Here is a 46805-nt window from a genome sequence, read left to right as displayed (position 1 = left end):
GTTGTCCAGTCAATCTCAAAGGAAACCTCTTGACGAGGTTCATAAATTTACTGGCTATTCGGCACGCTGTTGAGTTCTCAAAGAACACGCGCTCATCGTCACTCGTCGTTCTCACGACGCGATCGGAGGCTTGTGCGTTCAGAAAGCTTGTTGTCTGAAACTAGACGCCCTGGTCACAACGGCCATCTACCGGCCTCGACTGGGTCTTCCCGTTTCTCAGGTCACCCACTCTACCACACTGGGCGGGAGCTTGGTTCGTGACCCGTTGTCGCACTCCGTTCCGGCTGTTTCCCGGCCCGTTCCGCGCTGACATGGAGAAAGTTACACGCACCTGACGTAGAGGTCAAATCGGGGGCGCAGCGCGACTGCACAGGCTGAAACCGCAGGTCAGCAGCCCGTGCAGCACTCGCCACCACGCTATCCGACCCGGTCTGCGCGCAACAGTGTGACCGCGATCACAGTTGGACCCGCACGCCGGCCGTATTCCGCTTGCCCCGGCGCACCACCAGCCAAGACCCGTGCAGCAGGTCGTCCTTGGTCGGCACCCACGACTCGTCGACGACCTTCGTGTTGTTCACGTACGCGCCGCCCTCCTTGACCGTGCGCCGCGCCGCGCCGTTGCTGTCCGCCAGCCCGGAGCTCACCAGCAGCTCGACGACGGTCGGGGCGTCCGCCAGGCGCACCTCGCCGGTGGGGGCCTCGGCCATCGCGGCCTCCAGCGTCGACAGGTCGAGCTCGCGCAGCTCGCCGCGCCCGAACAGGGCCTGGCTGGCGGTGATCACCTGCTGCGTCTCGCGCTCGCCGTGCACGAGGTTGGTGAACTCCTCGGCCAGCTTCTTCTGCGCGGCGCGCAGGTGCGGGGTCTCCGTCGTCTGGCGCTCCAGCTCGGCGATCTCCTCCTGGGTGAGGAAGGTGAACAGCCGGAGGTACCGCAGCACGTCGGCGTCGCCCACGTTCACGAAGTACTGGTACCAGGCGTAGGGCGAGGTCATCTCCGGGTCCAGCCACACGTTGCCGCCGCCGGTGGACTTGCCGAACTTGCGCCCCTCGGCGTCGGTGACCAGCGGTGCCGTCAGGGCGTGCACGGACTTGCCGTCGACCTTGCGGACCAGGTCGACGCCGCCGACGATGTTGCCCCACTGGTCGGAGCCGCCCACCTGCAAGCGCGTGCCGTACTCGCGGTTGAGCTGGAGGTAGTCGTGCGACTGGAGCAGCAGGTAGCTGAACTCCGTGTACGACATGCCGTCGCCTTCGAGCCGCCGCTTGACCGTCTCGCGGGCGAGCATGACGTTGATCGAGAAGTGCTTGCCGACGTCGCGCAGGAACTCCAGCACCGACACGTCGCCGGTCCAGTCGAGGTTGTTGACCACGATCGCGCCGGTGTCGCTGTCGTCGAACTCGACGAAGCGCTCCAACTGGCCCCGGATGCGCCCGGCCCACTCGGCGACGGTGTCCAGCGTGTTGAGGGACCGCTCGGCGCTGTCGCGGGGGTCGCCGATCATGCCGGTCGCGCCGCCCGCCAGGACGATCGGCCGGTGCCCGGCGCGCTGGAAGCGGCGCAGCATGAGCAGCGGCACGAGGTTGCCGGCGTGCAGGCTGGGCGCGGTCGGGTCGAACCCGGCGTAGAGGGTGAGCGGGCCGGCGTCGAGATCCTTCCGCAGGGCGTCGAGGTCGGTGGATTGCGCGATCAGGCCGCGCCAGGACAGCTCGTCGAGGATGTGCTCACTCACCGGGTCATTCTCCCCCACCAGGTCAAAGCGGTTTGAGCGGGCGGGGTCGGCGGGTAGTCGGGGCGTGCTCGACGTGTGGGGGGATACCTAGCTGAGAGGACTCGGCCGATGACGTACCCCGATCGCGATCCGCGTGCGGTCCACCGTCCCACGGAGGTCTTACGCCCGGTGGGTGAGCCGGTCCGCGAGCCGTTGCGGGAGCCGGTCCGCGAGCCGCTGCGCGAAGAGGTCGTGGAGCGCGGCGACAGCCGCGTGCGCGCGGTGAGGGTCGTGTGCGCGGTGATCGACGTGATCTGCTGGGTGTTCGCCGTGGTGCTGGCGGTGCACATCTTCCTGGTGGTGGCGGGGGCCAACGCGGGGAACGGGTTCGCGCAGTTGATCGAGTCGTGGTCGGCGGGTGTGTCGCTGGGTCTGCGGGGTCTGTTCACGCCGGCGAACGACGGGCTGCGGACGTTCCTGAACGACGGGCTCGCCGCGGTGCTGTGGTTGGTGATCGGCGCGTTGCTGACCAACCTGATCACCCGGATCGCGCTGCCGGCCGGTGAACGGAGGGTCTGGTACCGCAGGACCGTGCGCTAGCGCTACCCAGGGTCACCACAAGATTCACTCGGGTGAGGAAAATTCGCCCCGGTGGCCAATTGTCGTGAGGGCGCGTGGCGGCCAGGTTGGGCGGGTGGCCAGCGACTTGCAGAAGCGGAAGGGTGCCATCGTGTTCAGCGCGATGGACGCCGACGACGACGGTTTCCTGGAGCGGGCGGACTTCGAGGCGCTCACCGCCCGCTGGGTCGCGATCCGCGGCGACAGCGGCGAGGCCCGCTTGCGGGAGCTGATGATGGGCTGGTGGGAGGCGCTGCTCGCGGCGTCCGACCAGGACCGGGACGAGAAGGTCACGTTCGACGAGCTGCTGTCGGTGATCGACAACCTGGGCACCATGCTGGACCTGGTGGTGGCCACGGCCGAGTCGATGTTCGAGGCGGTGGACGAGGACGGCGACGGCGAGATCTCGGCCGGGGAGTTCAGCCGGATGATCCGCGCCTGGACGGGTGCGGAGAGCTCGACCGGCGACGTCTTCGCCCGGCTCGACGTCAACGGGGACGGGCACATCTCGAAGGGCGAGTTCGCCCGGCACTGGGTGGAGTTCTGGGCCGGTGACGACGAGGACGCGCCGGGCTCCCACGTGTTCGGCGAGGTGTAGGACCACCGACCACCCCACCCGGTCGACGCCGGGTGCCGCCCCGGTGCGCGGCGGTCGTGTTCTCCCCGTGCGCTCGGGGAGAACACGACGTCAGCGGACGCGGGTGCGCCGGGTGCCCCGGCGGTAGGTGCTGACGGCGGGCGAGTCGATCCAGAACCGCCACGGCACGTCCACGGCCACCGCGACGCCCACGCGCGGCCCGGTGCGGATCTCGGTGGCCGGGTCGCCCGCGAACAGCCGCACGGACGCGCTCTCGGCGGTGAGGTCGGTGCCGTTGTGCTCGCGGTCCAGGCCGAGCACGCCGGTGAGCCGGGCGGGGCCCTTGGCGAGCTCGGCGGTGCTGCGGGCGGCCGGGCGGCGCATCTGGGCGAGGTCTTCGCCCTTCACCACCTCGCCCGCGCGCAGCAGCACGGCACCGGGCACGCCGTCGGTCAGCGACACGACGTTGGCGCAGAAGTGCATGCCGTACACGAAGTAGACGTACAGGCGTCCGGCCGGCCCGAACATCACGTCGTTGCGCGGGGTGCGACCGCGGTAGCAGTGCGAGGCCGGGTCGTCGCCGCCCCGGTACGCCTCGACTTCCACGATCCGCACGCCGACCACGCCGTCCGGGGTGGTGCTCTCGATGACCGCGCCGAGCAGGAGCCGCGCCGCGACGACGGGGTCGACGGCGAGCTCCTGCTCGGTGAGCTGCCTAACCACGACGGGCCAGGGCCGCCTTGTCGCGCAGCCGTTCGAGCTGTTCGGCGACCCGGTCGGGTGCGGTGCCGCCGTGCGCGTCGCGGGAGGCGATCGAGCCCTCGACGGTGAGCACGTCGCGCACCTCGGGGGTGAGGTGCGGCGAGATGCCCGCGAACTCGGCGTCGGTGAGCTCGTCGAGGCCGACGCCGCGCGCCTCGGCGGTCTGGACGCACTCCCCCGCGGCTTCGTGCGCGACGCGGAACGGCACGCCCTGGCGGACCAGCCACTCGGCGATGTCGGTGGCCAGGGTGAACCCGGCGGGCGCGACCTCGGCCATCCGCGCGGTGTCGAAGCGCGTGGTGGCGATCATGCCGGTGAGCGCGGGCAGCAGGAGTTCGAGCTGCTCGACGGAGTCGAACAGGGGTTCTTTGTCCTCCTGGAGGTCCCGGTTGTAGGCCAGCGGCTGGGCCTTGAGGGTGGCCAGCAGGCCGGTGAGGTTGCCGATGAGCCGGCCGGACTTGCCGCGGGTCAGCTCGGCGACGTCCGGGTTCTTCTTCTGCGGCATGATCGAGCTGCCGGTGGCCCACGCGTCGTCCAGGACCGCGAAGTGGAACTCGGCGGTGGTCCAGATGATCACCTCTTCGGCGATCCGGGACAGGTCCACGCCGATCATGGCCAGCACGAACGCGATCTCGGCGGCGAAGTCGCGGGACGCGGTGCCGTCGATGGAGTTCTCCACCGGGGCGTCGAAGCCGAGTTCGGCGGCGACGGCGGCGGGGTCGAGGCCGAGCGACGAGCCGGCCAGCGCGCCGGAGCCGTAGGGGGAGATCGCGGCCCGCTTGTCCCAGTCCTTGAGGCGGTCGACGTCGCGCAGCAGCGCCTGGCCGTGGGCCAGGAGGTGGTGGGCGAGCAGCACGGGTTGCGCGGACTGGAGGTGGGTGCGGCCGGGCATGACGGCGGTCGGGTGCGCCGCGGCCTGCCCGGCGAGGGCTTCCACGACGTCCAGGACGCCTTCGGACACGCGGTGGGCGGCGTCGCGCAGCCACATCCGGAACAGGGTGGCGACCTGGTCGTTGCGGGACCGGCCGGCGCGGAGCTTGCCGCCGAGGTCGGGTCCGGCGCGCTCGATGAGGCCGCGTTCCAGTGCGGTGTGCACGTCCTCGTCGGCCAGGGTCGGGGTGAACGACCCGGATTCGACGTCGGCGTGCAGGGTGTCCAGCGCCGCGAGCATCCGCTCCAGCTCGTCGGCCGTCAGCAGGCCCGCGCGGTTGAGCACGCGGGCGTGCGCGCGGGAGCCCCTGATGTCGTAAGGCGCGAGTCGCCAGTCGAAGTGCGTGGACGCCGACAGCAGTGCCATGGCGTCCGCGGGCCCGCTGGCGAACCGCCCGCCCCAAAGTGAACTCACTTGCTCTGATCCCTCTTCGCTGCGATCTTGCTCGACAGGCCCCACAACCGCACGAAGCCCTTGGTGACAGTCTGGTGCAACGGGCTGCCGGTCCGCGCACCGGCCGGTCCGGGGTGGTGCGCGGCGACGGCCGGGTCAGTCACCGCCGTCCTCCTGGCCGGCGGCCAGCGCGCTCACCCGGGCGGCGAGTTCCGCGCCGGTGAGCGGTTCGCGCGCGACCACCAGGATGGTGTCGTCGCCGGCGATGGTGCCCACGATGTCGTTCAGCGCGGCCCGGTCGAGGGCGCTGGCCAGGAACTGGGCCGCACCGGGCGGGGTGCGCAGCACGGCGAGGTTGCCCGACGAGTCGACCGAGACGAGCAGTTCGGCGAGCACGCGCACCAGCCGGGACGTGCCGCCCTGGACGCCCCGCACCGGGCTGCCGTCCTCGGGGATCACGTAGACCGGCGCGCCGCCGTCCGCACCGCGCAGCTTGACCGCGCCGAGTTCGTCCAGGTCCCGCGACAGGGTGGCCTGGGTGACCTCGATGCCTTCGACGGCCAGCGTCTTCGCCAACTCCGACTGGCTGCGGATGGCGCGTTGGCTGACCAGTTCGACGATGCGGGCCTGCCGCGCGGTGCGGGTCACCGCGCCTGCTCCAACAACCACACGAGCAGGGCCTTCTGGGCGTGCAGGCGGTTTTCCGCCTCGTCCCACACGGCGCTGTGCGGCCCGTCGAGCACCTCGTCGGTGATCTCCCAGCCCCGGTGGGCGGGCAGGCAGTGCAGGACGGTGGTCCGGACGCCGGTGGAGGCGACGAGGTCGGCGTTGACCTGGTACGGCCGGAACGGGCCGACCCGGTCGCGGCCGTCGTTCTCCTGGCCCATGGACGTCCACGTGTCGGTGACCAGCACGTGCGAGCCGTCGACGGCGGCCCTCGGGTCGCTGATCACCTCGACGCTGCCGCCGGTCTCGGCGGCGCGCGCGCGGGCGTCGTCGAGCACCCACGGCTGGGGCGCGAAGTTCACCGGGGCGGCGATCCGGACGTGCATCCCGGCGGTGGTGCCGCCGAGCAGGATCGAGTTCGACATGTTGTTCGCGCCGTCGCCGAGGTAGGTGACGGTGAGGCCGGCGAGGGTGCCGTGCACGCGGCGGATGGTCTGGAGGTCGGCGAGCACCTGGCACGGGTGGAACTCGTCGGTCAGCGCGTTGATCACCGGGATGCGCGACACCGAGGCCATCGCCTCCATGCGCTTCTGCGCGAAGGTCCGCCACACCACCGCGTCGACGTACCCGGACAGGATGCGGGAGGTGTCCTCGATGGTCTCCTCGCGGCCGAGCTGCATGGAGCGGCCGTCTATGATCACCGGGTTGCCGCCGAGCTGGGCGATGCCGACCTCGAACGACAGCCGGGTGCGGGTGGAGTTCTTCTCGAAGATCACCGCGACGGACTTCGGCCCGGCCAGCGGTTTCGCGCCGAGCGGGTCGGCCTTGAACCGGTCGGCCAGGTCGAGCACCTCGGCCTGCTCGGCCGGGCCCAGGTCGTCGTCGCGCAGGAAGTGCCGCACCATCAGGACTCCTCGCTCAGGAACGACGGCAGGTCGGCCACCAGCCGGTGCGCGTCAACTTCGTCCAGGACCAGCGGCGGGGCGAGCCGCAGCACGTCGGGCTGGACCGGGTTGACCAGGTAGCCGGCCCGCTGCGCGGCTGCCGCCGCCTTCGCCGAGACCGCCTCGCGCAGCGTGATGCCGAGCAGCAGGCCGGCTCCGCGCACCCCGGAGATCAGCGGGTGGCCGAGCGCCTCGACGCCGGCCGCGATCTCCTTGCCCACGGCGGCGGTGTGCTCCAGAAGGCCGTCCGCGGCGATGGTGTCCAGCACCGCGAGGCCCGCCGCGCAGCACACCGCGTTGCCGCCGAACGTGGTCCCGTGGTGGCCGGGGCCGAACAGGTCCTTGGCCGGGCCGAACGCGAGGCACGCGCCCAGCGGCAGGCCGCCGCCCAGGCCCTTGGCCAGGGTGACGACGTCGGGCACGATCCCGACCTGCTGGTAGCCGAACCAGGAGCCGAGCCGGCCGACGCCGGTCTGCACCTCGTCCAGGACCAGCAGCGCGCCGTGCCGCGCGGTGATCTCGCGGGCCGCCTGGAGGTAGCCCGCCGGCGGGACCACGACGCCCTGCTCACCCTGGATGGGTTCCACCACGAACGCCGCGGTCTCGTCGTCGATCGCGGCCTCCAGCGCGGCGACGTCGCCGAACGGGATGTGCGAGACGCCCGGCACCAGCGGTTCGAACGGGGTGCGCTTGGCGGGCTGGCCGGTGAGCGTCAGCGCGCCCATGGTGCGGCCGTGGAAGCCGCCCTCGGTGGCGACGACCTTGGTGCGGCCGGTGCGCCGGCTGAGCTTGAACGCGGTCTCGTTGGCCTCCGCGCCGGAGTTGCAGAACAGCACCCGGCCGTCGCCGTCCGCGCCGGCCAGGTCGAGCAGCCGCTCGGCGAGGTCCAGCGACGGCTGGTTGATGTAGAGGTTGGAGGTGTGGGCGAGCGTGCCGATCTGCGCGGTGACCGCCGCGACGACCGCCGGGTGGGCGTGGCCCAGGGCGTTGACCGCGAGCCCGGTCAGCAGGTCGAGGTACCGGTTGCCGTCGGCGTCCCAGACGTAGGCCCCCTCGCCGCGGACCAGCGTCAGACCGGGGGTGCCGTAGTTGTCCATCATCGCGGCCTGCCACCGCTGCCGGTCGTTCATGACTCCCCCATCCGTTCGGTCACCATCGTTCCGACGCCGGCGGAGGTGAAGACCTCCAGCAGCACCGAGTGCGCGAGCCTGCCGTCGATCACGTGCGCTTCGGGCACGCCGCCGCGCACGGCGCGCAGGCACGCTTCCATCTTCGGGACCATGCCGCTGTCCAGGCGCGGCAGCATCCGCTCCAGGTCGTCCGCCGCGATCCGGTGCAGCAGCGACGACTTGTCCGGCCAGTCCGCGTACAGGCCCTCCACGTCGGTGAGGACCACCAGCTTCTCCGCGTTCAGCGCCACGGCGACGGCGGAGGCGGCGGTGTCGGCGTTGACGTTGTGCACCACGCCGGCCGCGTCGGGCGCGACCGTGGACACGACGGGGATGCGGCCCGCGCGCACGATGTCCAGCACCGCGTCCGGGTTCACCCGGACGATATCGCCGACCAGGCCGAGGTCGACCGGCTCGCCGTCCACGACCGTGCCCCGGCGCTCGGCGGTGAGCAGGTGCGCGTCCTCGCCGGACAGGCCGACGGCGAACGGGCCGTGCTCGTTGATCAGGCCGACCAGCTCCCGCTGCACCTGGCCGACCAGGACCATCCGGACGACGTCCATCGCCTCGGGCGTGGTGACCCGCAGGCCGCCGCGGAACTCGCTGCGGATGCCCAGCCTGGCCAGCATCGCGGCGATCTGCGGGCCGCCGCCGTGCACCACGACCGGGTGCAGGCCGGCGAGCTTGAGGAAGACCACGTCCTGCGCGAACGCCCGCTTGAGCGCGTCGTCCACCATCGCGTTGCCGCCGTACTTCACGACGACCGTCGCGCCCCGGAAGCGCTGCAACCAGGGCAGCGCCTCGATCAGGACCTCGGCCTTGTCCCGCGCGTCCAGCCCGCTCATGAGCTGTAGGCGCTGTTCTCTTCGACGTAGGCGTGGGACAGGTCGGTGGTGAGCACGGTCGCCTCGCCGTCGCCGAGGCCGAGCGCGATCACGATGGCGACGTCGCGGCCGGACAGGTCGGCTTCGGCGCGGTCGGCGGCCTTGTGGCCGGCGTCGAACAGGGTGACGCCGTTGATGGCGATGCCGAGCCGGTGCTGGTCCACGGCGGCCGGGGAGCGGCCGACGGCCATGGCGATCCGGCCCCAGTTCGGGTCCGAGCCGAACAGGGCGGTTTTGACCAGGTTGTCCTCGGCGACGGTCCGGGCGACGGTGACCGCGTCCTGCTCGGACGCCGCGCCGGTGACCGTGATGGAGATTTCCTTGGTCACGCCCTCGGCGTCGGACTGGAGCTGCTTGACCAGGTCGCCCGCGACGGCGGTCAGGACCTCGGCGAAGTCCTCGGCGGTGGGTGCGACGCCGGACGCGCCGGAGGCCAGCAGCAGCACGGTGTCGTTGGTGGACGTGCCGCCGTCGACGTCGAGGCGGTCGTAGGTGCGCGCGGTGGTGGCGCGCAGCACGAGGTCGAGCGTGTCGCCGTCGACCACCGCGTCGGTGGTGATGACGCTGAGCATGGTGGCCATGTTCGGGGCGAGCATGCCCGCGCCCTTGACGAAGCCGCCGACGGACCAGCCGTCCGGGTGGGCGGCCCAGGACTGCTTGGGGTGGCTGTCGGTGGTCATCACGGCCGTGGCGGCGGCCAGGCCGCCGAGGTCGGTGGCGGCCAGCGCGGCGGCGGCCACCTCGACGCCGGCCTTCAGCCGGTCCATCGGCAGGCGTTCGCCGATCAGGCCGGTGGAGCACACCGCGACCTCGATCGCGCCGACGCCGAGCACCTCGGCGACCTTCTCCGCGGTGGCGTGGGTGTCCTGGAAGCCCTCGGGGCCGGTGCACGCGTTCGCGCCGCCCGAGTTGAGCACCACGGCGGTGAGCTTGCGCTCCTTGAGCACCTGCTGGGACCACAGCACGGGCGCGGCCTTCACCTGGTTCGTGGTGAACACGCCGGCGGCGGCCTGGCCCGGCCCCTCGTTGACGACCAGCGCCAGGTCGGGCGCGCCGGAGTCCTTGATGCCGGCGGCGACGCCCGCGGCCTTGAAGCCCTTCGGTCCGGTCACGCCGCGGTCGCGGGTGGGGCGCTGCGCCGTCCCGGTCGCGGGTGCGGTGCCGTTCACGGTGGTCACGGGGCTACTCCAACAGTGGACAGGCCGGTGGTCTCCGGCAGACCGAGTGCGAGGTTCATGCACTGCACCGCGGCACCCGCGGTGCCCTTCGCCAGGTTGTCCACCGCGGCGACGACCACCAGTCGGTCGAGGTCGGCGTCCACGGTGACCTGGAGCTGCACGGCGTTCGAGCCGAGCACCGCGCCCGTGGTCGGCCAGTGGCCTTCCGGCAGCAGGTGCACGAACGGCTCGTCGGCGTACGCCTTCTCGTAGGCGGCGCGGACGTCCGCGAGCGGGGTGGCCGTGATCAGCGTGGCCGAGCAGGTGGCCAGGATGCCGCGCGGCAGCGGCGCGAGGACCGGCGTGAACGAGACCTTGACGTGCTCGCCGGCCACCGCCGACAGGTTCTGGGTGATCTCGGGGGTGTGCCGGTGGGTGCCGCCGACGCCGTAGGCGCTCAGCGAGCCCATCACCTCGGAGCCGAGCAGGTTCGACTTGGGGGACTTGCCCGCGCCGGACGTGCCGGACACCGCGACCACGGTCACCTCGGGTTCGACCAGGCCCATCGCGGGCGCGAGGGCGAGGGACGACACGGTCGGGTAGCAGCCGGGGACGGCGACCCGCTTCGCGGTGGTGAGCACCTCGCGCAGGCCGGGGAGCTCGGGCAGGCCGTAGGGCCAGCTCCCGGCGTGCGCGCCGCCGTACCAGCGCTCCCAGGCGGTGGCGTCGGTGAGCCGGTGGTCCGCGCCGCAGTCGATCACCAGGGTGTCGCCGCCGAGCCGGGCGGCGATCTCGGCCGAGTGGCCGTGCGGCAGGGCGAGGAACACGACGTCGTGCCCCGCGAGGTGCTCGGCCGTGGTCTCGACCAGGGTGCGGTCGGCCAGCGGCAGCAGGTGCGGCTGGTGGGCCAGCAGCGGCGTGCCCGCGTTGCCGCCGGCCGTCAGCGCGCCGATCTCCACGTCCGGGTGACCGAGCAGGAGGCGCAGCAGCTCGCCCCCGGCGTACCCGCTGGCTCCGGCGACCGCGATCCGTACCGTCATGCGGATAAGTATGCACGAGGGTGCATCTTCACTCAAACCTGTTCGACGGCGGCAGCGGGCCGGCGCGCGGCCGTCGTAGTCGAGTTTCCCTCGTCATCGCGCCCAAAACTCCCTCGTGTGGCACTGGCCACTGGACGTACCGCCCACGCCATCCGGCGGTCGGGGATCACCGGGCCTCAGGTGTTCTGCGTGCTCTTGGTGTTTCCCCGCGACCTGTCGCGCGAGCTGCGCCGGCGAGGCGGGCAGCGGACGTACGTGGTGGTGGGCTTCCGGCCGCCGACACCGAGGTCGTGCCCGTCGGCCACTACGGAGGACCGCAACGGCAGGCGACCGCCGCCGAGGCGATCCGGCGGGTCCTCGCGCGCATGCCGGCCAACTACCGGGGGCAGACCTGGCCGAGGACTCGACGAGGACGTGCGCGCGATGGCGGGACGAGCGAGTCCAAGAGGCCGGCTGCTCGGCTAGCCGGGCACGGCGACGGTGATGACCTCCGGGCTGGTCGGCGTGAACGCACCGCCGGCCCAGTCGCCGCGTCGGTCCGCCACCCGCAGGCCCGCGTCGGCCAGGAACGCGTCGAGCCGGTCGACGTCGAGGAAGCGCAGCGTGCTGCGGCTCTCGTCGGACCAGCCCGGCGCGCGGTAGCGCTGGACGAACGTGACCAGGTCGCCCGTCACGTCCAGGACCTCGGTCGCCACCCGCACGGTCCGACCGCCGGCCGGGAGGTCGCGTGAGCGCTCGGGCGTCCACTGCTCCCAGGCGCGGACGGCCGGGTTCCGGGTCTCGAACGCGAACCGGCCGCCGTCGGTGAGCGCGGCGCGGATCGCGCGCAGGGCGGTGCGCACCTCGTCGTCGGTGACGAAGACCTGGAACGCGTGCCCGGTCATCACGACCAGGTCGAACTCGTGGTGCCACGACGCGGTGGCCAGGTCGCCGCACACCCACTCGACGTCGGTGCGCCCACGGGCCTGGGCGAGCATCCCCTCGGCCGGGTCGAGGCCGCACAGGCGTCCGGTGTGGCCGGCGGCGCGGGCGGTGCGCAGCAGCTCACCGGTGCCGCAGCCGACGTCGAGCACCGTGCGGGCGGACATCACCAGCGGCAGGTAGTACGAGAAGTCCCGGCGGCCCGCGCAGAACTCGTCGTAGAGGGCGGCGAGCCCGGGATCGGCGAACAGTCGGTCGACCACCACCGGACTATGGCGCACAGCGGTAGCGCGCGTCGAGCGGATTACTACCGTGGACGGCATGAGAGCGGTGATCTTCGACTGGCGGGGCACGTTGGTGCTCGCGCCCACGTTCCGGGGCTGGGTGGCCGAGGCGCTGCGGCGGCTGGGGCGCGATCCGGCGGCGGTGGACGACCTCGTGCGGCGGTTGGTCGAGAACCGGATCGACGTGCCGGGTGTGGACGCGGACGCGGCGCTGCACCGCGAGACGTACTACCGGGGGTTCACGGCGGCGGGGCTGGACGACGAGTTGGCGGACTCGCTGTACGCGGTGGAGTCGGACCCGGCCTTCACGCCGTTCGCCGTGGACGCGGCGGCGACGTTGACCGCGTTGCGCGACGGTGGCGTCCGGATCGGCGTGCTCAGCGACATCCACTTCGACGTGCGGCCGGCGTTCGCGGGGCTGCCGGTGGACGCGTTCGTGCTGTCGTTCGAGCACGGCGTGGTGAAGCCCGACCCGGCCGTCTTCCGCATCGCGCTGGAGGAGCTCGGCACCGACCCAGCGGAGACCTTGATGGTCGGGGACCGCTCCACCCACGACGGTGCGGCGGTCGAGTGCGGGATGCCGACCCTGCTGGTGCCGCCGCTGCGCGACGTGCGCGACGCGCGTCTGCGCCTGGTCACCCTCCTGGCCGGAGGGGCCACCGGCCGCTAGGAGCGCGACGGGGTCCGGGCCGGCGGACCCGGTGTCCGCCGGCCCGCCGGGATCAGCCGCCGAAGCGGTCCAGCGCGCGGATCTTGTTGGTCACGTCCAGCGCGGCCACCTTGTACGCCTCGGACAGCGTCGGGTAGTTGAACACCGTGTCGACCAGGTAGTCGACCGTGCCGCCGCACGCCATCACGGCCTGTCCGATGTGGACCAGGTCGGTGGCCCCGGTGCCGAACAGGTGCACGCCCAGCAGCTTGCGGTCCACAGTGGACACCAGGAGCTTGAGCATCCCGTAGGCGTCGCCGATGATCTGGCCGCGCGCCAGTTCGCGGTAGCGCGCCAGCCCGACCTCGTAGGGCACCGCCGAGGACGTGAGCTCGGCTTCGGTCGCGCCGCAGTAGGAGATCTCCGGGATGGTGTAGATGCCGATCGGCTGGAGCGCGGCGAGCTCCCGCGCCGTCTCGCCGAACGCGTGGTACGCCGCGAGCCGGCCCTGGTCCATCGACGTGGCGGCCAGCGCGGGGAAGCCGATCACGTCGCCCACCGCGTAGATGTGCTCCACCGGCGTCCGGTAGTGCTCGTCCACCGACAGCCGGCCGCGGTGGTCGGCGGCCAGGCCCGCCGCCGCCAGGTCCAGCTCCTCGGTCGAGCCCTGCCGGCCCGCCGAGTACATCACGGCGGCGGCCGGGATCCGCTTGCCGCTGGCCAGCGTCGTCACCGTGCCGCTGTCCGACACCGCGACGTCGACCACCTTCTCCCCGAACCGGAACGTCACCGCGAGGTCCCGCAGGTGGAACTTCAGCGACTCCACGATCTCCGGGTCGCAGAACTCCAGCATCCGCTCGCGCTGCTCGACCACGGTCACCCGGCTGCCCAGCGCGGCGAACATGGAGGCGTACTCGATGCCGATCACGCCCGCGCCCACCACGACCAGCGAGGACGGGATCTCCTCCAGGGCGAGCACCTCGTCCGAGTCGAGCACCCGCTCCTCGTCGAAGTCGACCTGCGCCGGCCGCGCCGGGTGGGTGCCGGTCGCGATCACGACCTTGGCCGCGCTCACCGTGTGGTTCTCGCCCCGGTGCGTGCCCTGCACGGCCACGGTGTGCGGGTCGAGGAACCGCGCGGTGCCGGTGAGCAGGTCGACCTGGTTGCGGTGCAACTGGGCCCGCACGACCTGGACCTCACGCCCGATCACGTGCTGGGTGCGGGCGAGCAGGTCGGAGATGGTGATGTCCTTCTTGACCCGGTAGTCCGCGCCGTACAGCTCGCGCTGGCTCATGCCGGTGAGGAACATGACCGCTTCGCGCAGCGTCTTCGACGGGATGGTGCCGGTGTTGACGCACACCCCGCCGATCATCTCCGCCCGGTCCACGATGGCGACCCGCTTGCCGAGCTTCGCGCCCGCGATGGCCGCCTTCTGCCCGCCCGGACCGGATCCGATGACGAGCAGGTCGTAGTCGTACTCGCTCATGCCCGGAAGCGTGTCACACCCGTTCGGCCCACGGCCCGCAGCCCGGCCCGCGAGTCAGCCGCGCGCGGCCCTGCCGGTGTAGGTGAGGGGGAAGACCGAGTCCTTGCACGCCGGGGGCACGTCCGGCGAGATCTGCACGACCATCTCGACCTCGACCGCCCCGGCCGGCGGGATGGCGACCGGCTGCGGCATCGGCACGACGCTCAACACCCCGGACGGGCAGTCCACGACCCGGTTGTGCGCGGCGTCCAACGGCTGGCCGGGCACCGCCTGGAGGGTGAGCACCACGATGTCCACGCTGTTGGGGTTGGACAGCCGCACCCGCCGGGCACCTTCGCTGCCCGGGGTGAGCTCGACCGGAGCGCCGGAGATGTCGGTGATCTCGAACGGCTGGAGGTCCGCGACACCGGCTTCGCCGTTGCTGACCGCGTAGGCCATGGCGGGCAGTTCGGGCTCGGGCCAGGTCAGGTGCATGGCGGTCACCACGGCGGCCCCCACCCCCAGGATGGTCATCGCCACCGCGACTTCCATCCGCGGTCCCAAGCTACGCATGAGGCAACCTCGCTACGACTGCGGCAGCAGGCGGTGGGTTCGCCGTTAGCTCCCCGCCGGACCGGCGACCAGACTCGCCCGGCGGTTCATCGCTTCGCCCCTCGGCCCCACGGGCCGCGGCACCAATCTTGAAGAACGTTCACCCTCGGCGCAAGAACCAAGCAGACCCGGAAAAACAGGCCCAAAGACCTCTTGACACGTCACGCTGAGTGCTCTGAAGTGCGCGTTCTCCGTCTGTCGGCCACCGAGAACTTCACTCGGCCGGACCAGTCCCGGGCCCGCACGAGTGCGGACCCGGAACTGTGCGTCAGGCTCTCAGCGCCGCGCCGAACCGCTCGGCGGCCTCCGCGACGGCCGCGTCGCGGGCCGCCGTGGCCTCCTCGACGGTGAGCGTCCGGTCCGGCGCGCGGAACCGCAGCGCGTACGCCAGCGACCGCTTGCCCTCGCCGACCTGGTCACCGGTGAACACGTCGAACAGCCGCAGGTCCTCCAGCAGCTCGCCGCCGCCGGCGCGCAGCGCCCGCGTGACCCGCTCGGCCGCCACTGCGGCGTCCACCACCACGGCCACGTCGAGCAGGACCGGCGGGTACGGGGACACGACCGGCGCGGGCCGGTGGTCGGTCACCGGCAGCGCGTCCAGGTCCAGCTCGAAGGCCACCGCGCGCTTGGGCAGGCCCAGCGCCTCCACCACCTTCGGGTGCAGCTCGCCCGCGTGGCCCACCGGCCAGTCGCCCACCCGCAGCTCGGCGCACCGGCCGGGGTGCCACGGCGGCAGGTCCGAGGCCACGACCGTCAGCTCCACGCCGTAGGCCGCGCCGACCAGCCGCGCGGCCTGCACCGCGTCCGCCCAGTCCGCCGCACGGCCCTTGCCCCACCAGCCGGCCGACTCGCGCTGACCCACCAGGACACCGGCCACGTGCACCGGCTGCCTCGGCAGCGCCGCGTCCAGCGAGGCCACCAGCTCGGCCGAGGGCCGCCGGCCGATCCCGACCTCGGGCACCGGCACCGGCTGCGCGCGCGGCAGGGTCACCTGCGCGACCGCGTACAGCGCGACGTCCTTCGCACCGCGCGCCAGGTTGCGCTGCACCGCCTCCAGCAGCCCCGGCACCAGCGTGGTCGCCAGCGCGTGCTTGTCCGACTCCAGCGGGTTGAGCACGCTCACGGTCCGGCGGCGCACGTCGTCCTCGGCCAGCCCGAGCGAGTCGAACACCGCGGGCGCGAGGAACGGGAACGGCTTGACCTCGACGAACCCGTTCTCGGCGAGCGCCCGGGACACCGTCCGGCGACGTCGCTGCCGCTCGGTCAGGCCGCGACCGGCGGGCACGGGCGGCAGCGTGGACGGGATCGTGTCGTAGCCCTCCAGCCGCAGCACCTCCTCCACCAGGTCGGCGGGCTGGGTGAGGTCCGAGCGCCAGGTCGGCGGCACGGCGGTGACCAGGGTCGCGCCGTCGTCACCGGTGCTCACCTCCACCAGGCACCCGATCTGGCCCAGCCGCCGAGCCGTGACGCCGCGCGCGTACCGCACGCCGGCCACCCGGTCGGGCAGGTCGATCGGCATCGTGACCGGCGTGGGCAGCGCGGGCTTGCCCACGTCCGTGCGGCCGGGCCTGATGCTGCCCTCGGCGAACAGGTGCAGCAGCCGCGCGGCGCGCTCCAGCGCGACCGGGGCCAGCGCCGGGTCCACCGTCCGCTCGAACCGCTTGGCCGCCTCGGAGGGCAGCTTGTGCCGCCGCACGGTCCGCGCGATCGACGCCGGGTCCCAGTTCGCGGCCTCCAGCAGGATGTCCGTGCTGGTGTCGCGGACCTCGGTGGACGCGCCGCCCATCACGCCGGCCAGCGAGATCACGCCGCTGTCGTCGGCGATCACGATGTCGTCCGGGTCCAGCGCGCGCACCGACCCGTCCAGCGTGGTCAGCCGCTCGCCCGCCGCCGCCCGGCGGACCACCAGCCCGCCCCGGACCGCGGACGCGTCGAACGCGTGCAGCGGCTGGCCGAGCTCCAGCATCACGTAGTTGGTGACGTCGACCGGCAGCGAGAGGGACCGGATGCCGGCGAGCATCAGCCGCCGGCGCATCCACCACGGCGTGGGCGCGGTCGGGTCGACGCCCGTCACGCGCCGCGCCACGAACCGGGAGCACCCGGTCGGGTCCTCGACGTGCACGGGCAGCACGTCGCCCTCGCCCTCGGGCACCTCGGCCAGGCCGGGGTCGCCGAACGGCACGTCGAACGCGCACGCGATCTCGCGCGCCAGACCGCGCACGGAGAACGCGTAGCCGCGATCGGGGGTGGGCGCGAGCTCGATGATCGTGTCGCCCAGGCCGAGCAGCTCCACGGCGTCGTCGCCGGGCTGCGCGGTGCCGCTGGGCAGCACCAGGATGCCGGCGTGGTCGTCGCCCAGGCCCAGCTCGCGGGCCGAGCAGATCATGCCCTGGCTGATCCGGCCGTAGGTCTTGCGCTCGGCGATCGCGAAGCCGCCGGGCAGCACCGCGCCGGGCAGCGCCACCACGACGGTGTCGCCCTCGACGAAGTTCCGCGCGCCGCAGATGACGTTGTTGACCTGGTCGGGGCCCACCTCGACCCGGCAGAACCGGATCGGCTTCTTGAACTCCGTCAGCTCCTCGACCTCCACCACGCGGCCCGCGACGAGCGGGCCGGTGACGGTGTCGAGGGTGTGGACGTCCTCGACCTCCAGGCCGATCCGCACGAACGCCTCGGCGATGGCCTCGGGGGTCGGCAGCTCGGGGAACTCGAGGTGCTCGACCAGCCAGGTAACCGGGATACGCACCGGTCAGGCCTCCGTTCCGAATGGCTGGGTGAAGCGGACATCGCCTTCGACCATGTCGCGCATGTCGGGCAGGCCGTTGCGGAACTGGAGGGTCCGCTCCAGCCCCATGCCGAACGCGAACCCGGAGTACACGTCCGGGTCGACGCCGCAGTTTCGCAGCACGTTCGGGTTGACCATGCCGCAGCCGCCCCACTCGACCCAGCCGGGACCGCCCTTCTTCTCCGGGAACCACACGTCGACCTCGGCCGACGGCTCGGTGAAGGGGAAGAAGCTGGGCCGCAACCGGGTCCGGGAGTCCTCGCCGAACACGGCGCGGGCGAACGCGTCGAGCGTGCCCTTGAGGTGGCCCAGGGTCAGCCCCCGGTCCACCGCCAGTCCCTCGACCTGGTGGAACACCGGCGTGTGCGTGGCGTCCAGCTCGTCGGTGCGGAACGTGCGACCGGGGCACACCACGTACACGGGCAGCTCGCGCTCCAGCAGCGTGCGCGCCTGCACGGGGCTGGTGTGCGTGCGCAGGACCAGGCCGGAGCCCTCGGGCGCGACGTAGAACGTGTCCTGCATGCTACGCGCGGGGTGGTCCTTGCCGAAGTTGAGGGCGTCGAAGTTGAACCACTCGACCTCCAGCTCCGGGCCCTCGGCGATCTCGTAGCCCATGGCCACGAAGATGTCCGCGACGCGCTCGGCGACCGTGGAGACCGGGTGCCGCGCGCCGCGCGGGAAGCGGTCCCACGGCAGCGTGACGTCGACGGACTCCTCGCGGAGCACGCGCTCGTCGCGCTCGGCCTGGAGCTCGGTGCGGCGCTCCTCGAACGCGAGCTTGACCGCGTTCTGCGCCTCGTTCACCCGCTTGCCCGTGTCGGCCTTCGCGGCCGGCGGCAGCGCGCCGATCTCGCGGCGGGCCAGCAGCACGGGGGCGCGGTCACCCAGGTGGCCCGGCTTGGCGGCGGCGAGCTCGTCGAGGTCGGACGCCTTCGCGAACGCCTCCCGGGCCTGCTCCACCGCCGTGTCGAGCGCCTCCGGTGAGAGCGCCGCGACCTGCTTGGGGTCGTACGGGTCGTTGGCTCCGGACATGGTTGGTGGACAGCTCCCGTCGCGTGCCTCGTGAGAGCCGCCCCGACCGAGACCCGGAGCGGCGGGTCGATCCTAGGTGATCGGGCCGGGACCCGGCCCACCGCGGCCGTGACTGACCTGTTACCGGTGATCCACCGTGAGGTCGATCTCCGCCGCGCGCCGCCCCCGGACCACCGGCCGTCGGCATCGGCACTGGTCGGAGCGCCGGCTCGGCGGGAGTGTCGGTGGGTGCCGGCACAGTGGGTGACACGAGCCGCCGACCCGGCGGGCGAACCGCCGAAAACCGGGTCCGCCGCCGTCGACGCGCACCTAGAATCGACCGTCCTACGTACCTGACCCGAGGTGAATTCCACTCCCATGGCACACACCTTCGGTGTCGACCTGCGCGGGATCATCGATCTGCTCAGCCACCACCTCTACAGCAGTCCCCGCGTGTACGCGCGTGAGCTGTTGCAGAACGCGGTGGACGCGATCACCGCACGCCGCGCGCTCCACCCGGACGCGCCCGGCGAGGTGGTGATCGAGCCGATCGGTCCCGGCACGGGCGGCACCCTGCGCATCACCGACACCGGCATCGGCCTGACCGAGCGCGAGGTGCACGACCTGCTGTCCACCCTGGGCCGCACCTCCAAGCGCGACGAGCTCGGGTTCGCCCGCCAGGGCTTCCTCGGCCAGTTCGGCGTCGGACTGCTGTCCGCGTTCCTCGTCGCCGAGCGGATCCGGCTGGTGTCGCGGTCCGCGACGGGCGGGCCCGCCGTGCGCTGGACCGCCGACGCGGCCGGCGACTACGAGGTGGAGACCCTCGACGAGGACCTGCCCACGGGCACGACCATCGAACTGGTGCCCCACCGCGACTCCGAGCACTGGCTCGAGCGCGACGTGGTGCGCGCCCTGGTCGTCGAGTACGGCGAGCTGCTGCCCTACCGGGTGACCGTGGCGGGCGAGGTGGTGACCAGCGAGGCGCTGCCGTGGCTGGACGACGCCCTCGGCTACGGGGCCCGGGTGCTGGGCGTGCAGCCGTTCGACGCGATCCCGGTCGAGGTGCCGGCGGTGGGCCTGACGGGCGTCGCGTACGTGCTGCCGCACGGCGTGCACCCCGGCGCGCGCCAGTCGCACCGGGTGTACCTCAAGCGGATGCTCGTCGGCGACTCCATCGAGGGCCTGCTCCCGGAGTGGGCCTACTTCATCCGCTGCGTGGTCGACTCGTCGTCGCTGCGGCCGACCGCCAGCCGCGAGTCGCTCTACCAGGACGAGACGCTGCTCGCGGTGCGCGAGGAGCTGGGCAGGCAGGTGCGGGACTGGCTGGTCCGGTTGGACGCGACCGACCCGGACCGCACGGCCGCCCTGCTCGACGCGCACCACCTGGGCATCAAGTCGCTGGCCCGGGTCGACGACGAGATGCTGCGGCTGGTCGAGCGGTGGTTGCCGTTCGAGACGACCGACGGCGCGCAGTCGCTGCGCCTGTTCAAGCGCAAGCACGGCACGATCTCGTTCGTGCCGGACGTGGACGAGTTCCGCCAGCTCGCGCCGGTCGCGCACGCGCAGGGCATGGGCCTGCTGAACGCGGGCTACGCCTACGACGTGGAGATCATGGACCGGCTGATCGCGCTGGACGGGCCGGGCGCGGCCCGGCGGGTCGCGCCGAACGAGGTGCTGGCCGCCCTCGGCGACCCGGAACCGGCGGTGGAACAGGCCCTGCGGGACCGGCTGGCGCTGGCCAAGGACGTGCTGGAGCGGCACGACTGCGAGGCCGTGCCGCGTGATTTCGACCCCGGTTCACTGCCCGCGCTGCTGGTCACGAACGTGGAGGGCGAGCGCAAGCGGGACGTCGAGCAGGTCGGCGAGCAGGCCGACCCGCTGTGGGCGGAACTGCTCGGCAGCCTGGTCTCGGCCGAGTCCGACGCCTCCCAGCGGTTGGTGCTCAACTGCCGCAACCCGCTGGTGCGGCGGCTGGCCGGGCTGACCGACCCGGCCCTGGTGGAACTGACCGTGGAGTCGCTCTACGTGCACGCGCTGCTCCAGGCGCGGCGGCCGATGCGCCCCAAGGACACCGCCGCGCTGAACCGCTCCTTCCTGGAACTGCTGGACCGCGCCGTCGGAGGCCACGCGTGAGCGAACAGAAGAACGCCGCCGAGCAGCAGTTCGTCGAGGCGTACCACCTGCCCGAGGGCACGGCCCGGCACGAGGCGCTGGAGCGCGCCGCGCGCACCGCCGACTCGGTGGACCACCTGCCGCTGGCCGTGAGCTGCCGGATCGCCCTGCTGCGGTCCGCCTACGACCTGGGCCGCTACGACCTGATGCTGGCCCCGTTCGCGTGGTGCGGCGCGGCCGAGAAGCGCGACCCGACCGCGTTCGACGAGTGGGAGACGCACAGCTACGACTGGGCGCACAAGTGGATCGTGACCGGGTTGATCGCCGACCCGAGGTTCTCGCTCGCCCAGGTCGAGTCGTTCGTGGACCAGCTCGCCACCCGCTACCAGCGGCACGGGTTCTCGCTGCAACCGGTGCACGGGGCGCGTGCCGACCTGGCCGAGCACATCGGCGACGAAGCGGCGTACCGCGAGCACTTCGCGCGGTACCTGGCGATGGACCGCGGCCCGATGAGCGACTGCGAGGCGTGCGTCGTCGAGGAGCAGGCCGGGCACCTGATCCGGCAGGGCCGGTTCGCCGAGGCCGTCGCGCACGCCGAACACCAGTTGGAGAAGGACACCGGCTGCGCCACGCAGCCGCAGGGCATCCTGACCACCCTGACACCCGCGTTCGTGACGCTGGGCGACCTGGAACGGGCGCGGCAGGCGCACACCGTGGCCTACCGGCTGGTCCGCGACGACCGCTACGGCGGCTACCTGGACGACCACCTGGTGTTCTGCGCGACGTCCGGGAACGTGCGGCGCGGCGTGGAGCTGCTCCAGCGGCAGTTGCACCGGGTGCACCACGCCCCTTCGCCGTCGCAGGCGATGCACTTCGCGGCGGGCGGCGCGCTGCTGCTCGGCCGGGTCACCGAACCCGTCGAGTTCGCGGTGCCCCGGGACGGTCGGGTCGAGGTGCTGACCGCGCCGCGGTTGCGGGCGCTGCTGGAAGAGCGGGCGCTGACCCTCGCCGCGCGGTTCGACCAGCGCAACGGCACCGACGCGGTGAGCCGCCGGATCACGGCGAAGCTCGGCGCGGCGGACACCGCGCACGTGCCGCTGGCCGTGCCGGTAGCCCCGACCGCCGCCGAGCCCGAGGAGGAGCCGGTGCTCGCGGCCGACCCGGTCGAGCTGGCGCGGGAGCTGGGCGAGGCGTTCGACCGCGGCGACTTCATCACCGGCATCCGGCTGCTCAGGTCGCTGCCCGCCGACCTGGAACCGCTGCTGCCGGAAAGCCTGGCGGCGGTCGTGGCCGCGCGCCGCGCGCTGGTCGGCAGGCAGTCCCGGGACGTGGCCGGCGTGCGCGCCGAACTGGCCGCCGCGGTCGACCGGCTGGCCGCCGCGGGCGACGCCGACCTGGCCAACCGCTACCGCTGCCGGGGCGCGGTGCTGCTCGCCGAGGAGGAGGGCCCGGAGGCCGGGACGGCGGTGGCGCGCGAGTGCGTCGCCGAGGCCGACCGCGCCGGCGAACCGCACACCCGCGTGCTGTCCCGGCTGCTGCTGGCGGACCTGCTGGCGGACGTGGACGAGTACGAGCAGCAGGGCGAACTGGTCGCGACGGCACTGGCGCTGGCCGAGCGGGAGGTTCCGGACCTCGTGTCCCGGGCGCGCTGCGACCTGGCCCAGCACCGGGCCACGATCGGCGAGCTGGACGAGGCGACCGCGCTGCTCGGGGCGATCCTGGCGGACGACCCGCCGCCGTCGGTCCGGTTCGACGCGCTGCGGCTGCGGCTGAAGGTCGAGACGGTTCGCGGCGACACCGCGGCGCTGGCGACGGCCACCGAGTTCGTGACCGCGTTCAGCACGCCGCGCGGCCCGTGGACCGCCGAGGCGCACCGGCAGCGGGTGTCCTCGATCGAGCGGCTCGGGGTCGAGGAACAGCACCTGGAGGAGCTGCGCACGGCGATCGCGGTCGGTCACGAGCTGGGCGTGCCGGAGGACGTGGCGAAGGCGTGCCACGCGCTGTCCGGCGGCTACCTCAAGTCGAACCGGTTCGTGGAGGCCGCCGAGGCGCTGGAGGAAGCGGTCCGCGTCATCGAGGGCCACGACGTGTCGTACGACTTCGTGGTGCCCGTGCGGTACCGGCTGGCGCAGGCGTGCTCCCGGTTGGACGAGAACGACGCGGCCCGCCGGCACCTGGAGGTGGCGTTGCCACTCGTGCCCGACGACGAGCCGTGGCGGCGCGCGCTGGTGCTCGACGTGCTGGGCGGCGTGCTGCGGCGGCTGGACCAGCCGCTGGACGGCGCACGCGCGTACGCCGAGGCCGCCCGCGCGTGGCAGCGGGTGCCGGACGAGGCCGAGGCCGCCGGGTCGTGGGTCGAGTCGGCGGCGGCGCTGCCGAAGGAGGAGCACGCCGAGACCGTCGCGGCCCTGGTCGCGGCCGAAGAGCTGCTGCCGGCCGTGGAGGACGAGGACCACCGGGTGCACCTGGCCGCGCGGATCGCGGCGATCCGGGCGTTCGTGCACTACCAGGCCGGCGACCACGCGGCGGCGGTGGAGCAGAACGGCGTGGCCGAGGAACTGGCGGCGCGCCTCGACGACGTGGACTGGCAGACGTTCCTGGCCCAGCGGGGCGCGCGCTTCCTGCTGGAGTCCGGCGACCCGCACAACGCCGAGGCCGAAGCCCGCCGGGCGGCGACCCTGGTGAACGACGAGACCCCGCCGCAGATCGTCGGCGACACGGCGAACGTGCTGGAGGAGTCGCTCCGGGCCCAGGACAAGCCCACCGCGGGCGACCCGGTGCTCCGCGCCCTGACCGCCCGCCTGGGGGAATGACCGCCCTCGGTGACCCGTCGGACCGGCGGGTCACCGAACCTCGGCAGCGCCTCGGAAACGTCGCGCGGTGGGCTTTCGCGGCGTCAGCGGGTCGCGCGCTGGGCGCTCGCGGCGTCAGGAGGCGTGCGGTGGTGTGTCGCGCGGTGGCGCTCGCGCCGTCAGCGGGTCGCGACGTCAGCGGGTCGCGCGGTGGTGTATTGCCCCGTCAGCGGGTCGCGCGCTGGGCGCGGGCCGAGGCGTAGAGGCAGACGGCTGCGGCGGTGGCCAGGTTCAGGCTCTCCGCGCCACCGTAGATCGGGACCTTCAGCGACGTGTCCAGGGCGGCCACGACCTCGTCCGGCAGGCCGTGCGCCTCGCTGCCGAACACCCAGGCCGTGGGGCGTTCCAGGTCTCCGCGCAGCTCGGCCGTGACCAGGTCCTCGTCGGCGTAACCGTCCGCCGCGACCAACCTCAACCCGGCCGCGCGGCAGGCCGCGAAGACCTCGTCCGCCGACCGCGAGCGCGAGATCGGCAGGTGGAACACACTGCCGGTGGACGCGCGCACGCACTTGCCGTTGTGCGGGTCCACCGTGTCGCCCGCGAACACCACGGCGTCGGCACCGGCCGCGTCCGCCACCCGGGCGACCGTGCCCGCGTTGCCGGGGTCGGCCACGCCGTGCAGGACCGCCACCAGCCGTGCGCCGGTCAACGACAGCGGCACCTCGATCAGGTCGCACACGGCGACAATGCCCTGCGGCGTCACGGTTTCCGAGAGGGCCACCGCCGCTTTGTCGGTCACACCGCTCACCGGCACACCGGCGTCCACCGCCGCGCGCACCAGCTCCGGGTTGCGGTCGGCGGCGATCGCGGTGACGAACAGCTCGTGCACCCGCCCCCGCCCGGCGGCGGACCAGGACAGTGCTTCCCGCACCGCCTGCGCGCCTTCGGCGAGGAACCGGCCGGCCCGGTCGCGACCGGGGCGGCGGGTCAGGCGTCGAGCGGCAACGACCCGAGGAGTCCGTTCGGTGAACGGAGCACCCTCGGGTCGTGGTGCGACGCTCAGGCCTTGTCCTCGATCGGCACGTTCACGTCGGCGGGCAGTGCGGCCTTCGCGAGCTCGACCAGCGCGCTGAACGCGTTGGGGTCGCTGACGGCCAGCTCGGCCATGATCTTGCGGTCCACCTCGATCTCCGCGAGGCGGAGACCCTGGATGAAGCGGTTGTAGGTCATGCCGTTGGCGCGGACACCGGCGTTGATGCGCTGGATCCACAGCTTCCGGAAGTCGCCCTTGCGCGCACGGCGGTCGCGGTACGCGTAGTTGAGCGAGTGGAGCACCTGCTCCTTGGCCTTGCGGTACAGCCTCGAACGCTGGCCGCGGTAACCGCTGGCGAGCTCAAGGGTGGTACGGCGCTTCTTCTGGGCGTTCACTGCCCTTTTGACGCGTGCCACGGGTCCGTCCTGTCGATCTCGTGGGGCCGGTCAGGGCCCCGGGTGTTCACGGGGGGAGTGAAGCTCAGATTCCGAGCAGCTTCTTCAAGCGCGGCGCGTCGTGCTTGGCGACCTCGGTGGCACCGGAGAGGCGGCGCGTCAGCTTGCTGGACTTCTTCTCCAGCAGGTGGCGTTTGCCGGCCTTCTCCCGCATCAGCTTGCCGCTGCCGGTGACCTTCACTCGCTTGGAGGTCCCGCTGTGGGTCTTGTTCTTCGGCATTTCCGTCCTCGTCTCGTGCAGCCACCGGGATGGGGCGGCCGTGCTTGCCTCCGGGCCCGGGGCCGGGAGGTCACTCCTCGACAGACTCCGCGGTGTCGGCGTCGGCGTCGCCGCCGTCCTGCCTCACCGGGCGGGTCTTCGTGGTCTTGTGCGGGGCCAGCACCATGATCATGTTGCGGCCGTCCTGCTTCGGGTTCGACTCGACGAAGCCCAGCTCCGCGACGTCCTCCGCCAGCCTCTGGAGCAGCCGGTAACCGAGCTCGGGCCGGGACTGCTCACGGCCCCGGAACATGATGGTCACCTTGACCTTGTTCCCGTGCGACAGGAAGCGGGCCACGTGGCCCTTCTTCGTCAAGTAGTCGTGCGGGTCGATCTTCGGGCGGAGCTTCTGCTCCTTGATGACCGTGAGCTGCTGGTTCCGGCGGGACTCGCGGGCCTTCTGCGCGCTCTCGTACTTGAACTTGCCGTAGTCCATGAGCTTGCAGACCGCCGGGCGTGCCTGCGCGGCGACCTCGACGAGGTCGAGGTCCGATTCCTGGGCGAGTCGGAGCGCGTCCTCGATGCGAACGATCCCGACCTGCTCGCCGTTCGGCCCGACCAGACGAACCTCAGGCCCGCGGATGCGGTCGTTGATGCGCGGCTCGGTGCTGGCAGGGAGACCCCGGTTCGAGGGACTTGTCATTCACGTCCTTTGTGATTCGTTGTGCGCCAAAGACAAGAGGCCTCACACCTACCCGGTGTGAGGCCCGCTTCCGACCGATCGCACAACGAAGGGCGCAGTCCACCCGTCGAGGTGACCGGACCCGGCCACCTGAAGCGGTGGGACGCGGGTGGGAGCGGGGCTCCACTTGCCGTCCCCACACGGGTGGGGACTGGTCGCGCGGAGAATACTACCAGACGGCCTTGTCAACCCCCGAACCGGCGACCCGGCCGGGGCAGTTGCGAGAATGGCTCCCGTGACCGACCTGCCTACCGACAACGTCCGCGACCTCTCCGATGTTCCGAGCATCGAGGTGATCAGCAAGGCGTCCATCATGCTGCTCTCCGCGGCGGCCGAACGCCTGGGCCTGGCCGACGAGGACCCCGACACGAGCCCGCTGCGCGACCTGGACGAGGCCCGCCGGCTGATCACCGCGCTGGCCGGCCTGATCACCGCCTCGGCCGAGTACCTCGGACCGCACGCGGGCCCGCTGCGCGACGGCCTCCAGTCCGTCCAGCGCGCGTTCCGCGAGGCGTCGACCGTGCCGGACGAGCCGGGCCAGGGCCCCGGCGAGAAGTACACCGGCCCGGTCTACTGATCCACTCTCCCGACGGCCCGCAGCGGCACGGGCACCTAGCCAACGGGGCGGTATAAGACGAGACGGGGACGCGGCGAGGCAGCGGCCCCGTCATCGTTGCGAACCGCCGTGGCCTGCGGTCGCTGCGGATCGCCGCGACCGCCCCGCGCTGTCGTACCCCTGTGGTTAGCTGTGTGCGAGGGGTGCTCCCAACCGGGGTACGCCTTTCTCGACTTTCCCGGATCACACCCGAAGTGATTGTGGTCGGCGGTCGGGCTGCCTAGGCTTCTCGGCGGTTCGCGCGAACCTCGTCCGCCACCCTGCACCCGCACCTGGGGAGACCCGTCATGGGAGAGTTCGCCGCGCCCTGGAGACGACGCTGGAGACCGCTGACCGGGATCGCCGCCGGCACGGTGCTGGCCCTGGCACTCGCCGCCGCACCGGCCTCCGCGCAGCCCGCCCCAGCACCCTCCACCACAGCACCGCCCGCCACCGCACCACCCAGCACGGCACCACCCAGCACGGCACCACCCAGCACCGCACCACCCGCCTCAACCCAGCCCACCACGGCCCGGCACACCCCAGTCCAGCCCGCCCCGGCGCAGCCCGGCATCGTGGGTGCGAACAGCGCCGACGCGATCCCCGGCCGCTACCTCGTGGTCCTCAAGGCGGCCGACCGCGCCGACGCCGTCGCGAGCCGGGCGGGCGCGCGCATCACCCACCGGTACCGGAGCGCGGTGACCGGGTTCGCCGCGGCGATGAGCGAATCCGCCGCCCGGAAACTGGCCGCCGACCCCGAGGTCGCCCAAGTGGCGCAGGACCGGGTGGTCCGCGCCGCGACCGACCGGGTCGACCCGCCGTCGTGGGGGCTGGACCGGGTCGACCAGCGGGACCTCCCGCTCAACCGCGAGTTCGACGACGCCGAGACCGGCGCGGGTGTGCACGTCTACGTGCTGGACACCGGGATCAGGACGTCGCACCAGGACTTCGGCGGGCGCGCGAGCTTCGACGCGAACACCCTGGACGCCGACGACACCGACTGCAACGGCCACGGCACGCACGTCGCCGGCACGGTCGGCGGCACCGCCCACGGCGTGGCCGGGCAGGTCCGGTTGCACGCGGTGAAGGTGTTGGGGTGCAACGGTTCCGGCACGGTCGCGAGTGTGCTCGCCGGGGTGGACTGGGTGACCGCCAACCACGTCAAGCCGGCCGTCGCGAACATGAGCCTGAGCGCCGGCGCGAACGACCTGATCGACGCGGCCGTGCAGCGCTCGATCGACGCGGGCATCACGTACTCGGTCGCGGCGGGCAACCGCGACGAGGACGCGTGCGGCGCGTCCCCCGCGCGGGTGCCGGACGCGCTGACCGTCGCGGCGTCGGACCACGCGGACCGGCGGGCGGTGTTCTCGAACAAGGGCGCGTGCGCGGACCTCTTCGCGCCGGGCGCGGGCATCCGGTCCGCCTGGCACACCGACGACACGGCCACGATGTACATGGACGGCACGTCGATGGCCGCGCCGCACGTGACCGGCGCGGTGGCGCTGCACCTCTCGGTGCGCCCGACCGACCCGCCGGCGGCGGTGCGCGCGGCGATCTCCTACGCCACCACGCGCGGCCGGGTCGCGGACGCCGCCGGCACGCCGAACCGCCTGCTGTACACCGGGGTGGTCACGGCCGCACCGGCCGGCGCGGACCGGGTGACCCCCGGCGAGTCGCTCCACGCCGGGCAGAGCAGGCGGTCGCCGGACGGCGCGCACCGGCTGACCATGCAGGCCGACGGCAACCTGGTGCTCTACACCGCGTACGGCGAGGCGCTGTGGTCCACCGGCACCGGGGGCGGTGACGCGGTCCGGGCGGTCCTCCAGTCCGACGGGAACTTCGTGCTGTACTCGCCGACCGAGGTGGCCCGCTGGTCCACCCGGACCTGGGGCCGCCCGGCCGACCGGCTGGTCGTGCAGAACGACGGGAACGTCGTGCTCTACGGCCCGTCCGGCGAGGTGTTCTGGCACCGCAGGCGGTGAGCGCGCGCGGCGTCGGGGCTCACCCGACGCCGCGCAGCCCGCACACCGCGAGCTGCCGGGCCGCCAGCGCTTCGACCACCGCGACGTCGCGCCGCCGCCAGCCGTCGGCCGGGTCGGCCTCGAACCGGGCCAGTTCGCGCAGCGGCAACGTGGTGAGGGCCTGGAGCGCGAGCAGGTCGATCCGGCCGATGTCGCGCAGCCGGGCGACGGCGGCGGCCTTGCGGGCGTAGCGGAGCCGCAGCGGCAGCCAGGTGACGAGCAGGAACGCCACCGGCACGGCGACCAGCGCGGCCGCCAGCCACAGGGCCGAGGTCTCGACCGCCTCGACCTGGGTGCGCCCGGCGTCGACCAGGGTGCCGCCCGCGTCGCGGCCCTTGTCCAGGGCCTCGCCGAGCTTCCCGCCGACCAGCGGCACGTCGCGGGCCTTGGCGGCGGCGTCGGCGAACGTGTCGCGCAGCCCGCCGCCCGCGCGGGACAGGTGGTCGCCGGGGGCGCGCAGCGCCAGCACGGTGTCCCGGGCGGCCAGCGCCGCCGTCACCCAGAACCACACCCACACCGCCGCGAGCAGGTCGGCGGTCAACTGTCGCCACAACCGGCCGGGCCGGTCCGCGTACCACTTCATGCCCGAAGCAATACCAGTCGGACCGCCGGATGTGCGGCTCGCCGCGCGCCGGGTTCGGGCGGCGGTCGGCCGGGTGCCGCGCGGCCGACGGCCGGTGCCCGCCGCCGGCGGGGTGCGCGGGCCGGTCGTCGCCGCTGATCACGGCCCGCGAGTCGGGTGTGATGTTGCTCGGTGCCGGGAGGCCCGCCGCGCAGACTAGGGTCGGAAGGCGTGGGGACGACCTTCGGCGATCTGCTGCGCGGGCACCGGCAGCGCGTGAAGCTGACCCAGGAAGAGCTGGCGGGCGGCTCGGGTGTGAGCGTCCGCGCGATCAGCGACATGGAGCGCGGCCGGGCGAAGGGCCCGCAGCGGCGCACGGTCGAGGCGTTGGCCGCGGTGCTGGCGCTGGACCGGGACCAGTCGGACGCCCTGGTGGCCGCCGCCAAGGACGGGCGGGCGCGGCGGCAGGTGGCGGTGGCCCCGTGCGCGCTGCCGCCGGACATCGCGGACCTGACCGGCCGGGAGGGGGCGCTGGCCGTGCTGGCCGACGCGGCCGAGGCGGGTCCGACGTCCGTGGTCGTGGTGCACGGCCCGCCGGGCGCGGGCAAGACGGCGCTGGCGGTGCGCGCCGGGTACCGGCTCGGGTCGCGGTTCGCGGACGGGTGCTTCTTCTTCGACCTGCGCGGCATGGACGCCCGGCCGGTGCACCCGGCCGAGGTGGTGCACCGGATGCTGCTGGCGCTGGGCGTGGAGACCCCGCCGGCCAGCGAGGCGGAGCGGTCCGACCTGTACCGGGAGCTGCTGCGCGAGCGGTCGACGTTGATCGTGCTGGACAACGCCGCCGACGAGGCGCAGGTCCGGCCGCTGCTGGCGACCGGGCTCGGGTCGCTGGTGCTGGTCACGTCGCGGCAGGTGCTGGGCGGGCTGGCGGCCGTCACGAGGCTCGGGCTGGACGTGCTGGAGCACGCCGACTCGGTGGCGCTGCTGGGCGCGATCGCGGGCCGGTCGCGGGTGACGGCGGAGGCGGCGGCGGCGCGGGACGTGGCCAGGCTGTGCGGTCACCTGCCGCTGGCGCTGCGGATCGCGGGCAACCGGTTGGCCAGCCGTCCGAAGTGGACGGTGGCGCACCTGGCCGGGCAGTTGGCCGACGAGCGGCGCAGGCTGACCGCGCTGACCGCGGGCGACCTCCAGGTGCGGACCGCGTTCGAGATGTCCTACCGGCAGCTCGACGGCAAGGCGGCGCTGGTGTTCCGCCGGCTGTCGCTGCTGCCCGGCGCGACCTTCACCGCGGAGCCGGCCGCCGTGGCGGCGGGGCTGGACCGGTACGAGGCCGAGGACACGCTCGAAGAGCTGGTGGACATGAGCCTGCTGGACACCGCCGACACGCCGGGCCGGTACGCGTTCCACGACCTGGTGCGGGTGTTCGCGGGCGAGCGGCTGACCGCCGAGGAGCCCGACCACGACGACACCCGGCGGCGGGTGGTGGTGTGGCTGCTGGAGCGGGCCGCGACGGCGGCGGGGTTCTTCGGGGCCGCCGCCCGCACCGAGCCCGCCGGTGCGCTGCGCGGGCGGGAGGACGCGGACGCGTGGCTGTCGGCCGAGAGCGGCAACTGGGTGGGCGCGCTGCGGTGGGCCGCCGCGCACGGCGTGCACCGCGAGGTGCTCGACCTGGCGACGGCCGTGCACTGGTACTCCGACCAGCGCGGGCACGGCGCGACGTGGGCCGAGGTCTTCACGGCGGGCATCGCGGCGGCGCGGGCGCTGGGCAGCGTGCGCGACGAGGCGGTGCAGCTCAACTTCCTGACCTGGACGTTGTGCGTGCTGCTGCGCAGGCCCCACGAGGCGCTGGCGCTGCACGACGAGGCGTGGCGCGCGGCGGTCGCGGCGGGGGACGTGGTCGAGCAGGGGTGGGCCGTACACTACCGGGCCGCGTCGGAGATGCGGTCGGGTGACCTCGACGCGGCGCGGGAGAGCGCGGGCCGGGCGCGGGAGCTGTTCCACCGCGCCGGGTTCCCGCTGGGTGAGCAGATCTCGGCGTCGTGCCTGGCCCTGGTGCTGCACGGCCTGCGCCGCTACGAGGAGGCGGTGCGGGTGCAGCGGCAGCTCGTGGCCAACGTCCGGTCCGGGCTGCTCGACGTGTCGCCGCTGCTGGCCGACGAGATGCAGGCGAGCCTGCTGGTGCGCACCGCGGAGAGCCTGGTGGAGCTGGGGCGCTGGACGGAGGTCCTGGCGACCGCGACCTCGGCGCTGGAGCACTCGGTGGCCGCCACCGCGCCCGGCAGCACGTGCGACGCCCGCTACCTGCGCGGGTTGGCGCTGCACCGGCTCGGCGACCCGGCCGGGGCGCGGGTGGAGCTGGTGGGGGCGGCGGCCCTCGCCACCGGCCACCGGCACCACCGGGCGGGTGCGGTGTGGGAGGTGCTGGCCGAGGTGCACGACGAGCTCGGCGACCCGGGTGCGGCAGCCGAGTGCCGTTCGCGGGCCGCCGAATCGCGGTCAGCCGATCGGTGATGCGTTCCTGGCCATCGCCGGGTGTTCCTTCCGTGGCGCGCGATTGGGATGTCCCCAGTCAACCGCCGGGTCTGGCCCGGCACCACGCAGAACAACCGGCAGAAGTACGCGGGGTCACCCGGTCAGTCGGTGCCCCGCCCCGAGGTCACGGTCAGTCGCCGACCACGGCGAGCGCGTCGATCTCCACGAGCAGGCCCGCCGGGAGGCCGACGTAGACCGTCGTGCGGGCCGGGAACGGCTGCGCGGTGACGACCTGGCCGTACGCCTCGTTCATCTCGCCGAAGTGGGCGGTGTCGGTCAGGTAGACGCGCAGCATCAGCACGTCGTCGAGCGACGCGCCGCCGGCCTCCAGCACGGCGACGACGTTGGCCAGCGCCTGCTTGGTCTGCTCGGCGACGGTCTCGCCGACGATCGCGCCGCTCGCCGGGTCGAACGCGACCTGGCCCGCGACCTGGAGCACGTTGCCCTTGCGGACCCCCTGCGAGAAGGCGGCGACGGGCGCGGGTGCGTTCGGGGTGCGGATCTCGGTCTTGGGCATGCTCGTTCTCCTGTGTCGGTGGTGACTCGGTCGGGTCGGGTGGATCAGTCGCGCGGGGACCAGCCGCATTCGAGGGACGCGGCCCGCGCGGCGGCGAGCAGGTCGGGCAGGTGGCCCAGCAGGCCGTCGAAGTCGAGCATCACCTTCGGCACGGACATCGACACCGCCGCCACGACTTCGCCGCGTGCGCCCCGGATGGGCACGGCGAGGCAGTGGATGAAGTCCTCGTGCTCGGCGTTGTCCACGGCGTACCCGCGGGCCCGCACCCGTTCCAGCTCTTCCAGGTACGCGGCGGGCGTGGTGATGGTGTTCGCGGTCAGCGGGACGTAGTCGATGGTCGCGGCGACTTCGCGGCGGCGGGCTTCCGGCATGTCCGACAGCAGCACCTTGGCGACGGCCGTGCAGTGCAGCGGCGCGCGCCGGCCGATCCGCGAGTACATGCGCATCGGGTGGGTGCTGTCGTACTTGTCGATGTAGATGACCTCGCCGCCCTCGTAGGACGCCAGGTGCACGGTGTACCCGAAGCGGGCGTTGAGGTCGCGCAGGGCGGGTTCGGCGGCACGGCGCACGTCCCGCTCCTCCAGCGCGCGGTTGGCGAGGTCGAACAACGCCGCACCGAGCCGGTAGTGGTGCACGCCGTCGCGCCGGACGAACCGGTGCGATTCCAGGGTGCGCAGCAACCGCAACGTGGTCGACTTGTGCACCTCGATCACCGCGGACAGCTCGTCGAGCGTCTTGGCACCCTTCGCCAGCTCCCCCATCAGGGTCAACGCCCGGTCCAGGCTCTGACTCATCCCACTCGTCTCCTCAGGTGCGCGGCGGCCCACGTCGCCGGATCGGCGTCCAGCAGCGGCCCGGTCACCCCGGCTGGCAGCGGTTCGCCCACATCCTCGCTGGTGAGCAGGGCCGCAGCCGCCTGGAGGTGCCCGGCGCGCAGCCGGCGGGCCGGTTCCAGGCCGGCCAGGTGCGCGGCCAGGTAGCCGGCGGCGAACCCGTCGCCGGCCCCCACCGGTTCCACGACGTCGACCTTGAGCGCCCGCTGGTAGGTGGACACGTCGTCCTCCACCAGCGTCGCGCCCTGGTCGCCCTGCTTGACCACGATCGTGCGCGGTGCGGGCAGCAGGGCGCGCAGCTTGGCCGGGTCGCCGGTCCCCCACACCGCTTCGGCCTCGTCCGCGCCGGTGAGCACGATGTCCGCCGCGTCGGCCAGGTCCAGCAGCACGGACGGGTCGCGGTCCGACCACAGCGCCGGCCGCCAGTTGAGGTCGAAGGACACGAGGTGCCGGCGCGGGCGGGACAGCGCTTCCCGCACCAGGTCCAGGCAGCTATCGGAGAGCGCGGCGGTGATGCCGCTCAGGTGCAGCAGCCGCACGCCGTCGAGGTCGAGCCGGTCCAGCGCGTCGCGCCCCAGCGCGGACGCGGCCGAACCGCGCCGGTAGTACCGGACGGGGCTGCCCGCCGCGTCCGCTTCCTTCACGTAGAGACCGGTGGGCCGGGTCGGGTCCACCCGCACCCCCGACACGTCGACGCCCGCGCCGCGCACGAAGTCCAGCACGGCACCGCCGAACGCGTCGTCGCCCACCGCGCCCACCCACCGGCTGCGCAGCCCCAGCCGCGCCAGGTGGATGGCCACGTTGGACTCGGCCCCACCGATTGCCCGGGTCCAGGTGCGCACCCCGCGCACCGGACCGGACTCGGCGGGCACCAGCACCACCATGGTCTCGCCCAGGCACACCACGCCGCCCGTTAGGTCGAACCGCATCCGCTCCTCCGAGCCCTTTGATTGACGAGGCGGCAGCCGAATGTTACACAAAGAATCATCACATCGCGCAATAGCCGTTGCGGAAGATGCAACGTGAGGAGCGAGACAGTGGACATCGACCACGACGCCGTGGCCGCGATCCGCGCGGAGCGGGTCGACTGGCGGTTCAAGGGCATGCCCGCGAGCGCGTTCGGCGCGACCGTCGCGGAGGTGGCCGACCGCCGGCCGGACCTGTTCACCGACGGCTTCGTCGGCCCGCTGGTGGTGCTGGACGCCGCCGCGCTGGAGCACAACCTGGTCACCATGGCGCGGTGGTGCGCGGCGCACGGCGTGCTGCTGGCCCCGCACGGCAAGACGACCATGGCCCCCCAGCTCTTCGCCCGCCAGTTGGAGCTCGGCGCGTGGGGCATCACCGCCGCGAACACCAGCCAACTGCGGGTGTACCGGGCGTTCGGGGTGCGCCGGGTGCTGCTGGCCAACCAGCTCGTGGACCCCGCCGGACTCGCCTGGGTGGCCGCCGAACTGGCCGCCGACCCGTCGTTCGAGTTCACCTGCTGGGTCGATTCGGTGGCGGGCGTGGAGCGGATGACCGAAGCGCTCGGCGCGGTGGCGCGGCCGGTGGACGTGTTGGTGGAGCTGGGTGCGCCGGGTGGGCGCACGGGGGCGCGGGACCGGGCGACGGCGGCCGAGGTCGCCCGTGCCGCCGCGCGGAGCCCGGCGCTGCGGGTGGCCGGCGTCGCCGGCTACGAGGGCGCGCTGGCGCACGACGCCTCCCCCGCCGCCCTGTCCACCGTGGACGCCTACCTGGACGACCTGCGCGCGTTCGTCGTGGAGGTCCACGACCTGGTCGAGGTGGCCGAGCCGATCGTCACGGCGGGCGGCAGCGCCTACTTCGACCAGGTCGCGGCGAAGCTGGGCGGGCCGTGGCCCTTCCCGGTGCTGCCCGTGGTGCGCAGCGGCGCGTACGTGACCCACGACGACGGCTTCTACCGGGGCATCTCGCCGTTCGGCCGGGTCGCGGGCGAGCAGCCGTTCCGGTCCGCGCTGCGCGCGTGGGCGCAGGTGACCTCCCGCCCCGAACCCGGTCTGGCGCTGCTGACCATGGGCAAGCGGGACGCGTCCTTCGACGAGGGGCTCCCCGAGCCGCAGGTGGTGCGCGGCCGGGACGGCGTGCACCGGCCCCTGGACGCGACCGTGACCGCGCTCAACGATCAGCACACCTTCCTCGCGCTGCCCGGGGGCGCGGCGGTCGAGGTGGGCGACTGGGTCGGCTTCGGCCTGTCCCACCCCTGCACGGTGTTCGACAAGTGGCAACTGCTTCCGGTGGTCGACGGCACCACCGTGGTGGACCTGGTGCGCACGTACTTCTGAGAAAGGGCGGCGGCGTGGACATCGTCTTCAAGGGCGCGCTCGTGGTGGACGGCACGGGCGCGCCCGGCTACCGGGCGGACGTGGGCGTGCGGGACGGCCGGATCGCGGGCATCGGCGACGTGGGCGGGGGGCGGTCGGTCGACGCGGGCGGCCTGGTGCTCGCGCCCGGTTTCATCGACATGCACTCGCACTCCGACCTCCAGGTGCTCGCGCGGCCCGACCACCTGGCCAAGGTCTCCCAGGGCGTGACGACCGAGGTGCTCGGCCAGGACGGGCTGTCCTACGCGCCCGTGGACGACGCCGTCCTGGCCGCCCTGCGCGGGCAGCTCGCGGGCTGGAACGACGACCCGGCCGGGTTCGACTGGAACTGGCGGTCGGTCGGCGAGTACCTCGACCGGCTGGACCGGGGTATCGCGGTCAACGCCGCCTACCTGGTGCCGCAGGGCACGTTGCGGATGCTGTGCGTCGGCTGGGACGACCGGCCGGCCACCGAGGCGGAGCTGGACCGGATGCGGGCGGTCCTGGCGGACTCGCTGGCGCAGGGCGCGATCGGCCTGTCCTCGGGCCTGACCTACACGCCCGGCATGTACGCGGGCGTGGACGAACTCGTCGCGCTGTGCCGCGTGGTCGGCGAGCTCGGCGGGTACTACAGCCCCCACCACCGCAGCTACGGCGCGGGCGCGCTGGAGGCGTACGCGGAGATGGTGGACGTGTCGCGGGCGTCGGGCTGCCCGCTGCACCTGGCGCACGCCACGATGAACTTCGAGGTGAACCGGGGCCGCGCGGGCGAGCTGCTGACGCTGCTGGACGACGCGATCGCGGACGGCGTGGACATCACCCTGGACACCTACCCGTACCTGCCCGGCGCGACCTACCTGTCCGCGCTGCTGCCGAGCTGGAGCGGCGAGGGCGGCCCGGACGCGACCCTGGCGCGACTGTCCGATCCGGACACCCGCGAGCGGATCAGGGTGGAGATCGAGGAAACCGGCTCGGACGGCTGCCACGGCGTGCCGGTGGACTGGGACGCCATCGAGATCAACGGCGTGCGCAAGGCCGAGCACGCGCACCTGGTCGGGCGCAGCGTGGCCGAGTCGGCGCGGACCGCCGGGCGCGCGCCCGCCGAGCTGTACTTCGACGTGCTGGTCGCCGAACGCCTCGGCACGTCGTGCCTGATGCACGTCGGCCACGAGGAGAACGTGCAGGCGATCATGCGGCACCCGGCGCACACCGGCGGCAGCGACGGGCTGCTGGTCGGCGACCGGCCGCACCCGCGCGCGTGGGGCACGTTCCCGCGCTACCTCGCCCGGTACGTGCGGGACCTGGGCGTGCTGGGGCTGGAGGAGTGCGTCGCGCACCTCACCGGGCGTGCCGCCCGGCGCTTGCGCCTCACCGATCGCGGGCTGGTCCGGGAGGGCTGGGCGGCGGACCTGGTGCTGTTCGACCCCGACGCGGTCAGCGACACCGCGACGTTCGACGAGCCCCGGCAGGTCGCGGCGGGCATCCCGTACGTGCTGGTGAACGGGGTTCCGGTGATCGACGACGGCCGGGCGACCGGCGCGCTGGCCGGCCACTCCCTGCGCAACCCCGGAGGCCGCGCGTGATCGACTGGTTGCAGCACAGCACCGGCGGGCTGCTGACCCTGTCCGGGCTGGCCATCGCCCTGCTGCTGGTGCTGATCATCCGGCTCAGGGTGGAGCCGTTCATCGCGTTGCTGATCGTCGGCCTGACCGTGGCGCTGGCGGCGGGCCTGCCGGTGGAGCAGATCGTCGGCTCGGCGCAGAAGGCGTCCGGGACGCTGCTGGAGAACGGCTTCGGCGGCATCCTCGGGCACGTCGCCGCCATCATCGGGCTGGGCACCCTGCTCGGGTCGATCCTGGAGGCGTCCGGCGGGGCCGAGGTGCTCACCCGCACGCTGCTGCGGGCGTTCGGGGAGAAGCGCGCGCCGCTGGCGATGGGTCTCGCGGGCCTGGTGTTCGGCGTGCCCGTGTTCTTCGACATCGGCATCTTCGTGCTCGCGCCGCTGGTCTACGTGGCGGCCAAGCGCGGCGGCCGGTCGATCGTGCTCTACGCGCTGCCGCTGCTGGCGGGCCTGTCGGTGATGCACGCGTTCATGCCGCCGCACCCCGGCCCGGTCGCGGCGGCGGGGCTGCTGCACGTGTCGCTGGGCTGGATCATCATCATGGCCCTGGCCGTGGCGATCCCGGCGTGGTTCATCGGCGGCGTGCTGTTCTCCGCGTGGGTGGGCAAGAAGATCGTCGTGCCGGTGCCCGAGGAGATGCTCGCGGCGGCCGAGGAGCTGCGCGGCGACCAGTCGCGGCCCGAACCGCCGCTGTCGACGGTGCTCGGGATCATCGCGGTGCCGCTGGTGCTGATCCTGTCCGGCACGTTCGGCAGCATCCTGCTGCCCAAGGGGTCCGCGGTGCTCGGCGTGTTCGCGTTCCTCGGCACGCCGGCCGTGGCGCTGACCATCGCGGTGCTGCTGGCGTTCTGGCTGCTGGGCTACCGGCGCGGGATGACGCGCGAGCAGGTCACCGAGCTGTCGGCGGCGTCGCTGCGGCCGGTCGCGATGATCCTGCTGGTGGTCGGCGCGGGCGGGTTCTTCGGCGCGGTGCTCTCCGCGACCGGCGTCGGGAAGGCGCTGTCGACGTCGCTGGCCGACCTGGGCCTGCCGGTGATCGCGCTGTCCTACGTGATCAGTTGCGCGCTGCGGATCGCCCAGGGCTCGGCCACCGTGGCGATCGTGACCACGACCGGGATCGTCGCGCCGGTCGTCGGCGAGCTCGGCTACTCGCAACCGCAGCTCGCGCTGGTGGTGATGGCGATCGCGTCCGGTTCGATCATCGCCTCGCACGTCAACGACGGCGGGTTCTGGATCGTGTCGCGGTACTTCGGCCTGTCGGTCAAGGAGACCCTCCAGACGTGGACGGTGCTGGAGACCATCCTGTCGGTGGTGGGCTTCGGCGTCGCCGCCCTGCTGAGCCTCGTCGTGTGACGCGCCGGTGCCCGCCGGGGCGTCCCGGCGGGCACCGGCCGTACGGCTTTCCCGGCCGTTCGACGTCCCGGCCGTCCGGCTTCCCCTGCCGTTCGACGTCCCGGCCGCCCGGCTACGCCCGTCGAGCCGCCTGGAAACCGGCGAGGTACACGCGCAGCCCGTGTTGTCCGTGCCGCATCATCAACTCGTGGTTGGCCTTCAGCAGCGGGCGGCTGATCAGCGCGATCCGGCGCAGGAGGGTCTTGCGCACCTCCACCTCCTGCTCGTAGACCAACCGCGTGCCCGCGCCCTCCGACCCGACCCGCCAGCTCGCCGTGCCTTCCAAGTCCCCCACCAGGTCCGCGCGCAGCAGCCCCTGTTCCGGGTCGTTCGCGTTGTGCCAGGTCTCGAAGACGAGGTCGTACGGCAGCAACGACCGGCAGCGCAGCTCGGCGGCCCGGTCCGCGACCTGCCGCGCCTCGCGGACCTCCGGCCACCACCGCGGGTACCCGGCCAGGTCCGCCAGCACGTCGAAGGTCTCGCCGGGCGGGGCATCCACCAGCCAGACGCTGCGGAAGCGGTACGAGTTCAACGCCATGGTCGTAGATCGTCGTCCAGCACGGCGAGGCCCTCCAATGGGCCATCCGGGCGATACTCGGATTCGGGGTGGTGTGGCACTCCTCCCCGCTTCGGGTTCGCCACGGACCGTCACGACCGGAGCGCCCGGCCCGGATGGGTCGGGTCCTGGGTGGGTCGGGCTCCACCTCGGACCGGGCGCTCGTCGAACTCGGGACGGCGGGCGGATCAGCCCGTCGCGGCCTCGGCCGTGCCCACGACCTCGCGCAGGAACTGCCCGGTGTAGCTGTCGGCCACGTCCGCGACGTCCTCGGGCGTGCCCTCGGCGATGACCGTGCCGCCGCCCGAACCGCCCTCCGGCCCCATGTCGACCACCCAGTCGGACGTCTTGATCACGTCCAGGTTGTGCTCGATCACGATCACCGAGTTGCCCTTGTCCACCAGCCCGTTGATCACGCCGAGCAGCTTGCGGATGTCCTCGAAGTGCAGGCCCGTGGTCGGTTCGTCGAGGATGTAGACCGTCTTGCCGGTCGACCGCTTCTGGAGCTCGGAGGCCAGCTTCACGCGCTGCGCCTCACCGCCGGAGAGGGTCGGCGCGGGCTGGCCCAGCCGGACGTAGCCCAGGCCGACGTCGACCAGGGTCCGCAGGTGCCGGTGGATGGAGTTGATCGGCTCGAAGAAGCCCGCGGCCTCCTCGATCGGCATGTCCAGCACCTCGGCGATGGTCCTGCCCTTGTAGTGCACCTCCAGGGTCTCCCGGTTGTACCGGGCCCCCTTGCACACCTCGCACGGGACGTAGACGTCCGGCAGGAAGTTCATCTCGATCTTGATCGTGCCGTCGCCCGCGCACGCCTCGCAGCGACCGCCCTTGACGTTGAACGAGAACCGGCCCGGCTGGTAGCCGCGAACCTTCGCCTCGGTGGTCGACGCGAACAGCTTGCGGATGTTGTCGAACACGCCGGTGTAGGTCGCCGGGTTCGAGCGCGGGGTGCGGCCGATCGGCGACTGGTCGACCTGGACCAGCTTGTCGACCTGCTCCAGGCCCCTGATCCGGGTGTGCCGGCCGGGCACCTGGCGCGCGCCGTTGAGCTTGTTCGCCAGGACGGTTGCCAGGATGTCGTTGACCAGCGTCGACTTCCCGGACCCGGAGACGCCGGTCACCGACACCAGGCAGCCCAGCGGGAACGCCACGTCGATGCCGCGCAGGTTGTGCTCGCGCGCGCCGACCACGGTGAGCTGGCGCTTCTTGTCGACCTTGCGCCGGGTCGCGGGCATCGGGATCTCCCGGCGGCCGGACAGGTACGCGCCGGTGATCGACTTCTCGTTCGCCAGCAGCTCCTGGTACGGGCCGCTGTGCACGACCTCGCCGCCGTGCTCGCCCGCGCCGGGACCGATGTCCACCACCCAGTCCGACGTGCGGATGGTGTCCTCGTCGTGCTCCACGACGATCAGCGTGTTGCCCAGGTCGCGCAGCCGGGTCAGGGTCTCGATCAGCCGGTGGTTGTCGCGCTGGTGCAGGCCGATCGACGGCTCGTCCAGCACGTAGAGCACGCCGACCAGCCCGGACCCGATCTGGGTCGCCAGCCGGATGCGCTGCGCCTCGCCGCCGGACAGCGTGCCCGAGGCGCGGTCCAGGGACAGGTAGTCGAGGCCGACGTCGAGCAGGAAGTGCAGGCGGGCCTGGATCTCCTTGAGCACCGCGCCGGCGATCATCGACTCGCGCTTGGCGAGCTTGAGGCCGTCGAGGAAGTCCGAGCACTCGGCCACCGACATCGCGCACACCTCGGCGATGGACTTGTCGCCCTTGCGCCCGTGGTGCAGCGTGACCGCGAGGATCTCCGGCTTGAGGCGGGTGCCCTGGCACACCGGGCACGGCACCTCCCGCATGTAGCCCTCGTACTTCTCCCGCATCTGGTCGGACTCGGTCTGCTCCTGCCGCCGTTCGAGGAACGGGATGACGCCCTCGAAGTCGGCGTAGTAGGAGCGCTCGCGGCCGTAGCGGTTCTTGTAGCGGACGTTGACCTGCTCGGTCGAGCCGTGCAGGACCGCCTTCTGCGCCTTCGCGGGGAGCTGCCGCCACGGCGTGTCCACCCGGAAGCCGATGGCCAGCCCCAGCGCCTCCAGCAGCCGGCCGAAGTACTCGGCGGTCTGGCCCGACGCCCACGGCGCGATCGCGCCGTCCGCCAGCGACAGCTCGTCGTCCGGGACGACCAGCTCCGGGTCGACCTCCTTGCGCACGCCGATGCCGGTGCAGGTGGGGCACGCGCCGTAGGGCGAGTTGAAGGAGAACGACCGGGGTTCGAGGTCCTCGATCGCCAGCGGGTGGCCGTTCGGGCAGGCCAGGTTCTCGGAGAAGCCGCGGACACGCTCCGGGTCGCCCTCCGGCACGTCCACGAACTCCAGCTCGACCAGGCCGTCGGCCAGCCGCAGCGCGGTCTCCACCGAGTCGGTCAGCCGCTGCTTCGAGCTCGCCTTGACGCTCAGCCGGTCGATGACGACCGCGATGTGGTGCTTCTCCTGCTTCTTGAGCTTGGGCACCTCGGCCAGCGCGTACACCGCGCCGTCGACCTTGGCCCGCGAGTAGCCCTGCGCCTGGAGCGTGGAGAACAGGTCGAGGTACTCGCCCTTGCGACCCCGGATCACCGGCGCGAGCACCTGGAACTTGGTGCCCGCCCTCATCGCCAGGACCTGGTCGACGATCTGCTGCGGGGTCTGCTTGGAGATCGCCTCGCCGCAGGTCGGGCAGTGGGCCTTGCCCGCGCGGGCGTAGAGCAGGCGGAGGTAGTCGTAGACCTCGGTGATGGTGCCCACCGTGGACCGGGGGTTGCGGCTGGTCGACTTCTGGTCGATGGACACCGCGGGCGACAGGCCCTCGATGAAGTCGACGTCCGGCTTGTCCATCTGCCCGAGGAACTGGCGCGCGTACGCCGACAGCGACTCGACGTAGCGCCGCTGGCCCTCGGCGAAGATCGTGTCGAACGCCAGGCTGGACTTGCCCGAGCCGGAGAGCCCGGTGAACACGATGAGGCTGTCCCTCGGCAGGTCGAGGTCCACCCCCCGCAGGTTGTGCTCGCGCGCGCCGCGAACGACAAGGCGGTCAGCCACAACGGTTCCCTTCGGTATTCGACCATCCCCCGAACAGACGTTCGAAAAGCGTACTGGACCACCTCGGCGGGCCTGTCGGGGAGGCGGTCACCAGGCTAGGGGCGACCACCGACAAAAACGGGCGGGCGGGTCCGCGATCGTGCGCCAACGGCTCTACCGGTCGGTAGCGAACAGCCCTACGCTGGAACGATAGGCCATTCGGCCGCAGACGTCGGGGATGAGGTGCTCATGAGCTTCGCTGATGCGACCCGGGTCGGGCCCGCCGAGACCAGCGTACCCGCGCCGCGCGGGCAGTCCGCCGCGGTCCAGGACGCCGTGACGGGGCTCGCGGAGGTGAACCGGGCCACCCTGGAGCTGTACGGGGCGGTCGAGGGGCTGGCACCGGCCGCGCTGCGCGCGCCGAGCCTGCTGCCCGGGTGGAGCCGCGCGCACGTGGTGACCCACCTGGCCCGCAACGCCGACGCCCTGGTCAACCTCCTGACCTGGGCGAAGACCGGTGTGGAGCACCAGATGTACCCGAGCCCGGCGGACCGCGACGCGGACATCGCCGAGGGCGCGACCCGGCTGCCGCAACTGCTGCGGGCCGACCTGGAAGCGGCGTGCCGGCGGTTCGGGATCGCGGCCGGCGAGCTGCCGTCGACCGCGTGGGAGTCCGAGGTCGCGCACCCGGTCAGCGGGCCGTTCCCGGCGCACCGGGTGCCGTGGCTGCGGCTGCGCGAGGTGTGGTTCCACCTGGTCGACCTGGACGCCGGGGTGGAGTTCGAGCACCTCCCCGAGCACCTGCTGGAGGGGTTCGTGGACGGCGCGGTCGAGCAGTACGCCGGGCGGGCCGACGTGCCCGCCGTGCGGCTGGACGTCACCCTGCCGGACGGCCGTCAGCGCAGTTGGGAGCTGACCGCGACCGCCGGGGAGACCGCCGTGGCGGGGTCGGCGGCGACGGCGCTGGGGTGGCTCACCGGCCGGCGCAGCGGGGCGCTGCTGAGCGGGACCGCGCCGGCGCTGCCCAGGTGGCTCTGAGCCGAGCTCAACCGGAGCGCGAGCACCCACCGCACCAGGAGCGGGCGCGAACTCGCGGTCAGCGCCCGGTGGGCGGGCCGTTCGACGAACGTCGTCAGCAGCCAGCCGAGCCCGACCGCGACCCCGAGGAACGCGGCCAGCTCCACCCACGGGCCGTGGGGTGCGACGGCGGCCATCACCACGTAGCCGATCTCCTGGTGGACGAGGTAGACGCCGTAGGAGATGCCGGCCAGCCACTTGATCGGGCGGCGCAGCAGCCGCACCGGCCGGACGTCCCAGTCCGGCCCCTTCGCGCAGGCGGCGACGGCGAGCAGCATCACCCCGAGCCCGGCCGTGGACCTGAGGTCGTCGCTGTGGATCGCCTGGGCGGCGAGCGCGGCGACCAGCAGTGCGCCGAGGTGGCTGGTGCCGAGCCGGTCCTTCGACCACAGCCACAGGCCGACGCCCGCCGCGAAGAGCTGCGCGCGGTGGACGCCCAGACCGTCGTAGAAGGTGCGCACCAGGCCGGGGTCCCCGGTCCAGAACCGCAGCACCAGCGGGCCCACGACGAGTGCCCAGAGCAGGACCCGCAGGGAGTTGCCGCGCACCCGGGAGGCCAGCACCGCGCCCGCGACGAACCCGGTCACCTGGACCGGCAGGGTCCAGTAGGAGAAGTCGACCAGGCGGGCGTCGGGGAACCAGTTCTGCACCATGAAGACGTTGACGACCAGGTCCCGCAGTTCGAGCCGGCTCCAGCCCTCGGGGGCGAGCCGGGTCAGCACGAAGTAGGTCAGCACGGCCGCGACGGCGTAGGCCGGGAGCAGGCGGGCGAGCCGGTTGCGCAGGAAGCGGCCGGGTTCGCCCTTGGCCAGCGAAGCGCAGGCGAAGAACGCCGAGATGACGACGAGCGTGCTCGCCCCCATCTCCAGGGAGACGGTGAAGGCGGGCGGGCCGAGTTCCGGGTGCACGGACGGCCCCGCGTGGGTGGCGTGCTGGAAGAGCACGGCAGCCACCGCGAGGACGCGCAGGACATCCCAGTTGATCCGGCGAGGTGTTGGCACGAGAGCGAGTTACCCAGTTCGGAGCGTATTCAAATGGCGTCGTCTGGTGGAGCTTGATCGTTACTGAGCCTATTGGACCAACCTGTGGGGACGCTGAAGGGTGCCGGTTCGGCTACCGTCGGCGCTCGTGGACGTACTAGAGGACTACACGGGCCACGTCGAGCCGAACGGCCCGGCCACCCGCCGCACGCTGGACGAACTGAGCATCACGAAGATCTCCGTGGGCCCGATGGACAACAACGCCTACCTGCTCGTGTGCCGGTCGACGAACGAGGCCCTCCTGATCGACGCCGCCGCCGACCCGACCCGCCTGTCGGACCTCGTGGGCCACGGCCTCGACCGCCCCCGCCTGAAAACGGTGGTGACCACCCACCGCCACCCGGACCACTGGGGCGCGCTGGGAGCGGTGGCGGGCGCGAACGGCTCGAACACCGTCGCCCACGCCCTGGACGCCGAAGTCCTCCCGATCCCCCCGGACCAGTTCGTCGAACACGGTGACGAGGTGCTGGTGGGCAAGGTCACCCTGCACGTGATCCACCTGCGCGGCCACACCCCGGGTTCGATCGCCCTGCTGTACCGGGAGCCGACGGGCCGGGCGCACCTGTTCACGGGCGACTCGCTGTTCCCGGGCGGCCCTGGACGGACGACGAGCCCGGAGGACTTCGCGAGCCTGGTGGACGACCTGGAAGCCCGGGTCTTCGGTGAACTGCCCGACGACACCTGGTTCTACCCGGGCCACGGCGACGACTCCACGCTGGGCGTGGAACGCCCCAAGCTCGGCGAGTGGCGCGAGCGAGGTTGGTGAGCTGAAGCACTTCCCGGACGGGGCCGCCTGACTATCAGGCGGCCCCGTCTGCTGTTGCACCAGCACGACGGGGCCTCGATCGGACGCTGGAGGTCCGACCGTGCGCACATCGTGCCGCAACTCGCGCTCACCGGTGGTGGAACCGTGAGCATCGAGGCGATCAACTGGGCGTTGAACCACGCCCCCATCCCCACCGACCGCAAAGACGCCGCCGCTCTCGCGATCACGCTCATCGCGCTGGCCAACGACGCAGGCCCGGACGGCACCGAAGCGTTCCCGTCGGTGGAACGCATGATCGGTTACACCAGGCTGTCCAGGAGGACCGTTCAGCGCGCCCTGCGGTCACTGGAGGAGTTGGGCCTGATCCGCAAGGGCAACACCCGCGTCCGGGATGCCCGGATCGAACGCGCCGACCAGCGTCCTCAGGTCTACGACTTGGCGCTGTTGGCGAGGTTGTCCACAGCCCGGTCGTCGGGGCGTCAAGATGATACCCCGCTGACCAGCACGGGGCGTCAGCAGCGCACGAACGGGGCGTCAACAGCGACCAAGCGGGGCGTCAGCATGACGCCCGAACCGTCCTTCAACCGTCCAAGTAACCGCCCTTCGCCGAGCGCGCCCGGTGGGCGCTCGACGCTGCCGCCGGAGTGTGGGCAATGCGACGCCCGATCGGGTGACCCTGTCAGTGCACGTGTGATCTGGACCGACGAGGACCACACCTGCTCGACTCCGTGCCCGCGGTGCGCTCCGCAGCGGTTGGCAGGTGTGCGATGAGCCAGCGAGTTCACCGGACCTACCCAAAACTGGGCTTCGAGTCCCACCCGGATAGCCAGCCGTCTCCGGCGGACTGCATGGAAGACCGGACCACCGCCGAGCGTCTATGCAACGCGACGAACTCCTTGTCGAGGCCGGACATGGCACGGCATCGAACCTGGCACCTCACCGACTGCCCTGGCGTGGGCTGCGAGGTGCTGCGATGACCACGGCATTCCCGATGCCCGAACCGGACGACGACGAGGTGCGACGCGTGGTGGCGGAGTTGGAGAGGTACGTCGCCGAGCAGGTCCCGGCGATGCCCGACCCAACTCCGGCTGTCGAGCCGCCGGCCACCAGGCGGGTCCGGGAGTTGCGTGCCGAGGTGGACGAGGCACACGCCCTGCTGGAGTTGCAGGCCGACGCCACGCCACTGCTGCTCGACACCGACCGCGTGCGCCGCTCCCGCAAGCGCGCCGCTGAGGCCGCCCGCTTGCACGCGCTGGCCCAGGACCCGGCCGCACGAGCGTGGCAAGCGGCACGGGTGCGCCTGGCACTCACCGTCGTGGCCCTGGTCGCGCTGGTCGGAGCGCTGGGCTGGTCGACCACAGGCGTGCACCACACCCTGACCCGGTCGATGTCCGAGCGGGGCGCGGCGTGGTGGGGCGCGTGGGCGGTGGGGCCGGTGATCTCGGCGGTGCTGCTGGTGATAGTCGGCGCACGGGCGTACCTGGCGACCCGCGGCCGGACCCTGCGCCACCCTCACCTGGCGGTGGTCGAGTACGGAGCGCTGACGGTGACGCTGACGTTGAACGTGTGGCCGTATCTGCCGTGGGTGTCGGTGCCGTGGTCGCGGTTCGACGCGATGCAACTCCTCGCCCACGCGATCGGCCCACTGGTGGCGGTCGGCGCGGTGGCGGTGCTGCCGGTGATCTGGTCGGCGTTCGCGGACCTCGACCACGGCATCCCAGTAGGCCCTACCGACGCGCAGTACAGGCAAATCGCCCCCGAGACGGGTGCGGCACAGCACGGGGCTACCGACGACCGGATGGCCCTACTCGTGGACCGTGCCCGGCGGTTGATCACCGCCGGACGGTTGCCCGTTAACCCCAATGCCGCGTAGTTAGGGCGGTGTGTCGGGTGTCAAGCCGGTCATGATCGTGATGTGGGTGGTCATGCGGTGGTTGGTGCGGTCGATGGTGCCTTTGGCGCGGTGTTTGGAGATGGCGCGTTTGACCACGCGGGGGCAGGTTCGGCTGCGGCGTGGTGGC

Annotated in this window: 40 protein-coding genes and 1 pseudogene; 15 read left to right on the top strand and 26 right to left on the bottom strand. The window is 72.7% G+C overall.

The window, feature by feature from the left end; translation table 11 throughout:
• Nucleotides 1-455 precede the first annotated feature (455 nt).
• Entirely contained in the window at nucleotides 456-1730 is a 1275-nt protein-coding gene (gene tyrS / locus AB0G01_RS34895) for a tyrosine--tRNA ligase (RefSeq protein ID WP_360955098.1), read from the bottom strand.
• 168 nt (nucleotides 1731-1898) lie between these two features.
• On the opposite strand from tyrS, the gene AB0G01_RS34890 reads away from it, so the two are divergent.
• Together AB0G01_RS34890 and AB0G01_RS34885 are read left to right on the top strand one after the other, a co-directional pair.
• The gene (locus AB0G01_RS34890) at nucleotides 1899-2309 is read left to right on the top strand and encodes a hypothetical protein (protein WP_360955095.1); all 411 of its coding nucleotides are present in this window, start codon (nucleotides 1899-1901) and stop codon (nucleotides 2307-2309) included.
• A 94-nt stretch (nucleotides 2310-2403) separates the two neighbouring features.
• Nucleotides 2404-2925: an EF-hand domain-containing protein gene (locus AB0G01_RS34885; RefSeq protein ID WP_360955092.1), complete on the top strand. Its 522-nt coding sequence runs from the start codon at nucleotides 2404-2406 to the stop codon at nucleotides 2923-2925.
• Nucleotides 2926-3015: 90 nt separating this feature from the next.
• Here AB0G01_RS34885 and AB0G01_RS34880 read toward each other — a convergent pair whose 3' ends face one another.
• The 10 genes from AB0G01_RS34880 to AB0G01_RS34835 all read right to left on the bottom strand — a co-directional run bounded on the left by AB0G01_RS34880 (nucleotide 3016) and on the right by AB0G01_RS34835 (nucleotide 12034).
• The gene (locus tag AB0G01_RS34880; RefSeq protein ID WP_360955089.1) at nucleotides 3016-3627 is read right to left on the bottom strand and encodes a DNA-3-methyladenine glycosylase; all 612 of its coding nucleotides are present in this window, start codon (nucleotides 3625-3627) and stop codon (nucleotides 3016-3018) included.
• Nucleotides 3620-5011: an argininosuccinate lyase gene (argH, locus tag AB0G01_RS34875; protein WP_360955086.1), complete on the bottom strand. Its 1392-nt coding sequence runs from the start codon at nucleotides 5009-5011 to the stop codon at nucleotides 3620-3622. Before argH ends, AB0G01_RS34880 begins: the two co-directional genes overlap by 8 nt.
• The gene (locus tag AB0G01_RS34870; RefSeq protein WP_360955083.1) at nucleotides 5008-5154 is read right to left on the bottom strand and encodes a hypothetical protein; all 147 of its coding nucleotides are present in this window, start codon (nucleotides 5152-5154) and stop codon (nucleotides 5008-5010) included. The genes argH and AB0G01_RS34870 overlap by 4 nt, the downstream gene beginning before the upstream one ends.
• Nucleotides 5147-5638 (bottom strand): arginine repressor, encoded by a 492-nt coding sequence (locus AB0G01_RS34865; RefSeq protein ID WP_360955080.1) that lies wholly within the window; start codon nucleotides 5636-5638, stop codon nucleotides 5147-5149. The genes AB0G01_RS34870 and AB0G01_RS34865 overlap by 8 nt, the downstream gene beginning before the upstream one ends.
• Nucleotides 5635-6561: an ornithine carbamoyltransferase gene (argF, locus tag AB0G01_RS34860; RefSeq protein WP_360955077.1), complete on the bottom strand. Its 927-nt coding sequence runs from the start codon at nucleotides 6559-6561 to the stop codon at nucleotides 5635-5637. Before argF ends, AB0G01_RS34865 begins: the two co-directional genes overlap by 4 nt.
• Complete coding sequence (locus AB0G01_RS34855; protein WP_360955074.1) at nucleotides 6561-7730, bottom strand: acetylornithine transaminase; 1170 nt, start codon at nucleotides 7728-7730, stop codon at nucleotides 6561-6563. Before AB0G01_RS34855 ends, argF begins: the two co-directional genes overlap by 1 nt.
• A complete protein-coding gene (argB, locus tag AB0G01_RS34850) occupies nucleotides 7727-8614 on the bottom strand; it encodes an acetylglutamate kinase (RefSeq protein WP_360955071.1) in 888 nt (295 codons plus the stop codon). The genes AB0G01_RS34855 and argB overlap by 4 nt, the downstream gene beginning before the upstream one ends.
• Complete coding sequence (argJ, locus tag AB0G01_RS34845; RefSeq protein ID WP_360955107.1) at nucleotides 8611-9822, bottom strand: bifunctional glutamate N-acetyltransferase/amino-acid acetyltransferase ArgJ; 1212 nt, start codon at nucleotides 9820-9822, stop codon at nucleotides 8611-8613. Before argJ ends, argB begins: the two co-directional genes overlap by 4 nt.
• A gap of 5 nt (nucleotides 9823-9827) precedes the next feature.
• Nucleotides 9828-10850, bottom strand: coding sequence for an N-acetyl-gamma-glutamyl-phosphate reductase (gene argC / locus AB0G01_RS34840; RefSeq protein ID WP_360955068.1), 1023 nt, complete (start codon nucleotides 10848-10850; stop codon nucleotides 9828-9830).
• Nucleotides 10851-11311: 461 nt separating this feature from the next.
• A complete protein-coding gene (locus tag AB0G01_RS34835; protein WP_360955065.1) occupies nucleotides 11312-12034 on the bottom strand; it encodes a methyltransferase domain-containing protein in 723 nt (240 codons plus the stop codon).
• Between the two features lie 58 nt (nucleotides 12035-12092).
• Between AB0G01_RS34835 and AB0G01_RS34830 the strand changes: the two genes are divergently transcribed.
• Nucleotides 12093-12725, top strand: a complete 633-nt coding sequence (locus tag AB0G01_RS34830) for an HAD family hydrolase (protein WP_360955062.1) — start codon at nucleotides 12093-12095, stop codon at nucleotides 12723-12725.
• A gap of 52 nt (nucleotides 12726-12777) precedes the next feature.
• Here the strand turns inward: AB0G01_RS34830 and sthA are convergent, their stop codons facing one another.
• From sthA to pheS, 4 genes are all read right to left on the bottom strand, one after another.
• The gene (sthA, locus tag AB0G01_RS34825) at nucleotides 12778-14190 is read right to left on the bottom strand and encodes a Si-specific NAD(P)(+) transhydrogenase (protein WP_360955059.1); all 1413 of its coding nucleotides are present in this window, start codon (nucleotides 14188-14190) and stop codon (nucleotides 12778-12780) included.
• Nucleotides 14191-14244: 54 nt separating this feature from the next.
• Entirely contained in the window at nucleotides 14245-14742 is a 498-nt protein-coding gene (locus tag AB0G01_RS34820) for a hypothetical protein (protein ID WP_360955056.1), read from the bottom strand.
• Between the two features lie 307 nt (nucleotides 14743-15049).
• Nucleotides 15050-17527 (bottom strand): phenylalanine--tRNA ligase subunit beta, encoded by a 2478-nt coding sequence (gene pheT, locus AB0G01_RS34815; protein WP_360955053.1) that lies wholly within the window; start codon nucleotides 17525-17527, stop codon nucleotides 15050-15052.
• A gap of 3 nt (nucleotides 17528-17530) precedes the next feature.
• On the bottom strand, nucleotides 17531-18598 hold the full coding sequence (gene pheS / locus AB0G01_RS34810) for a phenylalanine--tRNA ligase subunit alpha (RefSeq protein WP_360955050.1): 1068 nt from the start codon (nucleotides 18596-18598) through the stop codon (nucleotides 17531-17533).
• Between the two features lie 357 nt (nucleotides 18599-18955).
• Here pheS and AB0G01_RS34805 point away from each other — a divergent pair, with 357 nt between their 5' ends.
• Together AB0G01_RS34805 and AB0G01_RS34800 are read left to right on the top strand one after the other, a co-directional pair.
• The gene (locus AB0G01_RS34805; RefSeq protein WP_360955046.1) at nucleotides 18956-20710 is read left to right on the top strand and encodes an HSP90 family protein; all 1755 of its coding nucleotides are present in this window, start codon (nucleotides 18956-18958) and stop codon (nucleotides 20708-20710) included.
• Nucleotides 20707-23502: a hypothetical protein gene (locus AB0G01_RS34800; RefSeq protein WP_360955043.1), complete on the top strand. Its 2796-nt coding sequence runs from the start codon at nucleotides 20707-20709 to the stop codon at nucleotides 23500-23502. The genes AB0G01_RS34805 and AB0G01_RS34800 overlap by 4 nt, the downstream gene beginning before the upstream one ends.
• A gap of 205 nt (nucleotides 23503-23707) precedes the next feature.
• On the opposite strand, the gene AB0G01_RS34795 is transcribed toward AB0G01_RS34800, so the two are convergent.
• From AB0G01_RS34795 to infC, 4 genes are all read right to left on the bottom strand, one after another.
• Complete coding sequence (locus tag AB0G01_RS34795; RefSeq protein WP_360955104.1) at nucleotides 23708-24544, bottom strand: RNA methyltransferase; 837 nt, start codon at nucleotides 24542-24544, stop codon at nucleotides 23708-23710.
• Entirely contained in the window at nucleotides 24541-24930 is a 390-nt protein-coding gene (gene rplT / locus AB0G01_RS34790; protein WP_360955040.1) for a 50S ribosomal protein L20, read from the bottom strand. Before rplT ends, AB0G01_RS34795 begins: the two co-directional genes overlap by 4 nt.
• A gap of 64 nt (nucleotides 24931-24994) precedes the next feature.
• Nucleotides 24995-25189 carry a 50S ribosomal protein L35 gene (gene rpmI / locus AB0G01_RS34785; RefSeq protein WP_360955037.1) on the bottom strand — a complete coding sequence of 65 codons (195 nt, stop codon included), beginning with the start codon at nucleotides 25187-25189 and terminating at the stop codon, nucleotides 24995-24997.
• A gap of 70 nt (nucleotides 25190-25259) precedes the next feature.
• On the bottom strand, nucleotides 25260-25871 hold the full coding sequence (gene infC, locus AB0G01_RS34780; protein ID WP_360955034.1) for a translation initiation factor IF-3: 612 nt from the start codon (nucleotides 25869-25871) through the stop codon (nucleotides 25260-25262).
• A gap of 265 nt (nucleotides 25872-26136) precedes the next feature.
• Here infC and AB0G01_RS34775 point away from each other — a divergent pair, with 265 nt between their 5' ends.
• On the top strand, nucleotides 26137-26487 hold the full coding sequence (locus AB0G01_RS34775; RefSeq protein WP_360955031.1) for a recombinase RecA: 351 nt from the start codon (nucleotides 26137-26139) through the stop codon (nucleotides 26485-26487).
• A 593-nt stretch (nucleotides 26488-27080) separates the two neighbouring features.
• Entirely contained in the window at nucleotides 27081-28487 is a 1407-nt protein-coding gene (locus AB0G01_RS34770) for a S8 family serine peptidase (RefSeq protein ID WP_360955028.1), read from the top strand.
• A gap of 19 nt (nucleotides 28488-28506) precedes the next feature.
• Here the strand turns inward: AB0G01_RS34770 and AB0G01_RS34765 are convergent, their stop codons facing one another.
• Nucleotides 28507-29109 carry a hypothetical protein gene (locus AB0G01_RS34765; RefSeq protein WP_360955025.1) on the bottom strand — a complete coding sequence of 201 codons (603 nt, stop codon included), beginning with the start codon at nucleotides 29107-29109 and terminating at the stop codon, nucleotides 28507-28509.
• Nucleotides 29110-29319: 210 nt separating this feature from the next.
• On the opposite strand from AB0G01_RS34765, the gene AB0G01_RS34760 reads away from it, so the two are divergent.
• A complete protein-coding gene (locus AB0G01_RS34760; RefSeq protein ID WP_360955022.1) occupies nucleotides 29320-31599 on the top strand; it encodes a helix-turn-helix domain-containing protein in 2280 nt (759 codons plus the stop codon).
• A gap of 151 nt (nucleotides 31600-31750) precedes the next feature.
• On the opposite strand, the gene AB0G01_RS34755 is transcribed toward AB0G01_RS34760, so the two are convergent.
• From AB0G01_RS34755 to AB0G01_RS34745, 3 genes are read right to left on the bottom strand one after another with little or no spacing between them, the layout of a single operon-like run.
• Nucleotides 31751-32137 (bottom strand): RidA family protein, encoded by a 387-nt coding sequence (locus AB0G01_RS34755; RefSeq protein WP_360955019.1) that lies wholly within the window; start codon nucleotides 32135-32137, stop codon nucleotides 31751-31753.
• 44 nt (nucleotides 32138-32181) lie between these two features.
• Entirely contained in the window at nucleotides 32182-32931 is a 750-nt protein-coding gene (locus tag AB0G01_RS34750; RefSeq protein WP_360955016.1) for an IclR family transcriptional regulator, read from the bottom strand.
• On the bottom strand, nucleotides 32928-33899 hold the full coding sequence (locus AB0G01_RS34745; RefSeq protein ID WP_360955013.1) for a sugar kinase: 972 nt from the start codon (nucleotides 33897-33899) through the stop codon (nucleotides 32928-32930). The genes AB0G01_RS34750 and AB0G01_RS34745 overlap by 4 nt, the downstream gene beginning before the upstream one ends.
• Before the next feature lie 174 nt (nucleotides 33900-34073).
• On the opposite strand from AB0G01_RS34745, the gene AB0G01_RS34740 reads away from it, so the two are divergent.
• The 3 genes from AB0G01_RS34740 to AB0G01_RS34730 are packed head-to-tail and all read left to right on the top strand — an operon-like array spanning nucleotide 34074 to nucleotide 38262.
• On the top strand, nucleotides 34074-35270 hold the full coding sequence (locus AB0G01_RS34740; protein ID WP_360955101.1) for an amino acid deaminase: 1197 nt from the start codon (nucleotides 34074-34076) through the stop codon (nucleotides 35268-35270).
• Nucleotides 35207-36871, top strand: coding sequence for a D-aminoacylase (locus AB0G01_RS34735; RefSeq protein ID WP_360955010.1), 1665 nt, complete (start codon nucleotides 35207-35209; stop codon nucleotides 36869-36871). The genes AB0G01_RS34740 and AB0G01_RS34735 overlap by 64 nt, the downstream gene beginning before the upstream one ends.
• Nucleotides 36868-38262 carry a gluconate:H+ symporter gene (locus AB0G01_RS34730; RefSeq protein ID WP_360955007.1) on the top strand — a complete coding sequence of 465 codons (1395 nt, stop codon included), beginning with the start codon at nucleotides 36868-36870 and terminating at the stop codon, nucleotides 38260-38262. The genes AB0G01_RS34735 and AB0G01_RS34730 overlap by 4 nt, the downstream gene beginning before the upstream one ends.
• Nucleotides 38263-38374: 112 nt before the next feature.
• Here AB0G01_RS34730 and AB0G01_RS34725 read toward each other — a convergent pair whose 3' ends face one another.
• Nucleotides 38375-38839 (bottom strand): SRPBCC family protein, encoded by a 465-nt coding sequence (locus tag AB0G01_RS34725; protein WP_360955004.1) that lies wholly within the window; start codon nucleotides 38837-38839, stop codon nucleotides 38375-38377.
• A 206-nt stretch (nucleotides 38840-39045) separates the two neighbouring features.
• The gene (gene uvrA, locus AB0G01_RS34720) at nucleotides 39046-41922 is read right to left on the bottom strand and encodes an excinuclease ABC subunit UvrA (RefSeq protein ID WP_360955001.1); all 2877 of its coding nucleotides are present in this window, start codon (nucleotides 41920-41922) and stop codon (nucleotides 39046-39048) included.
• A gap of 228 nt (nucleotides 41923-42150) precedes the next feature.
• On the opposite strand from uvrA, the pseudogene AB0G01_RS34715 reads away from it, so the two are divergent.
• A pseudogene (locus tag AB0G01_RS34715) lies at nucleotides 42151-42825 on the top strand (maleylpyruvate isomerase N-terminal domain-containing protein); the annotation flags it as partial.
• Here AB0G01_RS34715 and AB0G01_RS34710 read toward each other — a convergent pair.
• A complete protein-coding gene (locus tag AB0G01_RS34710) occupies nucleotides 42798-43979 on the bottom strand; it encodes an acyltransferase (RefSeq protein WP_360954998.1) in 1182 nt (393 codons plus the stop codon). The pseudogene AB0G01_RS34715 and the gene AB0G01_RS34710 sit on opposite strands and share 28 nt — an antisense overlap.
• Before the next feature lie 127 nt (nucleotides 43980-44106).
• Here AB0G01_RS34710 and AB0G01_RS34705 point away from each other — a divergent pair, with 127 nt between their 5' ends.
• From AB0G01_RS34705 to AB0G01_RS34695, 3 genes are all read left to right on the top strand, one after another.
• Nucleotides 44107-44784 (top strand): MBL fold metallo-hydrolase, encoded by a 678-nt coding sequence (locus AB0G01_RS34705; protein WP_360954995.1) that lies wholly within the window; start codon nucleotides 44107-44109, stop codon nucleotides 44782-44784.
• Nucleotides 44785-44928: 144 nt separating this feature from the next.
• Nucleotides 44929-45555 (top strand): helix-turn-helix domain-containing protein, encoded by a 627-nt coding sequence (locus AB0G01_RS34700; RefSeq protein ID WP_360954992.1) that lies wholly within the window; start codon nucleotides 44929-44931, stop codon nucleotides 45553-45555.
• A 202-nt stretch (nucleotides 45556-45757) separates the two neighbouring features.
• A complete protein-coding gene (locus AB0G01_RS34695; protein ID WP_360954989.1) occupies nucleotides 45758-46657 on the top strand; it encodes a hypothetical protein in 900 nt (299 codons plus the stop codon).
• The last annotated feature ends 148 nt before the right edge of the window (nucleotides 46658-46805 follow it).

Source organism: Actinosynnema sp. NPDC023587, from assembly GCF_040640215.1.
Classification (GTDB): domain Bacteria; phylum Actinomycetota; class Actinomycetes; order Mycobacteriales; family Pseudonocardiaceae; genus Actinosynnema.
The sequence above is the reverse complement of the archived record's forward strand: the minus strand, read 5'-3'. Positions and strand labels throughout refer to the sequence as shown.

Excerpts from the sequence above, each read along its gene's own strand:
- argF (WP_360955077.1), bottom strand. The coding sequence starts at position 6,561 with ATGGTGCGGCACTTCCTGCGCGACGACGACCTGGGCCCGGCCGAGCAG.
- AB0G01_RS34745 (WP_360955013.1), bottom strand. The coding sequence starts at position 33,899 with ATGCGGTTCGACCTAACGGGCGGCGTGGTGTGCCTGGGCGAGACCATG.
- AB0G01_RS34830 (WP_360955062.1), top strand. The coding sequence starts at position 12,093 with ATGAGAGCGGTGATCTTCGACTGGCGGGGCACGTTGGTGCTCGCGCCC.
- argC (WP_360955068.1), bottom strand. The coding sequence starts at position 10,850 with ATGACGGTACGGATCGCGGTCGCCGGAGCCAGCGGGTACGCCGGGGGC.
- argB (WP_360955071.1), bottom strand. The coding sequence starts at position 8,614 with ATGAGCGGGCTGGACGCGCGGGACAAGGCCGAGGTCCTGATCGAGGCG.
- AB0G01_RS34695 (WP_360954989.1), top strand. The coding sequence starts at position 45,758 with ATGACCACGGCATTCCCGATGCCCGAACCGGACGACGACGAGGTGCGA.
- sthA (WP_360955059.1), bottom strand. The coding sequence starts at position 14,190 with ATGAGCGAGTACGACTACGACCTGCTCGTCATCGGATCCGGTCCGGGC.
- AB0G01_RS34750 (WP_360955016.1), bottom strand. The coding sequence starts at position 32,931 with ATGAGTCAGAGCCTGGACCGGGCGTTGACCCTGATGGGGGAGCTGGCG.
- AB0G01_RS34725 (WP_360955004.1), bottom strand. The coding sequence starts at position 38,839 with ATGGCGTTGAACTCGTACCGCTTCCGCAGCGTCTGGCTGGTGGATGCC.
- pheS (WP_360955050.1), bottom strand. The coding sequence starts at position 18,598 with ATGTCCGGAGCCAACGACCCGTACGACCCCAAGCAGGTCGCGGCGCTC.
- AB0G01_RS34765 (WP_360955025.1), bottom strand. The coding sequence starts at position 29,109 with ATGAAGTGGTACGCGGACCGGCCCGGCCGGTTGTGGCGACAGTTGACC.
- AB0G01_RS34805 (WP_360955046.1), top strand. The coding sequence starts at position 18,956 with ATGGCACACACCTTCGGTGTCGACCTGCGCGGGATCATCGATCTGCTC.
- infC (WP_360955034.1), bottom strand. The coding sequence starts at position 25,871 with ATGACAAGTCCCTCGAACCGGGGTCTCCCTGCCAGCACCGAGCCGCGC.
- AB0G01_RS34855 (WP_360955074.1), bottom strand. The coding sequence starts at position 7,730 with ATGAACGACCGGCAGCGGTGGCAGGCCGCGATGATGGACAACTACGGC.
- AB0G01_RS34820 (WP_360955056.1), bottom strand. The coding sequence starts at position 14,742 with ATGCGTAGCTTGGGACCGCGGATGGAAGTCGCGGTGGCGATGACCATC.
- AB0G01_RS34775 (WP_360955031.1), top strand. The coding sequence starts at position 26,137 with ATGGCTCCCGTGACCGACCTGCCTACCGACAACGTCCGCGACCTCTCC.
- rpmI (WP_360955037.1), bottom strand. The coding sequence starts at position 25,189 with ATGCCGAAGAACAAGACCCACAGCGGGACCTCCAAGCGAGTGAAGGTC.
- AB0G01_RS34755 (WP_360955019.1), bottom strand. The coding sequence starts at position 32,137 with ATGCCCAAGACCGAGATCCGCACCCCGAACGCACCCGCGCCCGTCGCC.
- AB0G01_RS34740 (WP_360955101.1), top strand. The coding sequence starts at position 34,074 with ATGCCCGCGAGCGCGTTCGGCGCGACCGTCGCGGAGGTGGCCGACCGC.